The organism is Mycolicibacterium novocastrense (assembly GCF_001499835.1).
Classification (GTDB): domain Bacteria; phylum Actinomycetota; class Actinomycetes; order Mycobacteriales; family Mycobacteriaceae; genus Mycobacterium; species Mycobacterium novocastrense.
Window position 1 is genome coordinate 57,672 of sequence record NZ_LQIH01000009.1, and the last position, 57,671, is coordinate 115,342.

The 57,671-nt window shown below is 60.2% G+C and carries 54 protein-coding genes (2 of these 54 cut by a window edge); 41 read left to right on the forward strand and 13 right to left on the reverse strand.

Annotated elements, in window-relative coordinates; all coding sequences use genetic code 11:
* The 6 genes from mftG to AU072_RS08870 form a co-directional block, all read left to right on the forward strand.
* A protein-coding gene (gene mftG / locus AU072_RS27550; protein ID WP_165595634.1) for a mycofactocin dehydrogenase MftG crosses the window boundary here: on the forward strand, nucleotides 1-245 show its 3' portion. 1,384 nt of this gene lie to the left of the window's left edge; the window shows 245 of its 1,629 coding nt (coding positions 1,385-1,629); the start codon falls outside the window, past its left edge; the stop codon is at nucleotides 243-245.
* Between the two features lie 93 nt (nucleotides 246-338).
* Complete coding sequence (locus AU072_RS08855) at nucleotides 339-1,103, forward strand: SDR family NAD(P)-dependent oxidoreductase (RefSeq protein WP_064413433.1); 765 nt, start codon at nucleotides 339-341, stop codon at nucleotides 1,101-1,103.
* A 185-nt stretch (nucleotides 1,104-1,288) separates the two neighbouring features.
* Nucleotides 1,289-3,100 (forward strand): thiamine pyrophosphate-binding protein, encoded by a 1,812-nt coding sequence (locus tag AU072_RS08860; protein ID WP_082680973.1) that lies wholly within the window; start codon nucleotides 1,289-1,291, stop codon nucleotides 3,098-3,100.
* A gap of 123 nt (nucleotides 3,101-3,223) precedes the next feature.
* Nucleotides 3,224-4,447 (forward strand): cytochrome P450, encoded by a 1,224-nt coding sequence (locus AU072_RS08865; protein WP_165595633.1) that lies wholly within the window; start codon nucleotides 3,224-3,226, stop codon nucleotides 4,445-4,447.
* Nucleotides 4,448-4,475: 28 nt separating this feature from the next.
* The gene (locus AU072_RS27555; RefSeq protein WP_064416739.1) at nucleotides 4,476-4,694 is read left to right on the forward strand and encodes a ferredoxin; all 219 of its coding nucleotides are present in this window, start codon (nucleotides 4,476-4,478) and stop codon (nucleotides 4,692-4,694) included.
* A gap of 137 nt (nucleotides 4,695-4,831) precedes the next feature.
* Nucleotides 4,832-5,317, forward strand: coding sequence for a CAP domain-containing protein (locus tag AU072_RS08870; protein ID WP_064413436.1), 486 nt, complete (start codon nucleotides 4,832-4,834; stop codon nucleotides 5,315-5,317).
* Nucleotides 5,318-5,391: 74 nt separating this feature from the next.
* On the opposite strand, the gene AU072_RS27560 is transcribed toward AU072_RS08870, so the two are convergent.
* Together AU072_RS27560 and AU072_RS08880 are read right to left on the reverse strand one after the other, a co-directional pair.
* On the reverse strand, nucleotides 5,392-6,021 hold the full coding sequence (locus tag AU072_RS27560; protein WP_082680971.1) for a TetR/AcrR family transcriptional regulator: 630 nt from the start codon (nucleotides 6,019-6,021) through the stop codon (nucleotides 5,392-5,394).
* Between the two features lie 900 nt (nucleotides 6,022-6,921).
* Nucleotides 6,922-7,620, reverse strand: a complete 699-nt coding sequence (locus tag AU072_RS08880) for an SDR family oxidoreductase (RefSeq protein WP_064413438.1) — start codon at nucleotides 7,618-7,620, stop codon at nucleotides 6,922-6,924.
* A gap of 462 nt (nucleotides 7,621-8,082) precedes the next feature.
* On the opposite strand from AU072_RS08880, the gene AU072_RS08885 reads away from it, so the two are divergent.
* From AU072_RS08885 to AU072_RS08900, 4 genes are all read left to right on the forward strand, one after another.
* A complete protein-coding gene (locus AU072_RS08885; RefSeq protein ID WP_064413439.1) occupies nucleotides 8,083-9,258 on the forward strand; it encodes a Rieske 2Fe-2S domain-containing protein in 1,176 nt (391 codons plus the stop codon).
* A complete protein-coding gene (locus AU072_RS08890; RefSeq protein ID WP_082697451.1) occupies nucleotides 9,255-10,106 on the forward strand; it encodes an alpha/beta fold hydrolase in 852 nt (283 codons plus the stop codon). Before AU072_RS08885 ends, AU072_RS08890 begins: the two co-directional genes overlap by 4 nt.
* Nucleotides 10,107-10,137: 31 nt before the next feature.
* Nucleotides 10,138-11,094: a fumarylacetoacetate hydrolase family protein gene (locus AU072_RS08895; protein ID WP_082680834.1), complete on the forward strand. Its 957-nt coding sequence runs from the start codon at nucleotides 10,138-10,140 to the stop codon at nucleotides 11,092-11,094.
* 159 nt (nucleotides 11,095-11,253) lie between these two features.
* On the forward strand, nucleotides 11,254-11,658 hold the full coding sequence (locus AU072_RS08900; protein ID WP_082680835.1) for a cupin domain-containing protein: 405 nt from the start codon (nucleotides 11,254-11,256) through the stop codon (nucleotides 11,656-11,658).
* Nucleotides 11,659-12,289: 631 nt separating this feature from the next.
* Here AU072_RS08900 and AU072_RS08905 read toward each other — a convergent pair.
* Nucleotides 12,290-12,682 (reverse strand): hypothetical protein, encoded by a 393-nt coding sequence (locus AU072_RS08905; RefSeq protein ID WP_133147271.1) that lies wholly within the window; start codon nucleotides 12,680-12,682, stop codon nucleotides 12,290-12,292.
* 467 nt (nucleotides 12,683-13,149) lie between these two features.
* Nucleotides 13,150-13,974 carry an IclR family transcriptional regulator gene (locus AU072_RS08910; protein ID WP_064413444.1) on the reverse strand — a complete coding sequence of 275 codons (825 nt, stop codon included), beginning with the start codon at nucleotides 13,972-13,974 and terminating at the stop codon, nucleotides 13,150-13,152.
* Nucleotides 13,975-14,888: 914 nt separating this feature from the next.
* Here AU072_RS08910 and AU072_RS08915 point away from each other — a divergent pair.
* The 8 genes from AU072_RS08915 to AU072_RS08950 are packed head-to-tail and all read left to right on the forward strand — an operon-like array spanning nucleotide 14,889 to nucleotide 24,359.
* A complete protein-coding gene (locus AU072_RS08915) occupies nucleotides 14,889-15,692 on the forward strand; it encodes an MlaE family ABC transporter permease (RefSeq protein ID WP_064413495.1) in 804 nt (267 codons plus the stop codon).
* Complete coding sequence (locus AU072_RS08920; RefSeq protein ID WP_064413445.1) at nucleotides 15,689-16,546, forward strand: ABC transporter permease; 858 nt, start codon at nucleotides 15,689-15,691, stop codon at nucleotides 16,544-16,546. Before AU072_RS08915 ends, AU072_RS08920 begins: the two co-directional genes overlap by 4 nt.
* A gap of 6 nt (nucleotides 16,547-16,552) precedes the next feature.
* Complete coding sequence (locus tag AU072_RS08925; RefSeq protein ID WP_064413446.1) at nucleotides 16,553-17,962, forward strand: MCE family protein; 1,410 nt, start codon at nucleotides 16,553-16,555, stop codon at nucleotides 17,960-17,962.
* A gap of 46 nt (nucleotides 17,963-18,008) precedes the next feature.
* Nucleotides 18,009-19,037 (forward strand): MCE family protein, encoded by a 1,029-nt coding sequence (locus AU072_RS08930; RefSeq protein ID WP_064413447.1) that lies wholly within the window; start codon nucleotides 18,009-18,011, stop codon nucleotides 19,035-19,037.
* On the forward strand, nucleotides 19,034-20,404 hold the full coding sequence (locus AU072_RS08935) for an MCE family protein (RefSeq protein WP_120271065.1): 1,371 nt from the start codon (nucleotides 19,034-19,036) through the stop codon (nucleotides 20,402-20,404). The genes AU072_RS08930 and AU072_RS08935 overlap by 4 nt, the downstream gene beginning before the upstream one ends.
* Nucleotides 20,401-21,750 carry an MCE family protein gene (locus AU072_RS08940; protein ID WP_064413449.1) on the forward strand — a complete coding sequence of 450 codons (1,350 nt, stop codon included), beginning with the start codon at nucleotides 20,401-20,403 and terminating at the stop codon, nucleotides 21,748-21,750. Before AU072_RS08935 ends, AU072_RS08940 begins: the two co-directional genes overlap by 4 nt.
* Nucleotides 21,747-22,886 carry an MCE family protein gene (locus tag AU072_RS08945; RefSeq protein WP_064413450.1) on the forward strand — a complete coding sequence of 380 codons (1,140 nt, stop codon included), beginning with the start codon at nucleotides 21,747-21,749 and terminating at the stop codon, nucleotides 22,884-22,886. Before AU072_RS08940 ends, AU072_RS08945 begins: the two co-directional genes overlap by 4 nt.
* A 3-nt stretch (nucleotides 22,887-22,889) precedes the next feature.
* Nucleotides 22,890-24,359, forward strand: a complete 1,470-nt coding sequence (locus AU072_RS08950; protein WP_064413451.1) for an MCE family protein — start codon at nucleotides 22,890-22,892, stop codon at nucleotides 24,357-24,359.
* 589 nt (nucleotides 24,360-24,948) lie between these two features.
* Here the strand turns inward: AU072_RS08950 and AU072_RS08955 are convergent.
* The 5 genes from AU072_RS08955 to AU072_RS08975 all read right to left on the reverse strand — a co-directional run bounded on the left by AU072_RS08955 (nucleotide 24,949) and on the right by AU072_RS08975 (nucleotide 30,544).
* Nucleotides 24,949-25,530, reverse strand: coding sequence for a nuclear transport factor 2 family protein (locus tag AU072_RS08955; RefSeq protein ID WP_064413452.1), 582 nt, complete (start codon nucleotides 25,528-25,530; stop codon nucleotides 24,949-24,951).
* Between the two features lie 255 nt (nucleotides 25,531-25,785).
* Nucleotides 25,786-26,379, reverse strand: a complete 594-nt coding sequence (locus tag AU072_RS08960; protein WP_064413453.1) for a TetR/AcrR family transcriptional regulator — start codon at nucleotides 26,377-26,379, stop codon at nucleotides 25,786-25,788.
* A gap of 225 nt (nucleotides 26,380-26,604) precedes the next feature.
* Nucleotides 26,605-27,234 carry a PaaI family thioesterase gene (locus AU072_RS08965; protein ID WP_064413454.1) on the reverse strand — a complete coding sequence of 210 codons (630 nt, stop codon included), beginning with the start codon at nucleotides 27,232-27,234 and terminating at the stop codon, nucleotides 26,605-26,607.
* Nucleotides 27,235-27,236: 2 nt separating this feature from the next.
* Nucleotides 27,237-30,107, reverse strand: coding sequence for an MMPL/RND family transporter (locus AU072_RS08970; RefSeq protein WP_064413455.1), 2,871 nt, complete (start codon nucleotides 30,105-30,107; stop codon nucleotides 27,237-27,239).
* Entirely contained in the window at nucleotides 30,104-30,544 is a 441-nt protein-coding gene (locus AU072_RS08975) for an MmpS family transport accessory protein (protein WP_064413456.1), read from the reverse strand. The genes AU072_RS08970 and AU072_RS08975 overlap by 4 nt, the downstream gene beginning before the upstream one ends.
* A gap of 432 nt (nucleotides 30,545-30,976) precedes the next feature.
* On the opposite strand from AU072_RS08975, the gene AU072_RS08980 reads away from it, so the two are divergent.
* The 10 genes from AU072_RS08980 (at nucleotide 30,977) to AU072_RS09025 (ending at nucleotide 40,514) form a co-directional block, all read left to right on the forward strand.
* Nucleotides 30,977-31,648, forward strand: coding sequence for a TetR/AcrR family transcriptional regulator (locus AU072_RS08980; protein ID WP_082680838.1), 672 nt, complete (start codon nucleotides 30,977-30,979; stop codon nucleotides 31,646-31,648).
* Nucleotides 31,649-32,292: 644 nt separating this feature from the next.
* Nucleotides 32,293-33,543: a cytochrome P450 gene (locus AU072_RS08985; protein ID WP_064413496.1), complete on the forward strand. Its 1,251-nt coding sequence runs from the start codon at nucleotides 32,293-32,295 to the stop codon at nucleotides 33,541-33,543.
* Nucleotides 33,544-33,632: 89 nt separating this feature from the next.
* Nucleotides 33,633-34,805: a Rieske 2Fe-2S domain-containing protein gene (locus tag AU072_RS08990; protein ID WP_082680839.1), complete on the forward strand. Its 1,173-nt coding sequence runs from the start codon at nucleotides 33,633-33,635 to the stop codon at nucleotides 34,803-34,805.
* Nucleotides 34,805-35,653, forward strand: a complete 849-nt coding sequence (locus AU072_RS08995) for an alpha/beta fold hydrolase (RefSeq protein WP_082680845.1) — start codon at nucleotides 34,805-34,807, stop codon at nucleotides 35,651-35,653. The genes AU072_RS08990 and AU072_RS08995 overlap by 1 nt, the downstream gene beginning before the upstream one ends.
* Nucleotides 35,650-35,931 (forward strand): hypothetical protein, encoded by a 282-nt coding sequence (locus AU072_RS09000; RefSeq protein WP_133147272.1) that lies wholly within the window; start codon nucleotides 35,650-35,652, stop codon nucleotides 35,929-35,931. The genes AU072_RS08995 and AU072_RS09000 overlap by 4 nt, the downstream gene beginning before the upstream one ends.
* A 4-nt stretch (nucleotides 35,932-35,935) precedes the next feature.
* On the forward strand, nucleotides 35,936-36,793 hold the full coding sequence (locus tag AU072_RS09005; RefSeq protein WP_064413459.1) for a DODA-type extradiol aromatic ring-opening family dioxygenase: 858 nt from the start codon (nucleotides 35,936-35,938) through the stop codon (nucleotides 36,791-36,793).
* 16 nt (nucleotides 36,794-36,809) lie between these two features.
* Nucleotides 36,810-37,163, forward strand: a complete 354-nt coding sequence (locus AU072_RS09010) for a non-heme iron oxygenase ferredoxin subunit (RefSeq protein WP_064413460.1) — start codon at nucleotides 36,810-36,812, stop codon at nucleotides 37,161-37,163.
* Nucleotides 37,164-37,199: 36 nt separating this feature from the next.
* Nucleotides 37,200-38,411: an NAD(P)/FAD-dependent oxidoreductase gene (locus tag AU072_RS09015; RefSeq protein WP_082680840.1), complete on the forward strand. Its 1,212-nt coding sequence runs from the start codon at nucleotides 37,200-37,202 to the stop codon at nucleotides 38,409-38,411.
* A 146-nt stretch (nucleotides 38,412-38,557) separates the two neighbouring features.
* Nucleotides 38,558-39,439 (forward strand): 2-keto-4-pentenoate hydratase, encoded by an 882-nt coding sequence (locus AU072_RS09020; RefSeq protein WP_082680846.1) that lies wholly within the window; start codon nucleotides 38,558-38,560, stop codon nucleotides 39,437-39,439.
* A 226-nt stretch (nucleotides 39,440-39,665) separates the two neighbouring features.
* Nucleotides 39,666-40,514, forward strand: coding sequence for a fumarylacetoacetate hydrolase family protein (locus AU072_RS09025; RefSeq protein WP_064413462.1), 849 nt, complete (start codon nucleotides 39,666-39,668; stop codon nucleotides 40,512-40,514).
* 464 nt (nucleotides 40,515-40,978) lie between these two features.
* Here the strand turns inward: AU072_RS09025 and AU072_RS09030 are convergent, their stop codons facing one another.
* Nucleotides 40,979-41,527, reverse strand: coding sequence for a MarR family winged helix-turn-helix transcriptional regulator (locus AU072_RS09030; protein WP_064413463.1), 549 nt, complete (start codon nucleotides 41,525-41,527; stop codon nucleotides 40,979-40,981).
* Between the two features lie 656 nt (nucleotides 41,528-42,183).
* On the opposite strand from AU072_RS09030, the gene AU072_RS09035 reads away from it, so the two are divergent.
* The 5 genes from AU072_RS09035 to AU072_RS09055 all read left to right on the forward strand — a co-directional run bounded on the left by AU072_RS09035 (nucleotide 42,184) and on the right by AU072_RS09055 (nucleotide 46,348).
* The gene (locus AU072_RS09035) at nucleotides 42,184-43,392 is read left to right on the forward strand and encodes a Rieske 2Fe-2S domain-containing protein (RefSeq protein WP_268874542.1); all 1,209 of its coding nucleotides are present in this window, start codon (nucleotides 42,184-42,186) and stop codon (nucleotides 43,390-43,392) included.
* 27 nt (nucleotides 43,393-43,419) lie between these two features.
* Nucleotides 43,420-44,238, forward strand: coding sequence for an SDR family NAD(P)-dependent oxidoreductase (locus AU072_RS09040; protein ID WP_064413465.1), 819 nt, complete (start codon nucleotides 43,420-43,422; stop codon nucleotides 44,236-44,238).
* Between the two features lie 31 nt (nucleotides 44,239-44,269).
* Entirely contained in the window at nucleotides 44,270-45,055 is a 786-nt protein-coding gene (locus AU072_RS09045; RefSeq protein ID WP_064413466.1) for a TIM barrel protein, read from the forward strand.
* 163 nt (nucleotides 45,056-45,218) lie between these two features.
* Nucleotides 45,219-45,686 carry a RidA family protein gene (locus tag AU072_RS09050; protein WP_064413467.1) on the forward strand — a complete coding sequence of 156 codons (468 nt, stop codon included), beginning with the start codon at nucleotides 45,219-45,221 and terminating at the stop codon, nucleotides 45,684-45,686.
* A 65-nt stretch (nucleotides 45,687-45,751) separates the two neighbouring features.
* On the forward strand, nucleotides 45,752-46,348 hold the full coding sequence (locus tag AU072_RS09055) for an NADPH-dependent F420 reductase (protein ID WP_064413468.1): 597 nt from the start codon (nucleotides 45,752-45,754) through the stop codon (nucleotides 46,346-46,348).
* Nucleotides 46,349-46,536: 188 nt separating this feature from the next.
* On the opposite strand, the gene AU072_RS09060 is transcribed toward AU072_RS09055, so the two are convergent.
* The 3 genes from AU072_RS09060 to AU072_RS09070 are packed head-to-tail and all read right to left on the reverse strand — an operon-like array spanning nucleotide 46,537 to nucleotide 50,137.
* Nucleotides 46,537-48,645: an acetate--CoA ligase family protein gene (locus AU072_RS09060; RefSeq protein WP_064413469.1), complete on the reverse strand. Its 2,109-nt coding sequence runs from the start codon at nucleotides 48,643-48,645 to the stop codon at nucleotides 46,537-46,539.
* Entirely contained in the window at nucleotides 48,642-48,986 is a 345-nt protein-coding gene (locus tag AU072_RS09065; RefSeq protein ID WP_082680841.1) for a Zn-ribbon domain-containing OB-fold protein, read from the reverse strand. Before AU072_RS09065 ends, AU072_RS09060 begins: the two co-directional genes overlap by 4 nt.
* On the reverse strand, nucleotides 48,983-50,137 hold the full coding sequence (locus AU072_RS09070; protein WP_328586851.1) for a thiolase family protein: 1,155 nt from the start codon (nucleotides 50,135-50,137) through the stop codon (nucleotides 48,983-48,985). The genes AU072_RS09065 and AU072_RS09070 overlap by 4 nt, the downstream gene beginning before the upstream one ends.
* 423 nt (nucleotides 50,138-50,560) lie before the next feature.
* On the opposite strand from AU072_RS09070, the gene AU072_RS09075 reads away from it, so the two are divergent.
* The 8 genes from AU072_RS09075 to AU072_RS09105 all read left to right on the forward strand — a co-directional run.
* Nucleotides 50,561-51,952: an acyclic terpene utilization AtuA family protein gene (locus AU072_RS09075; RefSeq protein ID WP_064413472.1), complete on the forward strand. Its 1,392-nt coding sequence runs from the start codon at nucleotides 50,561-50,563 to the stop codon at nucleotides 51,950-51,952.
* Nucleotides 51,953-51,954: 2 nt separating this feature from the next.
* Nucleotides 51,955-52,326 carry an AtuA-related protein gene (locus AU072_RS09080; RefSeq protein ID WP_064413473.1) on the forward strand — a complete coding sequence of 124 codons (372 nt, stop codon included), beginning with the start codon at nucleotides 51,955-51,957 and terminating at the stop codon, nucleotides 52,324-52,326.
* A complete protein-coding gene (locus AU072_RS28140) occupies nucleotides 52,326-52,550 on the forward strand; it encodes a hypothetical protein (RefSeq protein WP_133147273.1) in 225 nt (74 codons plus the stop codon). Before AU072_RS09080 ends, AU072_RS28140 begins: the two co-directional genes overlap by 1 nt.
* A 27-nt stretch (nucleotides 52,551-52,577) precedes the next feature.
* Nucleotides 52,578-53,882 carry a Rieske 2Fe-2S domain-containing protein gene (locus AU072_RS09085; RefSeq protein ID WP_064413474.1) on the forward strand — a complete coding sequence of 435 codons (1,305 nt, stop codon included), beginning with the start codon at nucleotides 52,578-52,580 and terminating at the stop codon, nucleotides 53,880-53,882.
* A gap of 25 nt (nucleotides 53,883-53,907) precedes the next feature.
* Nucleotides 53,908-55,218 carry a Rieske 2Fe-2S domain-containing protein gene (locus AU072_RS09090; RefSeq protein ID WP_064413475.1) on the forward strand — a complete coding sequence of 437 codons (1,311 nt, stop codon included), beginning with the start codon at nucleotides 53,908-53,910 and terminating at the stop codon, nucleotides 55,216-55,218.
* Nucleotides 55,219-55,222: 4 nt separating this feature from the next.
* Complete coding sequence (locus tag AU072_RS09095) at nucleotides 55,223-56,092, forward strand: alpha/beta hydrolase (protein WP_064413476.1); 870 nt, start codon at nucleotides 55,223-55,225, stop codon at nucleotides 56,090-56,092.
* Between the two features lie 11 nt (nucleotides 56,093-56,103).
* Nucleotides 56,104-57,057, forward strand: coding sequence for a PDR/VanB family oxidoreductase (locus tag AU072_RS09100; RefSeq protein ID WP_064413477.1), 954 nt, complete (start codon nucleotides 56,104-56,106; stop codon nucleotides 57,055-57,057).
* Between the two features lie 363 nt (nucleotides 57,058-57,420).
* A protein-coding gene (locus AU072_RS09105; RefSeq protein ID WP_064413478.1) for a dioxygenase family protein crosses the window boundary here: on the forward strand, nucleotides 57,421-57,671 show its 5' portion. The gene runs 673 nt beyond the window's last position; only the first 251 of its 924 coding nucleotides appear in the window; the start codon lies at nucleotides 57,421-57,423; its stop codon lies off the right edge, out of view.

The window sequence follows — 57,671 nt, forward strand, 5'->3', positions numbered from 1 at the left end:
CGTCGCTCGATGTGTGGATGAACGAGCACATTTTCACGGTTGGTCACGCGTCAGGCACTTGCAGAATGGGTCCGTCGTCAGATCCGGACGCGGTTGCGGACCAGTACGGGCGAGTCCACGGAGTGGAGAATCTACGCATTTGCGATCAATCGCTCTTTCCCGAAATCCCTTCACGGGGGCCTAATGCCACAGCGATCATGCTCGGCGAACGTATGGCTGAATTCTTCGAGCGAGATGCTGTGTAGCTGGGGTCTTTGGGTGCTTAACGCGCTTATCGATAGCGGGCGGCGCTGTAGGGAATCGCCAACGACTGAACGATTTCAGATTAGGAGATTGCAGTGAAAGGTTTGCAGGGCAAGGTCGTCGTCGTCGCCGGCGGAGCAACAGGAATTGGGGCTGCCGCGGCGGCTCGCCTGGGCAGCGAAGGAGCTCGGGTACTCGTGGGGGACATCAATCTCGCTGGGGCGCAACAGACAGCAGGCGGGATCGTCGAGGCCGGAGGCGAGGCCGAACCCTTCGAATTCGACATATCAGATGAGGGCGCGTGTCACGATCTGATCACCGCTGCTCACGAGCGTTGGGGTGCGGTGCACGGGTTGTACAACGTTGCGGCTGACCTATCGGAAAACACCCTGGGACGGGACGCCGACATCGTCGCGGTTCCCACCGAGGTGTTCACGCGTACGTTGGCCGTCAACCTGATGGGCTTCTTCTACACCAGCCGCGCCGCGATTCCCTTGATGCTCGAGGGGGGCGGAGGAAGCATCGTTCACACCACCTCAGGGGTGGTCCTCGGCAATCAGAGGTTCGTCGCGTATGGAGCTTCCAAAGGAGGGATCATCGCGATGAGTCGCCATATCGCTACGCGCTACGGCAAGGACGGCATTCGTTCGAATGCGATCGACCCGGGCATCACTTTGACAGGCAATCAACTCGCCATGGTCACCGAAGAAGAACGTGCGGACCGCCTGCGATTCACCAAGGCAGCCCGCTTCGGGCAACCAGACGAGATCGCGGCGATGGTCGCGTTCCTTCTGTCCGATGAGGCGCCGTGGATAAATGGCCAAACGTACGCTGTCAGCAGCCAAGACGGAGCTCGTTAAGAACTCGTGTGGACCGTGCGAGCGGAGCGCGGTAGACGGTCCGCCCTGTGAAACGGCGGATTGACCAACAATCCGAAGATTGGTGGACTGAGTTCCGATCCCGTGCCACGGCTGCGTCGCGAGAAACGACTGAATAGCCCAGTTGGGACGCAGCCGTTCCACCGGGTAATCCGAAAGGACATTGGATGTCTGACGTGCAGACCACCGCAACCGCCTCCCGCGAGAACGTTGACCCAACCGCTGCCGCAAATGATGCCGTGAAGCCGGCGTCTCGAAGTGGAGCCGCAGCTGTGCTGGAGGCGATGCAAGCGAGCGGAATTGAACTGCTCGTGGGCTACTCCGGCGGTGGAACGGGCGCGTTGATTCACGAGGTTGCCGTCAGCGGCATGCACAACTTGAACGCGCGCACGGAGCTGTCGGCTGCGTGGATTTCGTACGGGTACAACCACGTACGGCGGCGAGCCGCCTCGGCGTGTCTCTTTCACTGCGTCGGACTGTTGCACGCTGCGCCGGCAATCTACGCCGCCACGCTCGACAGTGTCCCCCTCTTCGTCATGGATATCGGCCTGGACAGCTCGCTCGATCTCCGCGACGCGCTACAGGATTCAACGGCGAACTACATCGCGGTGCACCCGCTCGGGAAGTACGTCCGAAAGGTAGTCGTACCGGACGATCTGCCCTTAGCTGTGCGGCAAGCGGTGCTGTCAGCAAGTACGGGGCGCCCCGGTGCAGCGGTACTCGACCTGCCCTACCAGGTTCTGGTCAAGCCCACCGAAACGCCGGCTGAAAGACTGGAGATGCCAGCACCCCCAGGTGCCGGCATCGACGCCATCGACAAGACGATTGACATGCTCGTGGCTGCGGAGAATCCCGTCCTACTTGTCGGGGCGGGCACTCAGATGTCGGGCGCACAAAGCGAACTCGTCGAATTCGCAGAATTGTTGGGAATTCCGGTTACATCCACGTCGTGGGGGGGACGAGGCGCCATCGCCGACGACCACCCGCTCTTCGCGGGCGTCGTCGGCTCCTTCGGGTGGGTGAGCGCTAACGACGTAGTTCAGCGTTCCGATTGCTGGCTGGCTCTCGGTACGACGTTCTCACAGATCACCACAGGGGCGTGGAACATCGAGAAGCCGAGTACCGTCATCCAGGTCGATATTGACCCGCTCCAACTCGGCAAGATCTTCCAGCCCACGCTCGGGGTCATCGGCGATATCCGCGTCGTGCTCCGCCAGCTCATCGATCGCGTGAAAGAGCGGCAGCTCGCCCGCCCCGCCACCGCGGAACTGCTGGCACTTCTGGCGGATTCTCGAGCTGACTGGGCCGTGCGGAACGCAGAACTGGCGAGCGAAGTCTCGACGCCCATTAACCAATACCATCTCATCAAGAAGATCTCGGATGCATTCGCTGGCGCGATCGTCGTCGCCGACTCCGGGGGCCACGCCTTCATGATGTATCGATCTTTCCAGTACCGCACCGAAACGCCAATGGTGGCAGGCGGACGGTACATGTCCCTCGGCGCGGCGCTGCCAATGGCAATCGGAGCCAAGCTCGCTGCGCCAGAGCGAACCGTCATTTGTTACCACGGTGACGGGGGCTTCTACTACGACTTCGCCGAGTTAAGCACGCTGAGTTCCCAGAACATCAAAGTAATTGTCATCGTCGATAACAACGGATGCCTCCTTGCAAACCGCCAAGGAATGAGGCTGCGTGGCATTGAGAATCCGTGGGTCGACCTGCCCGACACTGATTTCGTCGGACTCGCGAAGGCCATGGGCGTCGACGGAGAAAGAGTAACTGCCCCAGCGGATATCGACGCCGCCCTGGAACGCGCTCGGCAAGCTTCCGGAAGCTACCTGATCGACGTCGTGACCGACCCGGAGACGCGGATCAAGCGGGGTATCAAGAACGTCATTCCGATCCTCACCGATCGTGCGCCCAGGCAGGACGCCAGCGCTCACTTCGCCCCACCGCTTGAGGGTAGTTGGCCTGCCTAAAGGCCAGGCGATCAACGCATCCGAGACCAGTTCTGCATCCATGTGTGAGGAGCCACCGCCGAAATGACGATCGACCAATCTGAAAGCCAGAGGCACGTTCCCAGCGGAGCGCCAGGATGTCCTGTGGCACACGGCGTCCCGTACAACCCGATGTCACCCGAGCAGGCCGATAACCCGTTTCCATGGCTGAAGGTGGCGCGGGAGACCGCACCTGTCTTCTACCTTGCGGAACATAACGTGTACTGCGTGACCCGTTACCACGATATGCTCGAGGTGATCAAAGACACGGAGACCTTCTCGTCCCAGAACGCCGTAGTCGGTCGGGACCTGGAGGGGGAGCTAGCTGAGATTTTTCCCGACGGGATTCCGCAGAAGCATTCGATCTTGGTGAAGGATCAGCCAGAACACACCGCGAAGCGCAGATTATTGCAGAAGTACTTCACCCAGGCCTCAATTGCGCAGCGTGAGGGTCAAGTGCGTAAGCGTGCGGTGGAGCTCATCGAAGACTTCCGCGCCGACGGCAAGTGCGAGCTGGTCAGCCAGTACACCGCGCAACTCCCGCTGTTGGTGATCTGCGACATCGTCGGCCTGCCGCAAGAACAAGCCGCAGAAGTGAATCAGTGGTCGGACGACGTGATGCTGCTCGTCAAGGGCGCGCCGAAGTTGTCCGAGGAGGAGGAAGCAGCGCTCGCAGCCCGGACGAGACCATTCCAGAAGTGGCTGCTGTCTTTCGTCGAAGAGCGTATCCACAATCCGCAAGACGACTTGACATCCGAACTGCTGCGAGCACGCAACGACGACGGGGCGTTGGCCTTTACCCATGACGGTGTAATCGGCGCTATATCCTCGCTACTGACCGCCGGTGTGGGGACCACGAAGAACTTCCTCGCTTTGGCGACTCGCGAGTTGTTGAAGCACCGTGAGCAGTGGGAGGAGATCCAGGCCGATCGTTCATTGCTGGGTAACGCAATCGAGGAGTGTCTGCGCACCCGGATGCCGGGGCGTGGCACCCGCAGGCTGGCGATGAGGGACTCGGAGATCGCAGGCGTCAAGATTCCCGCCGGCTCCACAGTCCAGTTGCTGTTGCATTCGCCGGCGCGAGACGAGGCGGTGTTCGAAGACGGCGATACCTTTGACATCCATCGTCCGAATGCGAAGCAGCACTTCGCCTTCGGTCGGGGGACGCACTTCTGCCTCGGCGCGCATTTGGCGCGCCTTGAGACCAGGATCACCTTCGAGGAGTTTCTTGACCGGCTACCAGGCCTGAGACTCGTTGAGGGTCAGCAATATCAGTGGGTGCCGAATATGACCATCCCTGAGTTCCGCACGCTCTACCTCGAATGGTGACGGTGAGATCGATTGAGGTACGGGTCGAATGACCACGAGTGACAACCTCGACATCCGGGTGGACTCAGAGGCCTGTATGGGATCAGGGAATTGTGAGTTCACCGCGCCGACGGTCTTCCGCCTTGACGACACCGGGATTGCCCGCGTGATCGACGCGCACGCACCTGTGAGTGATCATGTTCGGATGGCGGCGCGTCAATGCCCCACAGGTGCCATTGAGATACGACACTTGGGATCTGCTGACTAGCCGACTCACGCCAACTCACCGCTGGTCTACAGGATAATTCGGGAGCAAGCTGAATTGGACGACGAATCGATTGGAGCAGCGTCGTTCCTACGTAGGTCGCGGGCCAGCCATATTCTTTCGTGTAGTTGGGAATGATTATGAGGCACATATTTCTGCGCGCCGCCACCGTGCCCTGTGCGGTTGCCCTGCTGGCCGCCGCCAGCGCGCCGTCTGCGTACGCCGACAACACCCGACTCAACAACGGGGTGATCGCTAATGTCTACACTGTTCAGCGCCAGGCCGGGTGCTACACCAACATCAAGAAGAATCCTGCGCTGACCTTGGCCGCGGAATGGCACGCTAATGACGTCCTCAACAACCATGCCCTCGACGGTGACCTTGGCTCCGACGGCTCCACGCCTCAAGAGCGAGCTGCCGTAGCCGGGTTCCGGGGGAAAGTTGCCCAGACCGTGGCGATCAACCACGCCCTCGCGATCAACAACGTCGACGTTATCAACCAGTGGTACTACGACCCTGCGGCTTTCGCGATCATGTCGGACTGCGCCAACAGCGTGATCGGTGTCTGGTCGGTTAATAGTCTCGCCCGATCGGTGCTGGTGGCGGTCTACGGTCAGCCCGCATGAAGGTTTCGAAGTAGGCGACGAACGTTGAAGACGTTCGATCTTCGGTAAGGTCGTGATCGGGGACCGAGGCCCCACTACGGGCGGCCTGGAGTGTCTAATTCAGGTTTCGGTGCGGTGGCCGGTCGTGCGAAGGCGGGCATCAACACATGATCAACCAGTCTCAGTACAGTCGTTCGCGGCACTACCTGGCCGTTGACCAATGCCCTGAACGCGAGATAGCCGAGAAACAGATCACAGAAATCCGATTCAGGATCAGGGCGATGAATCTCGCCTCGCGCCGAGGCCATTCGCAAGACCTCAGAAAGGACCATCCTGGGAGCGTCGGCAAGTTGTTGCTGCAGAGCAGAACTCAGTCGCGCATCTTTCGACGCCTCGAATGCCACGGCGCGTAGTGCCGCTGCGTGGGTATCTAGATGCTGACAGAGTTGTTCCCCTACTTGCAAGAGATCTCCGCGAAGGGTTCCCGTCTCTGGAACCGTAGCTGAGAAACGCACTCCGGTGCTGAAGGCTGCAACGACAAGGTCAGCTTTCGATGGCCACCGCTTATAGACCGTCGCTTTGCTGGCACGGGCAACTCGCGCGACCTCGTCGACCGTAAGTCGTTGGTAACCCTCGCGTTGCAGCACTTGCAAAGCGACCCGAAGTATTTCGGCCTCCCGCGCTGTCCACCGGTCGGTGGGCGGAATCCAGCCCGCTTCGTTCATTTGAGACCCAAGTGTCTGTCACCAGATACCGAACGATCCCACTGTTGGGGCATCAAGTCGTCCTTGTTTCAAACGGCCGAAAGGCGGACGCTGCTCTTCCTCGCCGCGCAACACCCCACTGCAGTTCCGCTCGATCACTGAGGGGTGGTTCATCGGCTGCCAGGAGTCATTGTTCACCACTCCGTAGGGCTGTGGTGATCGCCAGCGGTGAATCCCCGGCGTGAAAGACCGTAGAACACACCCGCGTGAACGCCTCTAGTGCATCTTCGCCGAAGTGCGGTCCGTCACGGTAGAGCGGTCGACGCGAGCCGAGCTGCCGTACCTGAACCTCGAGGGGACGCACCACGGCAAGAGTTGTCTGATCGACGACAGCGTTCAAGTTCGCCCATGAGCTGCAGATTTCGGTCAGACTCCATCCGCAACGTTCCAATGAAACTATATATTGGCCAATGGTCTGCCTTGCAGGAGCGGATATTTCACCATGGTCGCGTGGTCCATCTGGATTCTTGGCCTCCATCTCGCAGAATCCCTTCCGTATTCGCCAGGTCGGGTAGTCAGTGGACGACTCAGTCCATCGACGGATTCGTCCAGAATGAACCAATCACCACACGGGTGGTCAACGGAAAGTTTCACGGAGCGAAACGGCTGCCGGTGACCTGTGACCCTGCGCGCGAACCTATCTGGCTAGTCGAGTGCGGGCTGCGCATAGACCAGTCCTGCAGGTCAACGTCAGCTGCTAGCCGATGACGAGTCAGCGCCCCGATTGGGACGCCGAGTGGGGGACCGATGCCGACACGCCGAGTTGCCGACGGCGCTGACCGCGAAAAACCTTGAACGACAGCGAATATAGATATCACGCCGTTGAAGTAGTCCGCTTGTTGGTCAGTCAAACAAGGGCCTTCAGCCGCCCATACGTGCGCGAATCGGATTGCCCAGTTGCGACCGCACTTCGCGGGTGATCTCGTCCGCCAGGACCTCGTCGGCGCCGGACTCTATGCCGGCTATTACCTGGCTTACCACGTCCGCGGGATCAGATTTGGGATGAGCAGCGAACTTTGCGGCCATGTCAGTGTCGACAAGTCCCACGTAAACGCCTACAACTTGCACGCCACGAGGGGCGAGCTCCATGCGCATCGAATCGGTAGCGTTCCACATCGCCGCCTTCGAGACCCCATAACTCCCCCCGACCGGCATCCACGCCAACCTGGACACGACGTTGACGATGGCACCGGACTTCTCGGCAATTCGATCCGCGAACGTGGAAGCCATTGCAAGGGGCCCGAATAGGTTCACTTCAAGCTCTCGACGCAGGTTGGACGTGTCGAGATCAAGTACGGAGGTCGAGAGCGAGACGCCGGCGTTGTTGATCAACACACTGACGTCAGAAGCGACGTCGCCAACCTTCTCGATCGAAGCCGCGTCGGTCACATCGAGTTCGAGCGCAATCACTCGCCGATCCGTTGAGGCGATCTGCTTCGGGTTACGTGCTGCCGCATAAACTTTGGACGCTCCACGATCGAGGAGCTGCCCGACGTACTCGCGGCCCATCCCGCGATTGGCTCCCGTCACGAGCACAGTTCGACCCGCCAGCACTGTCACTTCATCCTCCTATTCGAAGTACACCAATCGGCATGGCGTTGGCATCAACGATGGTCAGGCTAGCTGAATCATTCGCTCACACAATACTAATCTAACGCTTCTCGACGCCAGGACGGGGAGCCCATTGATCAGTTACAGCTCGCTGGTTTCGCCGCGTCATGACCGGAGTGTGCCGCTCTTTGGCATGAGTTCACCACGGCGCTAAATCGGCTCGACTATTGGGTGATCGCCACGACCCAGTGAAAACGAGATCCAGAACGGGAAGCCGCCAATCCGCACATTTTCGTGATTGATTTGGTTGTGGTGGTTGTCGTTTCGTCTGACGTAATGCGGTCTTGATTCGGGGGGCGGAGGGGGGTGATCCTCGGTATGACTCGTCGAGCGGGATCGTGCCCGCTTGGGTGGCCGAGCAAGGCCCAGGAGCCTGTTGTGGGTCTATAGCTAGTTAAGGGAGCGCTAACGATGACACCGCCGAAACTCAGCTCAGTACCGGTCGGCGAGGCGCCTGAGCGGCTCAGTGAGGAGCCGAAATCGAAGTGGCCTCGGTATGTCGAAGCTATCAACGGGTTCTTCGAACATTGGTATGCCGCAGCGTTTTCCGATGAACTTGAAGAAGGCGGCTTCGTGCCCGTCACGCTGCTGGGCAAGAACATCGTGTTGACCCGGGTTGACGGCCAGGTGTACGCCATCTCCGACCGCTGCGCCCACCGGGGTGTGAAATTCTCGGCAAAACCGTTGTGTCTGACCAAAGACACGATCACCTGCTGGTACCACGGGTGGACTTATGACCTGCAGGATGGGCAGTTGATCGACATCCTCACCTCCCCGGGTTCCTCGACCATCGGGCAGGTCAAAATCCCGGTGTTCGCCACCGAGGAGGCCAAGGGGGTGGTCTTCGTCTTCGTTGGCGAGGGTGAACCGCACCCGCTCGAACATGACCTCGCACCGGGTTTTTTGGACCCCGATACCTACGTCCGGGGCATCCGTCGTCGGGTGCAGTCGAATTGGCGGCTGGGTGCAGAAAACGGAATCGATAACAGCCACATCTTCATTCACCGAGATTCTCCTCTTATCGAGGGCAATAACATCGCGATCCCGTTCGGGCTGGTGGCCGCGGGCCGCGATCGCGCCACCACCTCACTTGTCGATAGCGAAGGTGAATGGCCCAAGGGGGTCATCGACCACTTCGGCGATGCCTACATTCCTGTCTTCGACGCCAAGATCAAAGGCGAGACAGTGTTGCAGTATCTGCCCCGGCCGGATGCCAAACGTGTCGTCAGCCAGATCAGCCTCTGGCTACCGTGTGTGCTCAAGGTTGATCCGTGGCCTGACCCAGAGCTCGTCGCCTACGAGTTCTATGTACCGGTCAACGAAACCGAGCATGAATACTTCCAATTCATCCAACGCAAAGTCAGCTCCCAGGCCGACATCGACGAGTTCAGTCGAGAGTTCGACGAGAAGTGGAAAGACTTGGCGCTGCACAGCTTCAACGACGACGACGTCTTCGCCAGAGAAGCGACACAAGAATTTTACGCCGATGGCACAGGATGGCGTGAAGAGCATCTATTCCCACCGGATCATTCCATCGTGAGATGGCGTCAACTTTGTAACAAACGAGGCAGGGAGATTGCACGATGACAGTGCTGGACTTGGCGGCCAATGCCACAGAGCAATTCATCGACGTCGACGGCGTGTCGACCCACTACTGGGAGGCCGGCCAGGGCCATCCGGTCGTCCTCGTCCACGGTGGCGGCGCCGGTGCGGACGCGGTGGGCAACTGGAGATCGACATGGTCGGCGTTCAGCGAGAACTTCTGGACCATCGCCCACGACATGATCGGTTACGGCGCCACGATCTCTGAGGACAAAGACTTCGTCTACTCCGCCGACGCCCGCATCGAACACCTCCACGGATTCCTGGTCGCCAAAGGCATCGACAAAGCCAACCTGGTCGGCAACTCCATGGGCGGAGCCACCGCCCTGGGCGTAGCGATGCGCTATCCAGAACGTGTCAACACCCTGACACTGATGGGCTCGGCCGGCCTGAACTACCTCAGCGCCCAGATCCCCGCCTCCCAACTGGCCGTGCTCAACTACACCGAACCCGACCGAGAAAAGATGCGCGAGCTCATCGGCGCCCTCACACACGACTTCGTACCCAGCGAGGAAATCCTGGAGTACCGCTACCGCCTCACCCAAAACGAAAACGTGATGCGCGCCTACAACTCAGCGATGACATGGGCCAGAGAAGCCGGCGGCCTGCACTTCGACGAAAGCGACATCGCCAAAGTCCAAACCCCAACCCTGGTCCTCTCCGGCCGCGAAGACCCCGTCGTACCACTGGAACAGTCACTGAAGTTCCACCAACTCATCCCCAACTCCACCCTGTATTCACTTCCCCACTGCGGACACTGGGCAATGATCGAATACCCCACCGAATTCTGCGACATCGTCACGCGCTTCATCAACAAGGAGACACACACATGAGCGCAAAAGAACTCGACCGAATGGGATATGCATGCGTCTGCTGACTTACAGCCTGGGTGCCGAGCCTAGGGCTGGGATGCAAACCGGGCCTGACGCCGATCTCGTCGACGTCGCTGCCGCAGCGAAGCTGGCTGGTGTCGATGAACTCAGTTCACCGCTGGGATACGACGCAGGGTCGATGCTGGCGATCGCGGACGCCGGCGTGTTTTCCCGACTCGCCGAAGTGGTAGCGAGCGAGGAGGCACGCCTGCGGGACCAGCATGCGGTCTATAGCCCCTCGGAGGTCACGCTGCTGGCGCCGATCTTAAGGCCGGAGAAGTTCATTTGTATCGGCCTGAACTACCGTGATCACGCCGCCGAACTCGGCTTGGACCTTCCCGCCGAACCGATGTTCTTCGGTAAGTTCGCTAACTCGTTGATCGGCACCGGCGCCACCATCGTGCCGCCGGCTATCTCCGAACAGATCGACTATGAGGCAGAGCTCGCTGTAGTCATCGGCAAGCGAGGCAAGCACATTCCTGAAGATCGTGCACTCGATCACGTCGCAGGTGTGATGCCCCTGAATGACGTAAGCGCACGCGATCTGCAGATGAGTACTCCGCTATGGACCAGTGGCAAAGCGATTGACACTTTTGCGCCTGCCGGGCCGGCATTGGTGCGGCTCGACGAAATCCCCGATGTCCAGGCGCTGCCGGTGATCGCGAAGGTCAACGGCCAAGTAGTGCAGGACTCGAACACCTCATTGATGATCTTTTCGGTCGCCGAGCTGGTCGCTTTTCTGTCGCGGACGATGACGCTCTCTCCAGGAGACATCATCGCCACTGGTACGCCGGCGGGTGTGAGTCGCGCGCATGGTCCGAAGACTTTCCTTCGAACTGGAGACGTTGTCGAAATCAATATCGGTGGGGTCGGCGTGCTGTCCAACCCAGTTGGGGAACCCGAGCGCGAAATCCAATCCACTTGCGTAACGGCCGGGGCGGCACGATGACCGAAGAGCGGTCGTGTCCGATGCGAGGTCGTCGTGGTACGAGGACAGTGATGCCTGCCGACGGCACCGAGGAATCGGTTGGGCTCTGGGCCGTCTGCAGCAACGAAAGCGTGGGTTGACCAGGAGTCGGTCAATCCGATCTAACCAAGCGAGGCAACGATGCCGAATCGAGTGATTCACGCGGTGCTCGAGCAGCTTCCTCAGGAAAGTCTGATCGATGGTGCCCTGACGCGAACAGCGGTACGCGGCGACAAGTCGCTGATTACTGTGAACTGGTTTCACCCTGGTGTGAGCGAACAGGTTCTTCCGCTGCACTCACATCCGTTCGACCAGGTGAGCTTTGTCTTTAAAGGAACGTTGGAATTTCAAGTCGGTGACGCCACTTATCTACTGTCAGCCGGCGAAGTACTGCTGATTCCCGCCGATGCTCCTCATACAGCACGTCTGGTGGGTGAAGAGGTTGCGCTGAACGTCGACGTGTACAGCCCCGTGCGTGAGGACTATCTCTACCTCACCTCTCACCACGCCGATGCGTTCACGGACGGACCCCCACTGGATCGATGAACGTAAGCTGCTCGGGGTCAACCGATTCCGATGTGATAGAGGCCGTGGGCTAACTCGTTGTGGGAAACACTGTTCGTGCAAGAATCGCGGATGGCTTGGCGCCTCCAATTATGGCGGCAGTGGTGACGGGAGCCAACGGCTCCGTGCTCACACTCGCTAATCCGTTTATCACACGTGACTTGCACGCATCGCCAACCACGTGTTCTGGATCGAGATGTCTATTTGTGATCATCGCCTGGCCTACTAGTCACGATGGGAAGTCTCGGCTCCGCGCCGGGGTATCGCGCTGTTGGGCGCCATCATCTCTCTGCATTATCGCGTACTTGTGGTGCCCTGGGGCGCACCCGCTGCGGCAGCCGACTCGGCATGAGACTCGCTAACGAGCGCGCCTGAGGTAACGCGCGCACTTCCCGATGGAAGCGCAGAGCTGCTGAGATGACGTGCGCACAGGTGCACAGTTCCGGGGCAAGTGAATGGTGAGTTCGGACAGGTGCGGAGGTGCACCCGAAATCCGCGCAACCTGTTCGCAGCTCTCCATCTCGAGCGCTGACACCCACCGCATGAAAGATGGTCAACGCCAGAGGGATTGCGCTATCTAATTCATCGCGGTCCGCGGTAAGACAACTAGTGCTCATCCCCTCAGCGCAGCATTGCCCTTATGTACGACTCGGGCAACTAGATCTGAGAGCTTACTCAACTCGGAGATAGCGCCCAGGACCTTTCCGTCGTGACGGACCGCCATCGCCACGCATTGATGATCTGCCAGGTAGCACGAGTAAGCCATGTCGAGATCGCAGTAGCCGTTATGCCCGTCACCGTCTGGGGGAACTATCCACACGGTCGAGAGTCGAACGGCGCCCGAGATCGTTGATTCATGATCAGCAAGCAGCTCCGCGGGGTTGACGTCGACCACAATCAGGTGGACGTCGACAGAGTCGTCGAGCACGCTCAGAGAACCGATATCTCCGTTGTGGTAGAGCGGAAACTCACTTATCCCTGAGAAGTTCACCATTTCAGAATCCATCGAAGACCTCCCCAAGCTTGGATGGCGAAAGCCATTTTGACACTCACGTTGTTTCGGGCAGGGACTCGCGTCCATGGTGCTGAATCACCCGTGATCGCGCCTCCTGTGATCGTCGACCGGTCCGCCACGGATGATCGATCTGACTCATGTCCGGGATGCGTTCCGCGGCGATTTGAGTCAATCTGCACTCGAGCAGATGTCAGCTGTGGCTAGTACCGCGCTTCGCGAACCATCGTCAAAACTGTTATGCCACAGGATCACCAGCGGTCTATGAGCTTGTATCAACTCAAGTAGCCTCATCATCTTGGAAACGTCTCAGATGCTTATGACGCCGATCGCTTAGCGATGCCGAACACCGGATACTGGTGCGCCACGCAACGCTACTGCTGAACCACAGCGACGAGGATTCCGGTCTCAGGTTTACGGCTTCGCATAAGCTCAATCGTGAATGCCGATTCGAATCAGTCTCAGAGATTCGCCGTGGCGCAGCGCGTAAGGCCACTTGCCGCCGCACGGACCGCCGGCGTTACCTGCCTCAACCACTTATCCTGCGCGTGTCCCACTGCCGACAGCGCGCCGACGATCTCACCGGTAGGTCCGAATACGGGCGCAGCAACGCAACCAACTCCATCCACCAGCTCCTCGCGGTCGTAGGCCACGCCAGACCGGCGGACGTCAGCGAGTGCCGAGCGGAAGAGTGATGGCGACACCATTGTGCGCGCGGTCCTGCGGTGGAGGCCCGTAGAAATCACCTTCTCTGTTGACTCGGGCGGCGAAAACGCGAGCAGCACTTTGCCCATACCCGTGCAATGCGCAGGGCCTCGCATACCCGGCGCCGAGCGCACCGACACCGAGCGACGACCGGTGATCTTCTCCACGAGGACCGTCGCACCGCGGTCTAGCACGCCAAAATGAATGGTGGCTTGGGTCGCTGAGAACAAGTCGCCCATGAAGGGCAGGGCGAGGCGAGCCAGGCGGTCGTGTTGATGGGCTAAGGATGAGAGTTCGAGCAGCTTTGGACCTAATTGATATCGACCGTCGGTCAGTCGGAGCGCTCCACACGAGATCAGGCCATTGGCGAGCCGCAATATTGTTGGTTTGGGCAATCCGAGGCGCAGGTGGAGGTCCGCCAACGATAGGTTCGCGTCGTCGCTTTGAAACGCGGCCAGAATGCGGAAAGCGCGGTCGATGGTCCGCACCCCTTGGACAGACTGATCGGCAATGCTTGACATGAAACTCCCCTCACCACTGCTTTTCATCCGATAGTTGCCGAGCGAAGCTACGGAGAGCATCGGTATAACTACCGATTGCGCACGCGATTTCGGTCAAGAGCCTCTCGATCGCCGGAATCTCAACGGACCGCCGGATGGTCGCCTACGCGTTCCCGCGGGCGTGGGGCCTCGACGGCGTGTGCTGAGACAGGCCGTTGTCAACCCAGTCCTTTCAAGTGTCGGGGGAACCTTTATGTGTTAGGACTTGCCGTGGGGTGGTGACGATGGTGGCACCGCCGCGGAGTTGCGTTCGTAGACCACCGATGACGTGTCGGAAAAGTAGCTGGGCCCCGGCGGCATCGAGCACGCGCGAAGCCCGTGCATCATCGATGATCGGGGCGACCCCCAGTAGAGATTTCGACTTTAAGTCTCTCCCGTTGAAACGGCTTCGAGTTCCGCGGTGTGAAACGTGCTCTTGAACAACCCACGACGGATGCGTTGTATGCACAGGATCACATGCGCTGGACGTTCTCGCTGGAACTCTCAAGGTTCGTACGGGACCGCTGGGATTCGCGGTGAGGGAGCACTGCCGAACTGGGTGCGAGGCTGAATGTATTTGCTGGTTTCGCCGCGGAGGGGAGGGTAGCGAGTGAGAAAGATCGCGGCGCTGCGCAAGGGAGGGCTCGTAGCCGCATCCGCTTGCTCAGGCTTTTGTAACAGCCACGAGGAGACAAGGTGTTTGGCGCTGACACGAATACATTCGTGGCTCTGCAGCTAGCGATGGTCAAGGTGACAGGTCTTCTCGACTGCTTGAAGCCGGGCGCGGCCGTACAGGTCGATCGGGACACATTGACGCCGGGCGATACCCGAGCACACTGGATTGATGTCGCCCTGACCCCCGCCTGCGCCAACGCACCACTTCGTGTGGTTTGAGGCGAGCTGCCATGTCCATTCACGAGCCAGCACACCGCGACGGCGAGCTGCTGAGCGATCGTATGGATGACCGCCAATCAGCGCGTCCTTCGAGAGTCGTCCGCGCGGCGGGCAGCGTTGCAGTGAGTCCGTTGCGAAGTGTCGGAGGATTTTTCAACTTCTCCATAGACGTTTTTGTGACGCTATTCCGTACCCCGTTGGCGTGGCGAGAGTTGCTCGAACAAACGTGGTTCGTGGCACGGGTGTCGTTGATTCCGACTCTGATGCTGTCGATTCCCTATGTGGTGCTGTCGGTGTTCACGATCAATGTATTGCTCGTCGACATCGGCGCCGCCGACTTCTCCGGCAGCGGCGCGGCAGTGGGTGCGGTCAACCAAATCGGACCCTTCGTGACAGTCCTGGTGGTTGCCAGCGCCGGCGCCGCGGCGATGTGCGCCGACCTGGGAGCACGCACGATCCGTGAAGAGATTGATGCGCTCCGTGTCATGGGTATCGACCCGGTTCAAGCACTGCTGGTGCCGCGAGTGCTGGCAGCCACGGTGGTGGCACTGTTGCTGTCGTCGTTGGTCACGCTGACAGGTCTCGCCGGAGGTTTCTTCTTCTCGGTGTACTTCCAACACGTGACCCCGGGGGCGTTCGTGGCCGGCATGACGTTCATCACCGGACTCAGCGACGTCGTGATCGCCATGATCAAAGCCACCCTGTTCGGAATCACCGCCGGCCTGGTCGCCTGCTACCAAGGCATCACAGTCGGCGGGGGACCGGCCGGGGTCGGCAACGCGGTCAACGAAACGGTGGTGTTCTCATTTGTGTTGCTGTTCATCATCAACCTGGTGATCACCGCCGTCGGATTTGAGATCACATGAGCCTGACAGTTGTTGCTGGACAACGATTTCCCCGCACCGTACGCACGCTGGGCAGACTGCGGTCAGGTTGGCGCCAAATCGGTGAGCAGACCAGGTTTTACGGCAAGACTCTCAGCTCGGTGCCTGATGTCGTCGTGCACTACAAGGCCGAGCTGTTGCGCCAGGTCGCCTCAATGAGTCTGGGAGCGGGTGCGCTGGCCGTCGTCGGCGGCACCGTCGCAGTGGTCGCCTTCTTGACCATGTCCACGGGCGGCGTCATCGCCGCACAAGGCTACAACCAGTTTTCACAGGTTGGCGTCGAGGCTTTGGTCGGTTTCGCCTCAGCCTTTCTCAACACCCGTCTGATCACGCCTAACACCGCGGCGATTGCTATGGCGGCCACCATCGGTGGCGGTGCGACCGCCCAGCTCGGCGCGATGCGCATCAGCGAGGAGATCGACGCGCTGGAGGTGATGGGTATCCGATCAATCGCATACCTCGCATCGACGCGAGTGCTGGCTGGCGTGGTCATCGTCCTGCCGCTCTACAGCGTCGCGTTGATCATGGCCTACACCGCCGCCCGATACGGAACAACCGCAATCTACGGCCAGTCTCGCGGTGTGTACGACCACTATTTCAACACCTTTCTGGTGCCCGGCGATGTGATCCGCTCCTTCATCGTCACCGTCGCGGCGGCGGTGATGATCATGCTCGTCCACACCTATTACGGCTACCACGCGACCGGCGGCCCAGCAGGTGTGGGAGAAGCCGTCGGGCGAGCAACTCGCACCTCCCTAGTAGCCACGGCGGTGTTGGTCCTCTTCATTTCTCTGGCCCTCTACGGCCAGACCGGACTCTTCAACTTCTCCGGGTAGGGACACGTGTCGACTCACTGGGACAAGCCCCGGATCTCCTCCGGGTGGCTGGCAACCATTTCAGTGGCCGCTGTAATCGCCGCGATGGCGGCGTGCCTCGGCGAATTCAACGGATCCTTCACCGCAACAGTGCCAGTCACGCTCTCTTCCGAGCGATCCGGGCTGGTAATGGAGCCCAACGCCAAAGTGAAGATGCGCGGCGTGCAGGTGGGCCGGGTGGCCGGCATCCTTGGTGGCGCTGATGGAGCAAGTATTCAGCTGGAAATCGACCCTGATCAAATTCCCTACATCCCGCTAAACGTCGAAGCCCGGATCGACGCGACCACACTATTCGGCGCCAAGTTCGTTGACCTGGTCTACCCGAGTGACCCGAGTTCGCAGCGGTTGTCTGCTGGCACTGTGCTTAAGTCATCCAATGTCGCTGTCGAGGTCAACACGGTCTTCCAGAATATCGTCGCCCTCATCAAGCAGATTGATCCCGCCAAGCTTAACGCAGTCTTGTCGGCCTTTGCCGACGGTGTCCGAGGTCAGGGCGAACGGATCGGCCAAGCCACCAGCGCCGCCAATGAGGTTCTGCTGGCGCTCAATTCACAAACGGAGACTATCCGCGACGACTGGGACGCTCTGCGAGCCGTCAGCGACACCTATGGTGTAGCCGCCCAGGACCTCCTCGAGACGCTGTCTGCTGCAACCACGACGAGCGTGACGGTGACCGATCAGGCACAGCAACTCGACGCATTGCTCTTGGGTGTCGTGGGCTTATCCCAAAGCGGCATCAGCGTTTTGGAGCCAAGCAAAGACAACCTCGTCAAAGGTATCAATCTGCTTGAGCCCACGACCAACCTGCTGATGAAATACAATCCAGAATTGACGTGTCTCATCGTCGGTGGCAACACCGCGCTCGAGAAGGGCCTTGCCGACACCGCAGGCGGCCTGAACGGCAAGTCGATCATCATGGACGCAGCGGTGATGCTGGGCGACGACCTTTACCGTTACCCGGAGAACCTGCCCATCAACGCCGCTAAAGGCGGACCCGGCGGCAAGCCCGGCTGCGGTTCGCTGCCCGACGTGGCCAAGAACTGGCCCGTGCGTTACCTGGTCGCGAACACCGGCTTTGGCACAGGTCTAGACATCCGTCCTAATCCAGGGATCGGATTTCCTGGATGGGCCAACTACTTCCCGGTCACTCGAGCCGTGCCGGAGCCGCCCAGCATCCGCTACCCGGGTGGCCCCGCCCCGGGGCCAATTCCCTACCCGGGAGCCCCTCCATACGGCGCCCCGCAATACGGCCCTGACGGCACACCGCTATACCCCGGCGTCCCACCCGCACCAGCCTCCGACTCGGTCGGACCCGCTCCCCCTGCAGCGGGGTCACCCCAGGGCGGTGGCTTGGCGACTCCGCCACCGCCACCGTAACCACCTAGCACCGACCATCAGCACGACTTGGAAGAGGTGATTTGCCTTGCGGCGTAACCTGTCAGGGCTCCTGGCACGCCTGGGGATCTTCGTCACTGTCTGCGCGCTCGGCGCATTCGGGTTGGTGGCAATCTTCGCGCAGGTGCGGTTTCAGGAAGAAGAGACCTATAACGCACTCTTCACCACTGTCACGGGATTAGAGAGCGGAAACTTCGTCCGAATCGCCGGCGTCGAGGTAGGCAAGGTCAAACGGATCACGATCAAAGACAATTCGAATGCTTTGGTGGAGTTCAGCGCTGACGACTCTGTCGTCTTGACGGAGGGCAGTAGAGCGGTCATCCGGTATGACAACCTTATCGGTGGTCGGTATCTGGCACTAGAAGACGGTGCGGGAAGCACCAAACCGCTGACGCCGGGCCAGACAATTCCCTTGGATCGGACTGCACCTGCTTTGGACTTGGATGCGCTGATCGGCGGATTCCGGCCCCTCTTTCGGGCCCTCGATCCCGACCAAGTCAACGCGCTGTCCGGCCAGCTCATCGCGGCGTTTCAGGGCCAGGGCGCGACCATCGGGTCCATTCTTTCTCAGACGGCAGCTCTGACAAATACGCTCGCTGACCGTGACGAATTGATCGGCCAAGTCATCGTAAACCTCAACGGGGTATTGGGGTCTTTGGGTGATCACAGTTCACAGTTCGGCGACGCGATCGACTCGCTTTCGCAGTTGGTCAACGGCCTGGAAGCGCGTAAGCACGACCTGAGCGCCGGCCTGGCTAACGCCAACGAAGGCGCTGCCACGATCGCAGATCTACTCAGTCAAGCGCGGCCGCCGCTACAAAAGGTTGTTCACGAGACGGACCGCACCGCGGGAATCGTTGTGGCAGATCATGAATACTTCGACAATGTGCTCAAGACCCTCCCGGAGGCCTACCGGATCCTGGGCAGACAAGCGCTCAATGGCGACTTTTTCAGCTTCTATCTGTGCGATTTAACGCTGAAGATTAACGGCAAGGGCGGGCAACCCGTGTACGTCAAAGTGGCGGGCCAAGCCACAGGCAGGTGTACGCCCCGGTGAATTCATTCCGCAAACGCCACCCGGTCATTACCGGCGCCGGCGGGGTCGCCATGCTACTCGGCCTCGTAATAGGCAGCTTCAACTTCAAGAGCCTGCCGTTCATCTTTTCGGATATTACCTACTCGGCCTATTTCGACGAGGCGGGCGGCCTGACCACCGGTGCCCCCGTGCAGGTTTCGGGGTTGCGCGCTGGTCAGGTGAAGAGCATCAGCCTCAAACCGCAGGGCGTGCTGGTTGAATTCACCGTGCCCGAAGACATTCGGCTCGGCGCACGCACCGAAGCGGCCATCAAGACCATTGGCTTGTTGGGCAACAAGATTTTGGCCGTGACGCCGCGCGGCGACGGGCGCTTGGCCGAGGTAATTCCAATTGAACGTACGACATCGCCCTACCAATTACCTGACGCAGTAGGTGATCTCACCGCAACGATCAGCGGCTTGAACACAGACCAACTGTCGAGCTCCCTGAAGACATTGAGCGAGACGTTGCGCGACACCCCGCCGGACCTCAAACTCGCCGTCGACGGTATAGCTCGCTTCTCTGAAACTCTCGGCACCCGCGACGAGCACTTGCGGGCTCTGCTTTCGAATGCACGGAAGGCGACCGCAGTGCTGGCCGAGCGCGGCGACGAGATCGCGGGGTTGGTTCAAGACACCAATGCCCTGCTGGCAGAGTTACGGGCCCAGTCCGGTGCGCTTGACCAAATTTCGGGCAACCTCTCGGCGATGGTTCATCAAATTCGGGGATTGATCGCTGAGCAGCGAGACGCTCTCAAGCCGGCGCTCGACAAGCTCAACGGAGTCTTGACCATCATCGACAACCGCAAGGCTGAGGTGCAGGAGTCACTCAAAGGACTCAACAGTTTCATCCTTGGTCTTGGCGAAGCTGTTTCAGGTGGACCGTTTTTCAAGGCCTACATCGCCAACCTGCTTCCGGGTCAGTTCGTGCAACCCTTCGTCGATGCCGCCTTCTCCGATCTAGGTGTGGATCCCAACGTGCTGACACCCTCAGAGCGTCACGATCCCCAAACCGGCCAGCCGGGCACCCCAGCGTTGCCGGTGCCTTATCCGCGCACGGGACAAGGTGGTGAGCCGAGAATGACACTGCCCGAGGCCATCACCGGTAATCCCGGAGATCAAGGGTGCGGTCCGCCCGGGGTGCCGCTACCCGGCCCTACGGGCTGTTATCCCTATCGTGAGCCGCTGCCGGCGCCGCCCCCCGGCGGACCACCGCCCGGGCCGCCGGCCCTTGCACCAGACGACCAGCAGCACGCCCCACAGCCGCCCAACTCGTCCTTCGCTCCCGCGTCCGGCGAAAGGGGAGTCCCGGTCACGGGAACGAGCTCCGCAGACGGGGGTGGACAATGAAATTGCGCATACTTCGAATCGTCTTGGCCTTGACATTGGTCGCATCCCTTGGCGGTGGGGCTTACCTGGTCGTCAGCGCGACACGGCAGAGCGCCCGCACGCACGTCGTGGCCTACTTTCAGAACACTGACGGGTTGTTCGTCGGTGATGACGTCCGAATCCGCGGAGTGAACGTCGGCCGCATCGAGGCGATTGAGCCGCAGCCAACTCGAGCCAAAGTCAGTTTTTGGATCGACGACACCTTCAAGGTGCCCGTAGACGCTAAAGCTGTGATCCTCTCACCCACTTTGGTCACGGCAAGAGCCATACAGTTGACGCCCCCATACGTCAGCGGTGCAACCCTGAGTAACAACGCAGTCATCCCGCAAAACCGCACCGCGGTCCCCGTGGAATGGGACGACGTCCGCAACCAGCTCGAGCGGCTCACCACCGCCTTACAGCCGACCGAGCCAGGAGGCGTGAGCACCTTGGGTGCTTTGGTAAACACAACCGCTGACAATCTGCGGGGACAAGGCTCTGCCATCCGGGACTCGGTCATCAAACTCTCCGAGGCGCTTTCGGCGCTCGGCGACCATAGCGACGATACGTTCAGTGCCATCAGGAACTTGTCCTTATTGGTGACGGCATTACAAGACAGCACGACAGTGATGCGCCAGCTCAACGAAAACCTCGCCTCGGTCACCGCCCTGATGGCCAACGACCCCGACGAACTCGGCACGGCTGTATCCGACTTGAACTCTGTGCTGGGGGAAGTGACCTCCTTCGTCCGCGACAACCGCAGCGCGGTCAGCACCTCATCCGAGAGGCTCGCTTCGGTGACCCAAGCGCTCACCGACAGCATCGGTGATATCAAGCAGTTTCTGCACTCCGCGCCCACCTCATTTGCCAATCTCGCTAACATCTACCAGCCTTCGCAAGGCACATTCACCGGCATTCTGTCGGCCAACAATTTCAGCAATCCGATCACCTTCATCTGCGGTGCGATCCAAGCCGCCTCTCGTCTGAACGCGGAGCAGTCGTCGAAGTTGTGTGTGCAGTACCTAGCACCGATCGTCAAGAACCGCCAGTTCAACTTTCCACCTTTGGGATTGAACCCATTCGTAGGCACGTCTGCGCGACCCAACGAGATCACCTACAGCGAGGACTGGATGCGTCCCGACTACGTCCCTCCAGCACCGCCGGGCCCTTCGACTCCTGGCACTCCAGGCACCGCCCAGGTCGATCACATTTCAGCACCGCTGCCGGCTGAAGCCGCTACGCCATCCCCGGACGTCGCGCCCTCACGAGCAACGGATCCCGCTGAAGGTTTGGGCGGCATGATGCTCCCCCCGGGTGCCGGCTCATGAAACGCCGGGTGTATTGGCGTGGCGTCTGCGCTGCATACATCGTCATCGTCGCGATGGTCGCGACCGGGTGCGGGTGGCGCGGTTTGAACTCGTTGTCACTTCCCGGGACACAGGGCGGTGGACCCGGCGCGTTCACGATCCAGGCACAGTTGCCCGATGTGAGTAACATCCAGCAGAACTCCCGGGTTCGTGTCGGTGATGTCAATGTCGGCACTGTCACCAAGATCGAGCGCCAGGGCTGGCATGCATTGTTGACTATCAAACTCAACGGCAATGTGAAAATGCCTGCCAACTCAACGGTTTCAGTCGGCCAGACGAGTCTGCTGGGTTCGCTGCACATAGAACTGGCACCGCCCACCGACGAACAACCGCAGGGCACTCTGCACCAAGGCTCACTGATCGAGCTGTCTTCGGGTCGGGCCTACCCCTCAACCGAACAAACGTTGGCCGCTGCATCGCTGTTGCTCAACGGCGGCGGTCTCGGAGAAATCCAAGACATCACGAAGGCACTTAGCACTGCCTTCACCGGGCGCGAGGGAGATCTGCGCAGCCTATTGGATCAACTGGAGATCTTCATCAGGAATGTCAATAGCCAAACCGACGAAATCATCGCGGCCACAGACAGTCTCAACCGGTTGGTGGGCCAATTCTCCGCGCAGAAACCCGTCATCGACAGGGCTCTCGAAACGATCCCGCGGGCGTTGAGCGTACTGAACAGCGAACGCGACGCACTCGCCGATGCCATCGACAGTGTAGGCGAGCTCAACGCGCTCGCCTCCGACTCGATTGATCAAACCAAAGACGCTCTGGTCAAGGAACTAAACGACTTGGGTCCTGTGCTGCAATCGCTAGCCGACGCTGGACCGGCATTGACCCGCTCGCTTGGAATATTCGCCACGTTCCCGTTCCCCACAGAAACACTGTCGAAGTGGTTCCGCGGCGATTACGCCAATATCTCGGTGATCGCCGATCTCACTCTTAGTCGGATGGACTCGTCATTCTTCACTGGCACCCGGTGGGAAGGAGACCTCACCGAGCTTGAACTGCAGTGGGGCCGTACTATCGGCCAATTGCCTAGCCCTTACACGGCGGGAAATCCACTCGTCGCTCCATATCGCTGGGATCAGGGGCGCTGAAACATGCATCTCAACAGACGAGTTCAGTTGCAACTGGCCTTCTTTGCAGTCATCACGCTAGTGGCAGGCAGCGCGATGGCGCTGGTTTACCTCAGATTGCCCAGCCTGTGGTTCGGCGTCGGGACTTACCACGTCACGATGCAACTGCCGAACTCGGCTGGACTTTATGCGAACAGCAATGTCACCTACCGAGGCACAGAGGTGGGGAGGGTGGATGCTGTGCAGCTCAGCCCATCTGGCGTCCAAGCTTCGCTGGTGCTGCGGTCGGACATCAAAGTCCCCGCAGACCTCGACGCCCAAGTACGCAGCCAAACTGCGGCAGGGGAGTTGTTCGTCGAGCTGCTCCCGCGGGGCGCGGGCGGCCCCAACTTGGTTGATGGCAGCGTCATTCCCGCCGACCGAACCCAAATTCCGACCGATATCAACACTTTGTTGGCCGCGACGAACAATGGTTTGCAGGCCATCCCGCACGACAATTTGAAGACGGTGATCGACGAATCGTATACCGCGGTGGGTGGGCTCGGACCAGAGTTGTCGCGGATCGTGCGGTCGAGCACGGCGTTGGCAATCGACGCCCGAGACAACCTCGACGCACTTACCACGCTGATCGACAAGTCCCAACCCGTCTTGTCCACTCAAATCGATACTTCTGACTCCATCCAAGCCTGGGCATCCCACACAGCCAACATCGCCAACCAACTGGAAGAACACGATGACGCGATCCGGGGAGTGCTCAGCGAAGGACCTGCCGCCGCTGATGAGCTCCGCCAAATGTTCGACGAGCTGCGGCCAACGGTACCCATTCTGGCCGCCAATCTCGTAAGCCTGGCCGATGTCGCCGTGGTTTACCAAGCCAACCTCGAGCAGATCCTCGTCATGCTGCCGCCAGGCATCGAAATGGTACAAGGTGCACAACTGGCCAACCGCGACAATAAGGACCACAAGGGTTTCTACCTCTCGTTCAACCTCAACGCCAATCTGCCGCCACCATGCACCACCGGATTCCTTCCTCCGCAACAAATCCGACCGCCGAGCGAGGTCGACTACCCCGCACGGCCGGCGGGTGATATCTATTGCCGAATTCCGCAGGACTCTATGTTCAACGTCCGCGGGGCACGCAACCTCCCATGCGTAACACGACCGGGGAAACGTGCGCCGACTGTCGAAATGTGTGAACGCGATGAACAGTACGTACCGCTAAATGACGGTCTAAACTGGAAAGGGGATCCGAACGCTACGTTGTCCGGACAAGCTGTGCCACAACAACGCTCGGGAACCGAACCCGCGTCCAGCAGCGCAACCGTGGAACCGCAGCCCCCGAGCACGCCCATCGCTACCGCCACTTACGACCCAGCTACGGGACAGTACATCGGGCCTGACGGGAAGCTCTATTCACAAACAAATCTCGCCCCGGGCGGCCAACCAAAGCGCTGGCAAGATCTGTTGCTTCCTCAAGAGCACGGCAACCCCTGAGACCAGGGTGTTCCACGCACGTCGTCTTAAGCGTCTCGATGACTTCGGTGCCCTTGGCGTTCAATGATTCTCAAGAGTTCATGTGGGTCGAAACTGTGACGGAAGTCAGGCCAACTCAGACTTTAGTGCGACCGCATCTTGTCGTGCAGATCTTCACTGGTCTTGCTGCCGCAGTAACGCCACCCTCGGTGCGACCATCGCTCTAGGTCCGTGCAGTGTGTGCTTCGCTCGGTCTCCGCCTATCGGCGTATCGTTGCTGCGCGTCTGAGCCACGTGTTCGTGGTTGAACGCGTCATGAGCCGCAGATATGTGCGTAGGCGTTGCCTCGGGATGCTCCATGGCAATTACGCGTATCGCACGTACCGTAGCTGTCCCCAGCAAGCTCTCTGAGCTTGGATGTCGCCCCACAGTGATGGCTGCGTTGAGCATCTGTTCAAATTTTCGGCGAACAAGGCGTGCGCCGACGTTGTTGCGGTGTGGAAGCACGTTCCCTCCTTCTGCTCCCGTATCACTCTTCCAAGTCCGAAGCCGCAGCGGAACAACTACCGCAGCCAGGTTGCTCCGCTACCAGCATCGTCAGAAACCACCGTCATCCGGCTAGCCATCGAGAACCGGCCTCGCGCATTGAGTGCTCCAGTTCGCTGCCTCGTGTGGCGTAGAGACCCTTGACCGGATAACCGCTGTTGACGAGAACATAGGCGAGCGCGGCGTATTCGCGAGGAAAGCTGTGTACGACGGCTTTGTCGACCGGGACTGGGCCACTGGGATAGGAGAAGGTCGCGAAGTCATAGACCGAGTCACGATGAGCGATTCGCCAAGTACCGTCGCGTTTCTCGACACGATCGAGGAATCGGTTGTATGCACATGCACCGAGATCGAGTTCGGAGTTCTCTACGATGATCATCGCGTTGGTTTCCACCAAGGCGCGCTCACCAGCGAATGTGATCACAGGATTGGCGATCACGTGCTTTGAGCGCAGAACCGTCTCACCCATGCGCCGTGACGCTTCGACGAAGTCTTTCGCCAGCCCTTCGAACCAGGCAAGCTTGATCGTGCCGTCTGGATGGAAGAGGTTCAACAGGTCGGACCAGCTTCCGGTGTCCCGGTGGATCCACCCCGTAGCCAGGGTTCGTATGTTCTCGATATCGGAAAGCTGCGCCAGGTCAGTCATCGTGACTCCTCTTGAAACGTAGACCCACTGCCCAGCTTGGGATTTGGGCAACTCTCTGGACTGTAAAGCACAGCCGCGTGAATTCCCACGGGGGTTTCCCTGCGCGAAACATGCAAGTGCCAACAGCACCAACGAAATAGCGGATCGCCGCCCGCGCAGGATGGTCAGCGTCGCGTTCGCAGACGCTGAAGAATCTAGCCGCGTCGTTGTGGGTTCCGCTCGCGCGAAGATGCGTGGTGACTGACCGACATTGCTCTAACTAGTCCGAGTGAGATTGGGTATGACTACTCCATCGATGAAGGCCCGCATGCTGCGTTGGGTGGGAGGCCGGGTCGCGATGACGCACCGGTACACAAGGTAGCCAGATAACAAGTCCGAAAGATCGTCGTCGACCACTGCGGTCTTAATCTCACCGCGGTCTGCGGCGCGTTGTAGAACGTGTTGAATCACTTCTCTCTGCTGATCCACAAAGTGCTGCTGCACCACCTCGTTGAGCGCCGGGTTGCGATACATTTCCACACCCACTGCACGTATGGTGCCCGCGTGTCGACAGGCCTCCTCGCAGATCATTTTTCCCAGCCGCAGCAAATCGCCGCGCAGCGTGCCGGTATCGGGCGGTGCCGCGCTTTCACAGACGTTGTCGATGATCGCCGCCAACACCAATTGCGACTTCGACGGCCACCGCCGGTACACCGTGGCCTTGCTGGCACGGGCCGCGGCGGCGACTGCATCCACCGTCAAGCGGTCATATCCGTGTTCCTGCAGCAGCTCCAAAGTCACCGTTAAGAACTCGACCTCCCGAGGCGACCACCGTGAGGACTGCGTGAAACAGTCAGATTCCTGCGTCACGACGAATTTCGATAGAAGGAAGGGCGCCGCGACCCCGACACCATTGGAGGAGTAGTCCGCCAGACCGCGGCGCCCGATCCACGTCCCATCGCGTGATCTCGTCGTTCGAGGGTCGTAACGCAATAATGCGTGCCCATCTCGCGTTAGCCGAAATGAAATGAGTTGTTGTGTCGGCAGTTTCGCCGACTCTACCGCTCCGAAGTGCGCCGTCCCTGATGTAGCCCTTCATGCGCCATCCCTGGCCCAGACGGGTCGTATGAAGACCCCTTCAGCCTCGACCGTCGTACCTTCGGCGTCGATGAGGCAACCGCGGGCGAACGTCTTCACGCCCTCGATCCGCACGATGGACGCCTCAGCACGCAGCTTGCCGAGCGGTGTGGCGCGCAGGTACTTCACTGTGATGGTGCCGGTGAAATTCGGCTCGCTTAGCCCGCTGCTTGCGGTCTCACCGACAATCTGGTCGAGCACAAGCGCGCAGATGCCGCCATGGACCCGGCCCGGAGGGCCTTCATAGGCGTCGCTAAGGTGAAATTCGCTCCATGCTCGGCCATCAGCTTCGTGGTGGATGACCATGGGGGGTGCGATCGCATTACCCACTCCCACAGCAGGATTCGCCCATGTCAACGGACGCCCGGTGTCTTTGTGCCGCACAGCAGCCGTTGTTGCGCGCTGTTTTGTCTCGAGCAACGCGGTGACGGAATCGATCGCCGCTTGCGCCTCGCGGGCGGTTTTCTCATCGACGTCGGTGCGGATGCCCGCGCCGATAAGTTTACGTATCGCGGCGGTCAACGGCTCGTAGAGCGCGCGGTGGTGTTCGTACGTCTCCGCGCTGATGACATCGAACCCGAAGTCCATGTTCACGAGCTGGGCACCCTTGGACGACGAACTGGCCGTAAGTTCGGAAAGTGATTGTCGCCTCGCGGGTAGACGACCTGCGGCCACCAGAACCAACGGCCTAACAGCGTCGCGATTGAAGGCATCAGAAGCGACCTCACTATCAACGTGTCAACCAATAGCCCGATAGCGATGGTGGAGCCCATCTGGGCCAGCATGATCAAGTTGCTGCCCATCATCCCCGCCATCGTCGCTGCGAATACCAGGCCGGCTGATGTCACCACGCCACCTGTAGCGGCCATGGATCGAATGATGCCGGTCTTCAAACCCGCATGGATCTCGTCCTTGAACCGGGAAACGAGCAGCAGGTTATAGTCCGATCCCACTGCCAACAGAATGATCACGCACATCAACATGTTGAGCCAGTGCATCTGGATTCCGAAAAGCTCCTGCCACAGCAACACCGAGATCCCGAAGGACGCCGCGATCGAGCTGGCCGCCGTGCCAACGATGACAAGCGCAGCCACCACGCTTCGGGTCAGGACTAGCATGATCATGAAGATGAGCGTCAGTGATGACACCACGGCGATCATCAAGTCGTATCTCGCACCGTCAGACATGTCCTTATAGGTTGCCGCTACACCGCCGAGGTAGATTTTCGCGTTCGACAACGAGGTCATCTTCAAGGCGTCTTGAGCAGCTTTCCTTTCCGCGTCGACACGGTTTATGCCATCGACTGTTGCGGGATCCGACTCGTGAGTGATGTACATGCGCGCCGACTTGCCGTCCGGCGACAAGAACATCTCCAGGCCACGCTTGAAATCAGGGTTCTGGAAAGCCTCTGGGGGCAGATAGAACAGGTCGTCATTCTTCGCCTGGTCGAAGCTTTGGCCCATCGCCAGCGCGGTGTCATTAGACGCCTGCATCTGGTCAAGCAGCGCCATCTGCGAGTTGTACGACGCCAGGGACAGGTCTCTGGAGAGTTTCATGGCCGCGATCGTCCGTGGAAGGAGTGCGGTTAATTGTGGAGCGAGCGCCGCCAACTGGTCGGTGGTGCTCTGCATGGTTCTCGTTCGGTCAGCCAGTTCGGCGATCCCATCGAGGGAGTCGAAAAGTGACCTCGCAGCGGCGCACATGGGAATGTCGAAGCAGTGCGGTTCCCAATAGAAGTAGTTGCGCATAGGCCTGAACTGGTCGTCGAAGTTGGCGATGCTGTCCCGCACTTTCTCGGTAGTCTCGAGGAGGTCGTGCGACTTGTGCGCGGAGTCCTGCGTGAGCGCTGCTTGCGCAAGCGATAGTTGATACTGCTGCTCCAGGATGTCGATCGAGGCCTGTGTGGCCTCGGCCATCTTCCTCGTATTTTCCAGTTGAGCCCGCTGGAACGGCAGGTTCATATTGCTGGTCTGGCCCTGAACGCTTGTAGCGAACGCGATTGAGCTGTGCTGGATGGGAATTCCCAGTGGCCGAGTGATGCTTTGCACCATCGCGATTCCCTCGGTGTGCATGACGTTTCGCGCCACCGCGTTGAGGACAAGCATGTCTGCGGGATTACGCATGTCGTGGTCGGCTTGAACCATCAGGATGTCCGGGTTCATTCGGGCCTGGCTGAAGTGCCGGTCAGCGGCAGCGAAGCCGATATTGACCGGCGCGTCCGCCGGCAAGTAGTAGCGGTCGTTGTAGGCGGGTTTGTATCCGGGGAGGGCGACGATACCGACTAGCACGATAAACAAGCTCGCTACAAGTGTGGGTGCGGGCCAACGGACTACGGCGACACCAACTCGTCGCCAAAACCGGCTTCGGGCAGGCCGTTTAGACTCGAAGAGTCCAATTCTGCTGCCGAGGAACAGGATCGCCGGACCAAGCGTGACGGCGACCGCCACGACGACAATCATTCCGATCGCGACGGGTTCGCCCATGGTGCTGAAGTAGGGTAGGCGCGCGAAGCTGAGGCAGTAGGTCGCCCCGGCAATCGTCAGACCCGAACCCACGATGACGGGCGCGACCGACTTAAAAGTGGTGTAGTAGGCGGCATCTCGTGCTTCGCCCATCCCGCGGGCTTCACGATAACGGCCGAACATGAAAATTCCGTAGTCGGTGGCGGCGGCGATCGCCAGCATGGTCAAGATGTTGCCAGCGAACGTCGTAAGCTCAAAGGCACCGTGGTTGGCGGCCATTGCGACCACCCCACGCGCAGTCAGTAGCCCGATGAAAGTCAGAAACAGCTGTATCAGCGTGGTAACAATTGAGCGGTAGACCACCACCAGCATGACGGCGATCCCAATGAGGGTGAACAGGGTGATTTTCGCCGCGTCGGCGTTGCCGATCACGTGGAGATCGTTGGTCAGCGCCGCAGACCCTGCGACGTAAGCCGTGATCCCCGGCGGGGCTTTGGTATCGGCTATAACTGTTCGAACGAATTCCACGCCTTTGTTGGCAAGAGTCTGACCTTGCTCACCCGCGAGGTTAAGCATCACGTAAGCGGCTTTGCCGTCGGGGCTTTGAGCTCCGGCAGCCGTTAAGGTGTCGCCCCAAAAGTCCTGAATGTGCTGGACATGCTCACGATCCTGTCGCAGCTTGCTGATTATCTCGTCGTAGTACGCATGCGCATCGGGGCCGAGCGGGTGCTCGCCTTCCACGACGATCATCACTGTGCTGTTGGAATCGAATTCGTTGAAGCTGGCGCCCATGAGCTTCATGGCGATCATCGACGGTGCGTCGTGGGGAGCCATCGGAGCCGCGTGCTGCTCGCCGACGACCTCGAGTTGCGGGGCCATCACGTTCAGCACGATCGCAATGGCGATCCAGAACAGGACGATTGGTACCGCAAACCGGCGAATTCCGTGAGCTGTGAACGCTCTCCTCTCGCGCCTTATGGCGGTGACTGCGCCGGTCATGCTGACTTCACCAAGCAGAAGGTCTGTGCGTCGATACCGCTCGCGGATTTCTCCTGAAGCACAGTGCCATTCACGGTGATTCGGCATCCGATTTCGTCGCTGTTGCCTTGCGCCATGAGGTTGGCGCTTACGGCTGGCAGAGTCGTTGAGAGTGTGACCGACCAAGGGAGGGGGGCATTGACCAGGTGCACCTGGGCCTCGGCATCGAAGTAGCTGATCTGGGCGGTCGTTCCGCGTGGCCCAAAGACGTCGTAGACCAGAACCTTCGGGTTGAACTGAACGATCTCGATACCTGCGCCGGCGTTGGCGTTTAAGTCTTCGGAGGCGAATACATTGTGCAAACGCGAGACCACCAATCCTGAAATCGCCACAACGACTACCAACACCAACGGAATCCACACTCGTTTCAGCGCGCGACCCACGGGGATAGCTCTCACCCGAACACCTTCCGATGGGAGGGCCGCGTAGCGGCCGTCATCTGCAACACGCTGTGCCACCGTTGCTGGAGGACTCACGATGCGATTGCCGACTCGGATCAGCCCGGGTTGGCGCGTCGGCGGTGACATCAATCGGCGGGCAGACTGCTGCGCGAGACACGAGTAGCGGGGGTGCGACCCGCACAAAAAGCCGCGACACCGATGCCTCCTCCGACGTTTGCGTTGCCAATGCGCCCTGAGGCGTTCTCGACGGGCCCTTCGAGTCGTCGAGCAGCGTTTGACCTGCTTGATGCAGCGGTCACGGGCAGTGTGTCTAAACGCGATGCTGATGTTACATTTACATTTGCGACGTGATCAAGTTTTTTCTGTAGACATGGTGTTAGGGTCTGTGACCAGGCGCTTGCCGCCGATAGTAGTGAGGAAGGGGTTTGAGTGCGCCCTACTGCCCGCGGCCGCGGAACTGAGTCGGCCTTTGTCGAGGCAGCCCGTCGCGTGTTTACCGAAAAGGGATACCTCAACGCACGGATATCCGACATTGCTGCCGAGGCGGGTAAGTCCACCGCGGCGTTCTACCGCTACTACGAGAACAAAGAGGCGCTCCTGGAGGCGCTGGTCAACGAATACGCTGTCGAACTCGACGAACAGACGAAAGTCGTTACCTACCACAAGGATCCGTACAAGAACATTCTGCAGATCGTTGAGTTGTGGTGGACAACTTACAAGAAGTATCTGCCGGTTATCATCGGAATGTTTCATCTGTCGATGACCGACCCGGCGATCGCCGAACAGCGGCGCCAATTCAAGGCGAACGGCATCCGGGGCATTGAACGCGGGATGGCTGAGGCCAAGCGACAGGGTCGATTGCGCGGCGTCGACACCGAACTGTTGGCCTCGGCCATCAGCTCGATGATGGAGTACTTCAGCTGGGTGTGGCTGGCAGGCGGTGGCGAGGCGGAGATCGAACCACCTGACGACGACGAGGCCATCCGCACGCTAGCCACTGTGTGGTATCGATCGGTGTACTGCGCCGAACCACAGCCCGCTCCGGCGGCACGACGGACGCGCACGGCGTCGACCGAGCGCACACGCGGACGCGCGCGGTAAGCAGACGCGAAGCGCTGGCCACCTGGAAAGGGCCAGGTAGTCGGCCGAGGCAAACGCTATCGAATTGACTCGATGCGTCGAACTGGCTAGATGGGCTAGGACGCCGGGATGGCACCCGGGATGGCACGTCGGGCTGCTGCATTCAGCGATCCGTTGAGGCGGTCGCGGGGTCTCATTGGCGGTGGTGTCCGGCATGCGCGGCTCTTTCGCCGGTGAGCCCGAAGCGTTAATCGCGCTGCAAATTCCGCATTTCTTGCCACCTGCACTCTGTTGGCCGAACGGCTCTCGGTTGTCGCCGGCTCTGATGTTGACCAAACCGGGATATGACGTTACATTCACATTTAGGAAGAAACATTCACGGAGGCGGTCAAGTACCTAACCTCTAGACGACAGGCGTGAGCTGATACTGAACGGTGAGGCGGTTCAAGGACATACAGCCGACGGCGAATGCCGCCTGGTGCCCGCCAGGACGCGAGTCGGCTCGAAACGGCGTCCTGCAGAGGCAGCGTCTGTCGGTTGGCGGCTCGGCCCTAAGGACACATGCCCGCAGCGCATGAAGACAGTTCGGCGTTGCAATGGATACCACTGTGGTGAAGAGATTTTCAGAACGCGCAGGGCTATGTGCCCGCAGAGAGGAGCAGCCCATGAGTACTGCGACCATCGCTGATGCCGCGAAGGTATTTGCCGACCCGAAGGCTTACGCAGACGAACCGCGGCTTCACGAGGCGCTGACCTACCTACGCGCGCACCAGCCGGTCGTGTGGACTGACCCGGCCGGATACCATCCGTTCTGGGCGGTGACCAAGCACGCCGACATCCTCGCGATCGAACGCGCCAACGATCTGTGGATTAACGAGCCCCGCCCATTTCTTCGCGAGGCGGACGTTGATGACCTGGATAAGCTTCAACGTGAATCGGGAGCATCTCTCCGCACGCTGATAAATATGGATGACCCTGAGCACCGCGCGGTACGGGCGATTGGCGCCGACTGGTTCCGTCCCGCGGCGCTGCGCAGAATGCAGGAACGGATCAACGAACTCGCCAAGAGCTACGTCGACAAGATGCGCGACGAAGGCCCCGAGTGCGACTTCGTGCAGGAGGTCGCCGCCAATTACCCTCTCTACGTTATCCTTTCGCTATTGGGTCTACCAGAGTCGGATTTTCCACGAATGCTCAAGCTCACCCAGGAGCTATTCGGCCGCAATGACGACGAGTTCCAGCGTGGTGCCTCTCCCGAAGAAACGCAAGCGGTACAAATGGAGTTTGCCGCATACTTCGCCGGGTTGACTGCGTCGCGTCGGGAAACGCCGACCGAGGACCTGGCGTCAGCAATCGCCAACGCCCGCATCAACGGGGAGCCGCTTGCGGACATCGACGCCATTGCCTACTACCTGATCGTCGCGACTGCCGGCCATGACACCACCAGCGCTACCATTTCCGGCGGGCTGCACGCGTTGATCGAACATCAGGATCAGCTGCAACGGCTGCGCGATGACCCCTCGCTCTTGGGTCACGCTACCGAGGAGATGATCCGCTGGGTCACGCCGGTGAAAGAGTTCATGCGCACCGCTACCGCAGACACAGAAGTGCGTGGTGTCTCGATCACCAAAGGGCAATCCGTCCTCCTGTCTTATGTATCAGCTAATCGGGACGAAGAGGTTTTTGACGAACCTTTTCGATTCGATGTCGCACGTAACCCGAACAAGCACTTAGCGTTTGGTTACGGGGTTCACTTCTGCCTGGGAGCGGCACTCGCGCGGATGGAGGTCAAGAGCTTCTTCTCCGCGCTCTTGCCCCGACTGGACAGCATCGAGATGGCAGGGGAGCCTTCGCACATGGCGACAACATTCGTCGGCGGCCTGAAGCATCTGCCGGTCCGCTACTCGTTGCGCTGACACCGCGTGGTCCCCCATCCTCCACCGCCTTCAAGACTCAAAACAGCTCAAGCAGCGATCAGTCCACAGCACCGTTAGGAGTAGTAGCGATGACGCCACCGGATCCGACCTCAACGCCGGTTGGTGAGGCCAGTGCCTCGCCGGCTAGCACGCCCAAGAGAACGAAGTGGCCGCGGTATGTCGAGGCTGTGAACGGCCTAGCCGAACACTGGTATGCCGCAATTTTTTCCGACGAGGTTACTGAAGGCGCCTTCGTTCCGATCACCCTGCTCGGTAAGAGCCTTCTGCTTACGCGCTCCGGCGGACAGGTCTACGCGATCAGCGATAGGTGTGCGCATCGTGGTGTGAAGTTCTCGGTACAACCCTTGTGCTTCAAGGAAAAGACCCTCAGCTGTTGGTATCACGGGTGGACCTACAGCCTTGGCAATGGCGAAGTCACCGATATCCTGACGTCCCCGAACTCGCCCATCATCGGCAAGGTCAAGATTCCGGTGTACGCCACCGAGGAGGCCAAGGGACTGGTCTTCGTGTTCGTCGGGGAAGGTGAACCCCACCCGTTACAGGACGATGTCCCCCCGGGCTTTCTTGACCCCGAGACTCACGCGCTGGGCATCCGTCGCCGCGTGAAGTCAAACTGGAGACTCGGCGCGGAAAACGGCATTGATTCCACCCACATCTTCATACATCGAAATTCTGTCCTCATCGAGGCCAACAACCTCGCGATTCCGTTTGGAGTCATGGCCGAAAGTCGTGCCTCAACTACGTTCACCAACAAGAAGGGGGAGTGGCCCAAGGGTATAGAGGACCACATGGCTGAGGGCTATTATCCGCTCTTCGACGCCAAGATCGGCGGCGAGACGGTGCTGCAGTACCTTCCCGGCCCAGACGCGAAACGTGTCGCTGCCAATGTGAGCCTCTGGCTTCCCGGCGTGCTCAAGGTCGACCCATGGCCCGACCCATCGCTGATCCAGTATGAGTTCTATGTACCGGTCAATGAATCCGAGCACGAGTACTTTCAACTCCTACAGAAGAAGGTTGATTCGGAAGCCGATATCGAAGAATTCCGGAGGGATTTCGACGAGAAATGGCGCGACCTTGCGCTGCACGGCTTCAACGACGACGACGTGTGGGCCAGGGAAGCGACAGAAGAATTCTATTGCGACGGGGAGGGCTGGTTCAACGAACACTTGTTCCCACCGGATACTCCCATCGTGATGTGGCGACAACTGGTTTCTGAGCAAGCGAGAGGGGTTCAGCCGTGATGACATTAGGTTCAGCCACAGAGGATTTCATCGATGTCGATGGAATACGGACTCATTATTGGGAGGAAGGCTCCGGCCACCCCGTGCTGCTGATTCACGGTGGCGGTGCTGGTGCAGACGCCCAGGGTAACTGGGCAGGGTGCTGGAAGACGTTCAGCGGGCAATTTCGCACAATCGCGTACGACATGCTCGGCTACGGCGGCACCCTCGCAGACCAGGAAGACTTCGTGTATTCCCAAGATGCCCGCGTGGAGCACCTGCGTGGATTCCTGGACGCCAAAGGTCTTGAGAAGGTAAGCCTGGTCGGCAACTCGATGGGTGGTGCCGCGGCCCTGGGGTTGGCGATTCATCATCCCGAACGTGTGCACACGCTGACGCTGATGGGTTCCGCTGGCCAGAACCCGCGGGATGAGAGTGGTCAAGTCTCAAGCGAATTGCTGACTATTCTCAACTACCGCGAGCCAGATCAGGAGGCGATGCGGCGCATCGTCGACACCTTGACGCACGACAACTTCGTTCCTAGTGATGAGATGGTGCAGTATCGCTATCGGCTCACTCAAGACGAGAAGGTGATGCATGCTTACAACGGAACGATGGCATGGAACATGAAAGTGGGCGGCCTACGCTACGAGGACCAGGACATCGCCAAAGTTGAGGTTCCGACGCTGGTCGTATCGGGTCGCGAAGATGCCGTTGTGCCATTGCGGCTGTCTTTGAGGTTTCATCAACTCATCCCGAACTCTACGTTGCATTCGATTCCCCATTGCGGGCACTGGGCGATGATCGAGCACCCGCTTGAATTCTCAGATTTAACAACACGTTTCATTCGAGAAGAGGTCGCGAGTTGAGCGCGGCGGAACTGGACCGAATGCTCAATGAATGTCTTTCGAACGAGGCCGCGCGGACGGCGGTCGAGCGTCTGGATGCCGCTTTTCTCGCGAACTTCGACCTAACCGAATCCGAGCGCAAGGTCCTTGAATCGCCGACCCCTGGCAGCCTCGCGGAACTAGGGGTGCATCCGATGCTGGCGATGTGGGGTGCGGTGATGCGGAACCCAGACATGGCAGCGGTGATGAGTGCGGGTCAGTACTTCGTTGACCATCCCTCCTACCGAGAGGGTCGGTGACGGCATGGGAAACGTGGTCGCGGCATTCGCCACATCGCATGTTCTGTTCCCGGACAATGGCGTGGAGTCGCAAGCTGAAAAGGTCGTGGAAGGTTTCCGCCAGATCGGCCGGCAGGTTCGATCCGCCGAGCCCGATGTCGTGGTGGTGGTCTCGTCCGAGCATGGGCCGACGCTACCGCCGCGTGGGCCCCAACCGCCGTTCGTTGTGGGTACCGGCGACACGTTTACCACCTTCGGTGACATGGACGTGCCCAAGGTGAAAGTCTCAGCGGCGCCCGATTTCGCCAAGGGCTTCGTTGGTTTCGCGGCGGAGAATGACTTCGACCTCGCGTCACTGGATATCTTCCGGGCCGATCACGGCACGTCGATCCCGCTGTTGATGGCCTTCCCCGAACTGGATGTGCCGGTCGTGCCGATAATCCTGAACACCATGGTGCCTGAAGCCACTTCCAGCCCCAGGCGCTGCTACCGACTAGGGCAGGTGTTGGCGAGGTACATCGAGTCGCGGAATGAAAGGGTCGCTGTCATCGGCTGCGGCGGATTGTCCCATTGGCCTGGAAGGCCTGAAATGGGGCGAATCAACGAAGAATTCGACCAGCATTTCCTGGAGCTGCTGTGCAGCGGCCAAACGACCCAAGCTGCCGAGTGGTCCAATGCGTATATCGAGGAGCATGCGGGCAACGGAGGTTTGGAGATCCGCAATTGGATCCTCACCTCGGCGGCGGCCGGCGACGCCGGGGGCACAATCCTCTACTACGAGCCGATACCGCAGTGGAGTACCGGGATGAGCGCCATCGCGCTCGTGACCCGAAACCACGAGTCGATTCATGAGGACGTGTCGGCTGCCTCCACAGTTCATTAATGAAGGGTGATGGCGCATGGCCACCTCGAGCAATCGCGTCGAAACACGCACCGTCCGGCTCGCTTCGGTCAGCGAGGTAGAACTCGATGAGCCGACGTCGTTCACGGTAGAGGGTGAAGAGATCCTCGTCGTGCGCAGGGCCGATGGGATCTTCGCGATCAACAACATCTGCACGCACGCCGAGGCGTACCTCGACTTGGGGGAGTATCACCCAGAAAGCTGTGAGATCGAATGCCCGTTGCATGTCGGACGTTTCTGCTTGCGTACCGGCGCAGCGACGGCGGATCCCTGCGTGATCCCGGTCAAGAGTTACGTCGTCTACGTCGACGACGATGCCGTCATGGTCGAACTGCCTGGCCGCCTCCTATGACCAACCTGAAGGCTGGTCTGGCGGGAGTACGGCTCGATGGATGTTGATCACTATCGATACGTCGTCGTCGGGGGCGGGGTAGCAGGCGGCCGCGCAGTCGAAGTTCTGACCAGGGGTAAGGAGCCGACGGCGCTCGTCAGCGCGGAACCGGTGTTGCCGTATTCACGCCCCCCATTGTCGAAAGGTGTTCTGCGGGGCGAGGTATCGTTCAGTGATATCGCTTTGCGCAGCCGCGACTATTACCAAGCCAAGGGTGTGGACCTGGTACTTGGTGACACCGGGGTTCACCTCGATACTGACCTTCAACGCGTCGCGTTGGAGTCAGGCAGATTCGTGTCCTACGACAAATTGTTGCTGGCAACCGGGGCCGAGCCCGTCAAGCTGGCCGTGCCTGGTGGGCAGCTGGGCGGGGTTCACTATTTCCGGACCATCGATGACGCGCACCGACTCAAGGACTGGATAGCCGCCGAGGGCGACAGGGACATCGTCGTCATCGGTGGCGGATTCGTTGGTTGTGAAATCGCTTCGGCGCTGCGCGCTCAGGGTCGGCGGATTCATCTGGTGGAAGCCGCAAACGGACTGATGGTCCGCGCACTGGGTCACGATGTGGGTGAGCTGATGGCCCAACGACACCGCGAAGCAGGAGTGAGCGTGCACCTAGAGGCAAAGGTGACACAGATCAGCGGTAAAGAGCGAGCTCGCTCAGTTGTCCTGAGCAATGGTGTGGAATTGGCATGCGATGCTGTGGTAGTCGGCATCGGTGCGGTGCCGTCGGTGACCTGGCTGGAATCATCGAAACTGAAGCTCTCTGACGGTGTCGTGGTCGATGAGTACGCCACGACATCCGCCGCCAACGTCTTCGCCGCAGGAGATGCTGCCCGGTCTTGGTCGCCGTCGCTGCAACGATTCATTCGCGTCGAACACGAGTCCAATGCCCTGAATCAGGCGGTCACTGCGGCGCGTAATATGTTGGGCGGCAGTGCCATCCACGACCAAATCCCGTATGTTTGGTCTGAACAATACGACATGGATATTTGGTGTCTTGGCGTACTGGAAGGTTACGACGAGGTAGATCTCACTGCCGACAAGGACCGCTGGGAAATAATGGCTGTCTACTATTGCCAGGGCACGCCGACCGCGGCGTTAGGGATCAACGTCCCCGATCTACTGGCGCCAACCCGGCACCTATTTCAAGCGCGGACGCCCTTCACTGTTAGTGATCTGGCAGCGGCACAACAACGGACCTAGTCAGTTGCAATCTGACAGGTCAGTGTCTTCGTGTCCACCGGCGATGGGCGGCGCCGACGGGTCTCCCCGACCCAGGATCCAAGACCTGCGTGTGCAGAGAAGCTTCCGAACAAAGGCAGAACATGCGAAAGACGAGGGGTGTGTACATGATTGACGCTGATGCAGCCGAAGCAAAGAAGCCGGCAGCACAACTCGACGTCGATAAGCTCGCGGCATTTTTGGACCATGCCGTCAGCACTGCGATCGCGACCCCACAGCTGAGCCTGTCGCACTCGTTGACCCTTGACGACGCCTATGCCGTGCAAGCTAGTGGCGTCTCCCTTCGGGAGCAGCGGGGCGACCGCGTCGTGGGTGTCAAACTGGGCTTCACGAGCAAGGCCAAGGCCGAGCAGATGGGACTCTCCGACGTCGTCATCGGTGTACTGCACGACAGCATGGAAATTGCACGCGACGAGGTGACCGACCTGTCTCGGTGGGTGCACCCACGCATTGAGCCCGAGGTGGCCTTTCGGCTCGGCAAGGACATCAAGCCCACGGACACCGAGACTGAAATCCTTGCGGCTGTGCAGCAGATCGCGCCGGCTCTCGAAATCATCGACAGCCGATATGAGGATTTCAAGTTCTCGCTGACCGATGTCGTCGCTGACAATACGTCGGCGGCAGGATTCGTGGTCGGCGAATGGTTACCATTCGACGAGTTCGTCGCGGTGCACGATCTTGGAGACCTGGCAGTCCGTCTGGCTGTCGACGGCGAAACCGTACAGACAGGAACGAGCGCTGACGTCCTCGGTAACCCCCTTAACTCGGTTCAGGCAGCCGCACGAATGGCTCGAAAATATGATCTGAAACTCTCGTCCGGATCGATCATTCTTGCCGGAGCAGCGACCGCAGCGGTGGCCCTGTCCGCTGGCAGCGTGATAACTGCAAGTGTGGCGGGGCTCGGCGCGGTGTCATTCAGGAGCACATCACCGCGACCGGCGACGTCGACGGAGGCTGGAGAAAAGGCGTCACATGGACACGGCCGATGAACGAAGTACCCAGCCTCGCCGACACAAGCGGTACTTCGAGGCAATTTGTCGCGTGCGACGGTGAAATTAATCGGATCATCACGAGGAAAGCGTTGGTACGAAGGCTGGCCGCGTGCTCAAACCTTTTCCAGGTGAGACGATTGAGCCCCGTCAGGGTCGACACGCGGTCAGTTCTAATTCGGCCAACACCGTCGCATGAGCGGTCCACTGGAGAAAGTTGACACCGATGAGCGAATACAGACGACTCTTGATCGACGGGGACGTAGTCGAGGTTGCTCGTCGCGGAGACGATTTTGTGTCCGCGGATGGCACGGTGATCCACGTAGACAACGCGATTCACTTGCCGCCCTGCGAACCGTCAAAGATCATTTGCCTGCATTTGGGCTATTGGAGTCGCATCCACGAACTTTCAATCAACAACATCAAGTTCCCTTCATTTTTTCACAAGCCGGTGTCTTGTCTTAACGCACATGGTGGAATCGTCCTGCGGCCGCAGGGGTGTCAGTATCTCAACTTCGAGGGCGAGATTGCCGTCGTGATCGGACGGACCACTCGTGGCATCTCCCCAGCAGAGGCGAAGACTCACATCGCGGGCTACACCATCGCGAATGATTTTGGATTGCACGACTTTCGAGAAGCCGATTCGAACAGCATGTTACGTGTCAAGGGGAGTGATTCCCTGGGAGTAGTCGGACCCGGACTCGTGCCCGACTGGGATCCTCACGATCGGAGAATACGCACGCTCGTCAACGGCCTAGTCGTGCAGGAGGATTCGACATTAGGAATGGTGTGGGACTTCAATTATCTAGTCGCCGACGTCGCCCGAACGATTACTTTAGAGAGAGGCGATCTCATTCTCACGGGTACTCCGGCGAATTCCCGTCCGGTCCGACCGGGCGACGAGGTCACCGTGCAGGTGGACGGCTTGGGCGAACTCGCATGCAGCATCGGCGAAAGCGCTCGGGTGCTCGAGGGCTTCGGTGCTATGCCGGCCGATTCCGACGCCATCCGGGGCCTTGCACTCGGTACTGGTCTCGCGACCCCCAACGCGAGCATTCCAACAGGCCGCCCGTAGACAGCGGTGTACGGTGCGCGCCAATCTTCCACGGATATTCAGCGCAAGTTAGAGTCGGACCGTACTGAATACATGCCGATGATGCGAACACCACGCAGCGCGAGCCTTCGGAGTCGCATCGGGCGGCCACGTCATACCGGACTTTTCAGCCTCACCGACGATTGCCTGGATACCGCGGCGACCGACGTTGCTGCAAATCACTATCTGGACAGGATCTCGGCGATTCATCTTTTCGAGAAGAGTTTCCCTTCCCTCAGGAGGCTTTTCGTCTGCGAAAAGTTGAAGCGGCAACGGGCATTGGCAGGCGGGCCGCGAGGTAGCGCTCGTGCGTCAGGCGGCTACAAACTCATTGCGAACGAAAATCGTGTTTGAGAGCACCGGAGGCATATCCGTTGCGGTTCAGGCAGCGGGGCACCCGCCGCGAAGCGACGGTAGTGGGCGAGGTGCTGGGCACCCGAACCTGATCAGTCCTGCGCATCCGCGGTCGAATTTTCGCCCGCTGCATCCTCCAAGACGTCAAGCGCGCTATCGAGAAACGCGCTGATGACCTTCGCTTTTGCCGGTCCGAGTCGGTGTAGTTCCTTTTCTATGGTGTCGCTCACGCCGCCCTCTTTGAGCAGGTAACCGGTCAACCGGTCCGCTGTCTTGAGCCCCGATGAGGTGAGTTGCACGAGGTATCCACCAGCGTGCAACGGATCTCGGTTACGCACTACGAGGCCGCTCTTGCATAGGCGGTCGATCTGCTTCGTCATGCCGCCGGATGAAACCAGCTGAGCGCGGAACAGGTCCGTCGGTCGAAGTGCGAACGGCCGACCCGATCTGCGCAGCGCCAGCAGGAGCCGCGCTTCGGAAGGGAGGAGCTTGAATTCGTTCTTGCACACGGTCGAAAAGCTCCGCTCCAGCAAACGAGCCGCCCGCGTTAGCCACATCGTGAAGCGCAGCCCATCCAAGGGAAGACCGGGATCTTCGCGCGACCACTGGTCGATGCTCCCGGTGATGATGTCTTTCGGCACTTGGGCTCCTGGAAAAGTTCCTCGGGAAGATATCAGGACACGAAAAGGCACGCAACGCTCGCATCCGAGCTTGGCGTGGCTGCTTGCCTCAGGGTGGCACGAGCCAAATTCGATGCGCAAACCCCCTTATTTGTACGGTACGCATCAACGGCAGCGCGGGGAAGCTTGGTGGATGCAAATGAGCGCTCGTATATTCATCTTGCTGGCAATAAATATTGACGGCCGCACTGCCGAATCCGAATCTAAAGAGACATGCAAAATGCGCAATGCCGACCTCCAACCAAGCATCAATCGCCGAACAGCCGGCGCGGCTCCGAAGCGTCACTCAAGCCTGACCGTGATTTCGCCCCTCAACCTGCGCGGTGAGCCGAGATGGACGTCTGCAGCAGGTCGGTGAGCAGGCGCAGTCCATCTCGCTGAGCTGATCCTGCAAGGCGGTATGTTCACGCCGATCACCCGGCTACGCCGTCAACGCGACGCGCTTTCCTAGGTTGCATGAATGATTTGATTTGCTAGGAAGATGTCTCATGATACATTGCTTCCTGGGAAGATGTTTGCCGCTGTGACGTCATTTCTATTCAGGAGATCGAATGCTGACGCGACAAGACAATGAGCTGATGTGCCGAACAGGCCCAGGCACGCCGATGGGAGAGGCCATGCGCCGCTTTTGGATTCCCGTCATCCCGCTTCATGAACTTCCGCCATCTGGCGGAGATCCTATGGAGTTCGAACTGCTTGGCGAGCGGTTCGTCCTGTGGCGAGACGAGACTGGCCGGCCAGGGCTGTTCGATGATGCTTGTGCCCACCGCGGGTGTTCAATGCTGATCTCGCGCGCGGAAGGCGATGGGCTCAGATGCATCTACCATGGCTGGAAGTTCGCAGTCGATGGCACCGTCTTGGACACGCCGAACGTCGCCGATCCGAAGTACAAGCACAGAATCAAAGGCCGGGTTCGCCCCGTGCGAGAGGCCGGAGGACTGCTGTGGGCCTACCTCGGCCCCGCTGCGCAGATTCCTCCCTTTCCGCACTGGCAGTTCATGGATGTGTCCGATCGTCATCGCATTGCCGAACTGACCACCGCCGATTGCAACTACGTCCAGATCATGGAGGGGTTTGTCGACTCCTCGCATCTTTCGGTTCTGCATTCTTCGCAGCTTGAAGGAGCCGAGAAAGTCGAGCTTCAGTTCGCGCAGCAGACGGCCCATCTTCCGTTCGACGCGGCGCCGCAAATGGAGGCCGATGAGACTGACTTTGGTTTTCACTACGTCGCCATACGTCAGATTGGAGACAAGCAGATCGCGCGGGTTACGGCGTTTGTTGCACCCTTCGCGGCGGTGAATCCAAACGGGGATATCTGGTTGGCCGCCGTGCCTATGAACGATGAGCGCTGCTACTTTTTCCACGTCATTTGGGACGCGGACAAGCCGGTCGGGGAGGAGCCTCTGCTTTCGCAGAGGTTGAAGTTCACGGGCCTGGACCGGCCAACACTGGAGCGATTTGGCCTCACCTTTGGGACTTGCAATGGAAGCCTGCGCATGACTTCCGAAAACCGCTACTTACAAGACCGCACCAAGGTGCGCGCGGGGCATTTCACCGGCTACCCCAGCTTTAATCAGGAAGATACCGCGTGCAGCGTCTCGAGCGGCGCGCTCCGCGATCGCAGCTTTGAACTGCTTTGTCCCTCGGACGTCGGTGTCAGTCGATTGTACCGAGCACTGCTGGCCTGCGCCAAGGCTGCCAGAGACGGCGATCCCATCCCCGGCGCGGGCCTTGATATCAGCCATGTCAGGGGAGTCTCCGCGGAGATCACCAAGGATGCGGATTGGCGGCAACTGGTCCCTCAGCACCGCGTTGTGGTGCGTTGACAAGCGGCAGAAGAAGAAGATGCATCAATGACGAAAGCAGATTCCTCCGCAGTTCCGGACTTTCTCGCGATGACAAGCATGGCGGGGAAGGGCGCGGTAGTGCTAGGTGCCGGACAGGGCATCGGGCGCCAGGTCAGCCATGCGCTCGCGCAGGCTGGAGCGACGGTCCTGTGCGTTGATCGCGAAGCAGATCTTGCCAAGGAAGTCGCGCAGGAAGTCTCAGGCATTGCCTGTTCGGCGGATGTGACCACCCGTGAAGGAATGCAGAGCGTCTTCGACCTTGCGCGCCTGAAGCTGAAGAATCCCCAGGCGATCGTCGACATCGTGGGCCGCGCCTACATCGGCCCGATTGAAGAGCTCGACGATGACGCTTACCAGGCCCAGCACAACATGGTCTACAGGCACGCTTGGCTTGCCATCCAGCTCGGTGCGCCCTGGCTTGCCGAGAATGGCGGAGGCTCGATCGTCTTGATCGGTTCGGTCTCGGGCATCGCGAGTTTCCAGGGACAGGCACTCCATGGGTCGAACAAGGCAGCACTTCACCATCTGGGGCGATGTGCAGCCGTAGAGTACGGCCCGCGCGCGGTGCGCATCAACTCGGTGGCGGCCGGGAGCACCCGCACACCGCGTCTCAACCAAATGATAGGAGACGGCGGGTGGGACGAGGTCGCAGCCTCCGTGCCCCTGCGGCGCCCCGCCGACCCGGCCGACATTGCCAGCGTTGTGCTGTTCCTGTGCAGTGCGATGTCACGGCATGTGACCGCACAAACGCTTGTGGTTGACGGCGGGGTTACGGCAACGACGATGCGCTCAGGTGTTCAGGTTCGCCCGAAAGCTAGTGACTAGTGGTGGCGGAGAAGCGAATTGAGGTCCTTCAATGAGGAAGCTCTCGTTTAACTTGGCGATCATGCCTGAGGTAACGGCGCTTTTTGCCGACGATGATCTCTCGGTGCGGCTAGCGACGGCGCGGGCCCATGGATTCACAGGCATCGAGGGGCAGGTGCCAAAGAACCTGGATGCAAAGCGGGTACTGCTGCAAGAGCACCAGATGCAGTATGCGTGCATGTCATTCGCTCGCGGTAATACCGCGGCTGGGGAACTGGGTGTCACCGCACTCCCCGGACGCGAAGACGAGTTCAAGGGCGAACTGAACACAGCGATACGGGCGGCCGTCGCATTGGGTTGTCCCATGATCCATCCTATGGCCGGCCGGGTCCCTGAAGGAGCCGAGCGGACGTCCTATTGGGAGGTGTACCGAAAAAATCTTCGCTTCGCCTGCAAGGCTGCTGCCGACGCTGGGGTTCGGGTAATCGTCGAGCCGATTTGCGCTGCTCGCCAGCCGCTGTACCTTCTGAATACCCTTGCACAAGGCGCTGAGCTTCTCGAGGTGGCCGGAGACCTTCTGATCATGGGTGATACGTACCACGCCCATATGTCCGGGGAGTCCATTTCGGAATTCGCCCGCAAACATGCCCACTCTATCGGCTTGTTCCAGGTGGCAGGGGCTCCTATACGCCGTCAACCGTCCCCAGACGACAAGGAGCTCCTGGCCTCAGTCCAGACATTGACCGCCCAGGGCTGGAAGGGGTGGTACTCGGGTGAATATGTGCCGGAAGGTGACGTGCTGGCCTCGCTGGCATGGACAAGCGTGATCCCGTCCTGAGGTCCGCACGCGCGTCGGGCCCAGGCGATCTCACCCCCAGCCTCTCTTTCAATGTGCAAGGGAAGACGGTGTTTCTTCTCCATCGCGACGTAATGCGTGACTACGACTTTTGCAATCAGCGGCTTCATTTGGAAGCGCGTGATCGTTCAATTTTGGAGGACATATGTCGGCAAAAACTCCCTACGATCGGATGAAGGAGCTTGGCATCGTGTTGCCACCTCCGCCTGCGCCGAGCGCGAATTATGTGCAATATCGAATCGAGGACAAGTTTCTCTTCTTGGCTGGCCACGGTCCGAAGCTTGCCGACGGCACTTACAGAACGGGCCGCATCACGGGTGCCGAGGACGTCCAGCAGGGCTATGACGACGCAAAGCTGACGGCGCTCAACCTGCTGTCAACAGCGGACCACGCGCTCGGCGACCTCGGCCGCGTTACGGGGATTCTGCGTGTATTCGGTATGGTGAACGCAAGCCCCGAGTTCACGATGCACCCCAAAGTAATCGACGGCTGTTCTGAGCTTCTCGTCGCAGTTTTCGGCGAACTGGCCCGACACCCGAGGTGCGCTGTCGGCATGAGTTCCTTGCCACACGGAATAACCGTTGAAGTGGAAGCGACGTTTCTAGTTTCCTAGCTGGCGAAGCATTGAGCGCTTTTCCCCGCTGCGCATAGTTTTCCAAACGAACCCATAGGTCAATCGTGAAAATCGCCATTATCGGTGCCGGCGCCCTCGGCTCGGCCATTGCCCGCAATCTCGCCCGCAACGGAATCGACGCATCCATCGCCAACAGCCGGGGTCCGCAATCACTGAAAGCGCTCGCCGAAGAACTGGCGCCTCACATCCACGCTGTTAGCGTGACTGAGGCCGCCCAGGCCGACCTGGTATTCGTCGCCGTCAAGTGGGGCCGTCTGTCCAGCGCCCTGAAGGGCCTTGGGCCGTGGAATGGCCGGATCGTGGTCGACGCCAACAATGCGGTTCACGCGCCGTCATTCGAGGCGGTTGATCTCGGCGGTCGCGCTTCGAGCGAAGTGCTAGCCGAGTGGGCGCCGGGCGCGCGTGTGGTCAAGGCCTTTAATCACCTGGGTGCCCGCGTGCTCGAAGCGGAGCCGCAAGCCAATGGCGGCCGTCGCGTCTTGTTCCTGTCGGGACAAGACGCCGACGCTAAGAAAGCCGTGAGTGATCTGATCAGGCGCCTGGGCTTCGCACACATTGATTTGGGGGGCGTAGACCAAGGGCGAATCACGCAGTTCCCTGGTGGTCCGCTTGGGATATCGAATCTTGTGAAGTTGGACTGAACCAAGCTGAGACCGCCCGTCTGCCTTTCGTCACGTCGAAGGAAGCACTGAGTAAGTGCAATGCGCGCAAATGCGGTGTGAGCCAAATTTTTGCGTGCGGTACTCGGTGTAGGCGGGGATCATCGCGTTCTCAACGTTCGACCATTCAGGCGCACGCCAGAGCTGCCCATCTCCGCGCATCGCCGAAGCTACGCATTCTTCGCTGACTTGTAGATCACTGCGTCAACTGCCACACAGCCGTCTCCGCGGCGACGCATTATCACAGGATTCACGTCGATTTGCGTAACGCCGGACTCAAGCTGTGAGATCAATTTGCCGATAGCAACAGCCACTTCGCAAAAGGCTTGCACATCCATGTCTGGTTCGCCGCGAACACCGCGCAACAGCGGAGCCATGCGCAGTCGACCAAGCGCCTCGGCAACTTGGGTGCGGGTGAACGGCGCCAGCAGCAAACGCAAATCGGGCAGCGCCTCCACATGACGGCCGCCGGCGCCCACCAATACGATCGGACCGAACACCGGATCGATACGCGCGCCAATCATCATTTCGTGACCGCCTTGAACCTGTTCCGCGACGATCACGCCGGAAAGCACAAGGTTCTCCGCTTGCGCCGCTGCCTGGACGGCATCGAAAGCGGCGACGACGTCCTGGTCATTCTCGAGGCCGAGCCGAACTAAGCCGAGCTCACTCTTGTGGGCTACCCCGTCTGTGCAGCCCTTGACCACGACACGAGTGGCGCCAAGGCGCGCAAACACACCCAGGACCTCGGCGCTGGTGCTGCACAGTTTGTGCTGGACGACGGGCACGCCAATTGCCGCCAGTAGCTCAAGACTCTCTGCCTCGTCGAGCATTTTTTCTCGTGTGGTGGTGATCGGGCGCCCTGGTATGACTGGCTGACGGCGCGATGCATTCTCCATCAATGTCATATGGGTTAGGTAGCGCCCCAGCGCCTGGATCGCCTCTCCTTCGGTGGGATACGTCACTAGCCCCTGCTCGCGGAAGGAGTGGGCGACGGAATCCTGGGACGCGGCCACCACCAGTGGCTTGCCGGTCTCTGCGGCGAAGCGAGATGAGTCACGGGCGAACGCCTCTACGTCATAGCCCGCACCGGCGACGGCAATACCGATCATGAAGGCGTCCGCCGCTGGATCACGCGAAATCGGAGGTAATATCGCGCCAAAGAGGCTGCTGTTGGTCAGAAGAGCCGCGGTGATATCGACTGGATTGCGAACCGTTGCGAAGCCCGGCAAGATTGCGCGCAAGTCTGACTGTGTTTGCTCCTGCAATGGCTCCAGCGGCATGCCGGCGTCGGTGGCTGCATCGGCGGAGAGGACGCAAACTGCTCCCGAATTGCTGATCGCCACGAGCCGGCGGCCCCGAGGACGCCAACCCTGGAGATATAAAGGAGCAGTGGCCACCAGTTCTGTCATGGTTTGAGCGCGATAGATGCCATGCTCCTGCAAGAAGGCGTCCACAATCCGGTCTTCGCTGGCCAGCGCGCCAGTGTGAGAATTTGCGGCAACCTGACCCGCGCTCGTGCGACCGGCTTTCAACGCGACGATCGGAAGGTTGCGTTTACGCGCAATCCTTGCGGCCTCGGCGAGGTTCCACGGATCTGGAATCCCTTCGAGATACAGCATTAGCAATCGAAGCTCGGAATCCTCGGCCACCACGGTTGCCAGTTCGCAAACGGTGACATCACAGTCATTCCCGGTGGCGTGCGAATGACGTACGCCGACACCTCTGGCCCGCAGCAGGCCGTATGGAATCACTGCCATTGCACCGCTTTGGCTGATGATTCCGACCGGCCCGTCTTTCGGCTGGACCTCGGTGAACATCGTGGAAAAGCTTGCAACCGTACCTGTGCCGAAGTTCACGAGACCTTGCGAGTTCGGTCCGACGATGCGCATACCGACTGCCCGGGCGCGTTCTCGCATCTCACTTTCCAGGTGCTTCCCCTCTTGGTGCGCTTCGCCAAAGCCGGAACTCATGACGATGCAGATTCGCACGCCCCCGGCGGCACACTGGTCCACCGCTTCGACAGCGAGTTCGCCCGGTACTGCGACGATTGCCATTTCCGGTGCCTCGGGAGCCGTCTCGAGGCTGGAATAAGTGCGCAGGCCCTGGACCTCGCTCTTCGTTGGGTTGATCGCGATGATGCGGCCCCGGTAGCCGAAGCGCGAAAGATAAGCGATCGGACGCCCGCCGATTTTGTGGGGATTGTCCGAAGCGCCGATCACCGCAATGGAGCGCGGATTGAGTGCGACGCGCAGCGATTCACGTAAGTCACTTTTCATTTTGCTACATCTGAAAAATAGGCGATGGCGCGGCCAACGATTTGCCGGGATTCGCCGCGTACCCGCGCGCCAACGGTTAGCCCGGCGGCCGCGTGCCCCATGACGCGCGGGCCATCATCCAGATCCACGAGCACGATCGCGTAAGGCACGAGCGGTTTGAATTCGTCGGAAGGCGCGCGGTACACCACCGTGCTGGCGCAGATGCACCCCGCACCACCGGACGTCCTCTCCTGCACCTCTGAACACCCGCATCGTGGGCAGAAAGTTCGGCTGAACCACCACACGTGCCCGCACGCCGAACAGGCCTGGTAATCAAGCGGGCCATGGGTCAACTCGCTCATGGGCGCTCCAACACGACAGAAACATGCGATGTCAGAACCCCGCCATCGGCATGGAGCAACGAAACACCCGTTCTGGGCGCCTGCCTTTCTCCCGCTCGGCCAGTCATCTGCCTGTGAGCTTCCGTCACATGCGCCATGACACCCGCCACCCCGCAATGACCATAGGAGAGCAGACCGCCATGGAGGTTCAGTGGCATCGGGCCGGTTCGGCTGAAGTGGCCTTCGCGAGCAAGGATGCCGCTTCTCGCCCGAGGCGCGAGCCCAATCTCCTCGAGCAGCATTGCAAGCGTCACGGTGAAGCTGTCATAGATCCCTGCATACTCCACGTCCTGCAGGGTTCGACCTGCGGACTCCAGGGCCCGCGCGCAGCATCGGCCTGCACCGACAAGCGCAATATTCTCGATGGCGCTGACATGTTGCGCGTTATGGTGCTGCGCGACGCCGGCGACCTGCACCGCGTGCCTGCCGACTCGCTCTGCAGAAACAACGAACGCGCTGGCGCCATCCGCCGTCGCGCAGCAGTCCAGGAGCTTCAGGGGAGTCGCAATAGGCCTGGATGCAAGAACCTCTTCCTCGGTGATCGGCTCGCGAAATTGCGCGCCCTCGTGGCGCGCCGCATGCATGCGCATGAGAACAGCTAGAGCGGCGAAATCTCGCTCGGTGCAACGATGTTCATGCATGTAGCGCGATGCAACAAGTCCATAGTAGGCCGGAACGCTCGCGCCAAGCGGAACTTCATATTGCGGATGACCGACTTGCGCGAGCGCCTGCACGACTGAATCGCGGCTTTGCCCGGTCAGCCGATTTTCTCCCGCGACTACAAGAATGCGCCTCGCAGCGCCGGCAAGCGCCAGGATGTGCGCCAGCATCAGCAATCCGAGCCCTGTGGCCCCGCCCATCTGCATCGCCTGCGCGTACCGCGGACGAATACCAAATCGCTCCGAAAAGACTGTCGCGAGCATGAGGTGAGGAAGGGTCGTCGAATAGCCGCAAAGCACTGCGTCGACCTCATTCCGCTCGAGGCCGGCGTCCGCCAAGGCGCTTTGCGCAGCCTCGGACATTAGGTCCAGGGTGTCGCGGCCTTGGTGCCTACCGTATCGGGTCACCCCGCTGCCAACGAGCCAGCTCACGTGGCGCCCTCTTTCCTTCACTTTGCTTCCTAGCAAGATAATATGAAGGCACGGCGACTCGCAATGAGTCCGCAGTCAAATCCACGCTGCGAACCACATTCCGTAGGTCCCTGCGAGAAACCCGACGGGTGGCCGGTGCTGCAAGAGCCAGCTGAAGATCGACGGCCCGGTCGAACGGTCTTGCCAGCCGCAAAGATGTGGATGAGGTCTTCTCGACAACCATTTCCAGACCGTCATGTGCGCAGCCGATTTCCGGTAGCGATGGTTTGTGATTGCTGTACACGCCCCTCCTGTCCGGCAGCGGCGTGCATTGGCAGGGACTTGCCCTCAGGGGCCAGGTTTGGTGTGCGAACCCCACTTGAATCGGTACGTGCCGGTGAGGGGACCAGACGCTTGCGCGCGCACATGCGGGCTTGTACATTCATCTTGCTGGAGAGATATTTCATGGCCGTCACCCGCGGCCGCAAGGAGATCACTTTGAAAGGCCAGACACTTCGAATCGGCGCCGGCGCCGCTTGGTGGGGCGATCGCGTTGAGCCAGCCGCGCTGAGCGCTGAAAAAGGTGATCTGGATTACCTGTGCTTTGAAACCATGGCGGAAGCCACAATCTCGGCGGCCCAGGTGCGCACGCGGCGCGACCCAAGCTTTCAGGGCTACGACACCTATTTGGAAGATCGCATGCGTGCCGTGCTACCCGCATGCATGCGCCGCGGCACGCGCATTGTCAGCAACCAGGGCTGGATCAACCCCGATGCCGCAGCTCGGCGCGTCGCGGAGCTTCTGCGCGAGGCAGGGTATCTAGGCGTGAAGATAGCGGCGGTGAACGGCAGCCTCATCGCCGATCGCGTGCTGTCGCTCACGGACCGAATCCTGGAGAACGGCGAACCCACGGCGACACTCGCGCCCAACCTGATCTCCGCCGAGGCGTACTTGGGCGCTGAGCCGCTGGTGCAGGCGTTGCGTGACGGCGCGCAGATCGTGATCAGTGGGCGTGTTGCGGACCCGTCGATCTTCATGGCGCCCATGATGTACGAGTTCGGCTGGGACCCGCTAGACCACGAACGGCTCGGACGGGGCAGCGGCTTGGGTCACCTGATGGAGTGCGGCGCGCAGGTCACAGGCGGCTACTTCAGCGATCCGGGCTTCAAGGAAGTGCCAGATCCCTGGAACCTCGGGTTTCCGATTGCGGAGGTCACGGCAGACGGCAATGCCGTCTTGACCAAGGTTGCCGGCACGGGCGGGGCGGTCAACCTGCGGACGGTCAAGGAACAGATGCTTTACGAGGTTCATGACCCCGCCAACTACCTGACCCCCGACGTGGTAGTGGACTTCACGACTGCCCAGATCGAGGAAGTCGCTCCCGACCGGGTGCGGGTCACGGGCATCACCGGCAAGCCGCGGCCCCCGACCTTGAAAGTCTCCATCGGCTGCACGGAAGGCTTCATCGGCGAGGACATGTTCTTCTACGCGGGCCCTGGCGCGCTGCGCCGCGCGCAGCTCGCAAAGCGAGTACTCGAGGAACGCTTCCGCATCGTCAATCTGCAGGCCGAGGACGTCCGGATCGATTTCCTCGGCATGAACGCGATCCATGGCGGTGCCACGTCGGCGAATGCGCCGGAACCCTACGAGTTGGCGGTGCGGGTCGCGGCGCGTACTCGCACCCGCGAGGAGGCGGCAAAGGTGGGACGCGAGGTAGACGGCATGGCCGTGTCCGGCATCGGGCACACGGGCAAGCGGGTGCCGCACCAAGACCGTACGCGCGAGGTCATCGGAGTGTGGTCCTCCGTCGTTTCGCGAGATCAGGTGCCCGCGTCCATCAACTATTTCGAGAGCTGATCGTGAAGGTTCTGCTGCAGCACGTGGCCCACACCCGATCGGGCGATAAGGGCAATACGTCCAACATTTCTGTGTTCGCCTTCGAGCCGGAGTTTTTCCCCCTGCTGAAAGCACAGCTGAGTGCCGAGCGGTTCAAGTCCTTCCATCGCGGAGCGATCAAGGGGCGCGTTACTCGCTACGAGGCGGACAACATCGACGCGCTGAACTTTGTCTGCGAAGGCGCGTTGGGCGGCGGCGTCTCCCGCAGCCTGTGCCTTGACAACTATGGCAAGGCACTGTCCGCCGCGATCCTGGGCTTCGAAGTGGACGTTCCCGATGCCCTCGTTCCGAAACTGCATGGCGTGCACTTGCTGGCGGCAGATCGAGTTCCGTGATGACGACGATCGATACGAACCCACTACCTGACCACGCGCCCGCTGCCGCACCGGCACCCATCGTGAGTACGGACATCCGCACGGCGCTGATTGAGAAGGACGTCCTCGCGCGGCTGGAGGAAAACGGCACTGAGGTCCCGTGGCAGGTGACTCCCGGAACAGCTCGCCGCCCGCATCGAGGCGGACTCGGCCCGCTGGAAGCGTCGCTCAGGCGCGCGGAATGAAAACCTTCGATCGTTGAGGATCCCGACATGAAGCAAGAGGAAAACGAGCGGCTCACACGTGTCGGTAAGGGCACGCCTATGGGCGAGATGATGCGTCGCTACTGGCATCCCATCTGCACTTCGGCGGAACTGCCGGAACCGGATTGCGACCCGCTGCGCACAAGGCTGCTTGGCGACGACTTCGTCGTCTTCCGCGACACGGCCGGGAAGGTCGGCGTGCTGCATGAACTTTGCATGCATCGATGTGCGTCGCTGGCGATCGGCCGCGTGGAAGAGGGTGGCATCCGCTGCCTGTACCACGGCTGGAAATTCGCGGTGGACGGCACCATCATGGAGACCCCAAACCATCCGGATCCCAAGTTCGCCCAGCGGATGAAGGCACCGGCCTTCCCTGTCGTCGAAAGCGCGGGACTGGTCTGGACGTACATCGGTCCGAAGGAGCATCAACCGCCGTTTCGCCGGTTTGCCTTTGAGGACGTGCCAGACGCGAACCGGATAGTGCTGCGCATCAACGTTTCGGCCAACTTCCTGCAGCTGTGGGAAGGGGGGGCCGACACCTCGCACGTCACCCTCCTGCACAGCAACTATGCCCGTCCAGACTGGGCATTGAGCAACGGCAAGAAGGGTGCCGGCGTCGCTGAAGACTTGCTGGTAGCCGCTTTCAACGACACCGCGCCGAAGCTAGACATCGAGAACACCGGCTTCGGCTTTCATTACGCGGGAATCCGCAGCGAGCCGGGCGAAACCAGCACGCGCCGAAACGTACGGGTGGTCCCGATCTTCCTGCCCTACGGCCGGATCATTCCTTTCCGGGACTTCTCCACCTTTGTCTTCGAGGTTCCGCAGGACGACGAGCACACGAGCACGTACATGATCGACGCCGGCCCGAACATGAAGATGGACTTGGCCGAACGCCGCAAGCGCTCCGGGTTGTCGGACGCCTTCTACCGCAACAACAACTTCATCGCGAGCTGGGACGATCGCCTGGCTCAAGATCGCGAGTCAATGCGGAGCCGTGAAAGCTGGACAGGATTCCACGGCATAAGCCAGGAGGACGCGATCATTAGCCTGTCAATGGGCCCGCGCTTAGACCGAACGCTCGAGCACCTGGTGCCTGCCGATGCAGCCGTGGCCCGCCTCCGCCGCCGGTTGCTCGATTCACTGCGCCTCGTGGAGGAAGGAAAGCCTCCGCTGGCCGTTCTGCATGAAGACATGACGCAGATGCGTGCTTGCGACACGGACTGGGATATCACGCGCCCGTGGCAGGAGATCACGCCCGAGCACCGGCAACACTTCCCGGCCGAGGACGCAGAAACTGCAGTCAACCGCTGAAGACTTTCGTTCAAAGGAGATTCAGATGAATCAACAGGACAAGCAGGACCTCACCCGAGTCGGTCCGGGGACGCCCATGGGGCAGCTGCTCCGCCGCTATTGGTTGCCGGCTGGACTTTCTTCCGATTTGCCCGAGCCGGACTGCGACCCGGTGCGGGTTACATTGGTCGGCCAAGACTTTGTCGCGTTCCGCAACAGCGATGGTGTTGTGGGGCTGCTGGACGAGTATTGCGCGCACCGGGGCGCGTCTCTGGTATTAGGCCGTGTCGGCGGTGGCGGCATCGAGTGCCTCTATCACGGCTGGCGGTTTTCCGTCGAGGGAGGCATCCTCGAGATGCCAAACTGCGATGACCAGAGTGTGCGGGCACGCTACAAGGCCAACGCATACCCAGTGCGCGAGGCTGGGGGCGTCATTTGGGTTTACCTGGGCCCGGAAGAAACATGCCCACCATTGCCACAGCTCCCGTGGATGAGTAGTCCGGATCGGAATCGCTATACCCGCCTGAACATGACGCAATCAAATTTCGTTGTGGTAATGGAGGGCTTGGTCGACTCCTCCCATTTGGGCGTGCTGCACCAAGATGCCCTTCCCAAAGGCAAGACGCCGCCGCGGACGGGAGAGCATTTCGGCAAGTCCGACAGCTTCCGCAAAATGACAACTGCGCGAGCCCCTAGCGTCGACGTCGAAGACACCTCGTTCGGCCTGTATAGCGCCGCGATACGGCAAACGGTCGAAGACGGAGAACCGGGAAACGATATCCGCATCACCGCGTTCATCGCTCCCTTCACTGTCTACGTCCCGTTCGATAGGGGACGTGTCGCGTTGATGGTCGTGCCGATGGATGACGAGCGCAGCTACTTTTACAACATTCAATGGGACCCGGAGCTGCCCCTGAATGACAAGGAACACCGCGATCAGATCGACTTGGCAGCAGGTACGGCGCAGGACGTCGCCGACCGATGGGGCTTTAGCCGCCGCAGCTTCGGGCGGCCCGGAGGGGCCTGCCGCGAGAACAACTGGCAACAAGACCGGGAAGCGATGCGTCGCGGGGATTCCTATTCCGGGCTCCCGCCCTTCTTCGCGGAGGATGCGGCGATGACGGGTTCGATGGCACCGATTTCCGACCGACAGGAGTCGCTGGTGCCCGCAGACTTGGCCGTTGTCCGCATGCGGCGACTCCTTCTGAATGCGGCCAGGTCTGTCGTGGCTGGCGGCTCTCCGCCCTCCTATGAGGAGGGGCGTAGCGCCAGCGACATCGCACCAATCGTTGCGCGTCTGGATGTTGACGCGGACTGGCGCGATCTGATCCGCTTCGAGCCCGCAAAGGTACCTTGACGCTATGTCTGACTTCGATTCAGACGTAGTCCCGCAAATCCAGACTCAAGTCCGCCGGATCGGCGCCAAGTTCGACGACGACGTTCTGATCGCGACGCGAGACATCTATCGACCCCACCTCGATATGTCTCCCGCGCGCGAGCGGTGCAACATCGCATACGGGCCCCATGAGCGGCATGTGCTGGACCTTTACCGTCCGGCAGGTAAGCCGGAGGCCGTCCTGGTGTTCGTTCATGGCGGCGGGTTCATCGGTGGAGACAAGAACGAAGATGGCACCTTCTATGTGAACGTGGGGCGTTTCTTCGCGCGCCAGGGGGTGACGGCGGTGGTCCCGAACTACCGTCGTGCACCCGAATTCGGCTGGCCGAGTGGCGCCCATGACGTCCGGGACGTCATCGGCTGGGTTCGCAAGACTATTGACGGTGTTTCCGACGGAAGAGTGCCCCTCTTTGTGCTCGGGCAGTCTGCGGGGGCGAGCCATGTCGCAAGCTGGCTTTTCGACGCCGATAGCAGACAGGTCCCTTTGGGTCGTCTGGCAGGTGCGATGCTCATGAGCGGCTATTACCGCGCGGTCGGCCCGCTGCCGCCTCACCTGCAGGCCTACTTCGGGGCTGACGAGGCCCTGTATGAGGCTCGGTCGCCGTTTACCCATGCTGTGAAGACGGACTTTCCCCTCTGGTTAAGCATCGCGGAGTTGGATCCCGGCATGTTAGCTGCCCGCACGTACGCACTGGCCGAACGGGTGGCAGCTGCGAGCGGCCGGAGTCCCGCGTTCGCCTACTTCCGTTCCCACAATCATGTGTCGACTGCCATGAGTCTCGGCTCACCACAGAACGATGTGGGTGAGGAAATAATGAAATTCGTCAGAAGCTAAGAACGGTTTATATGCAGCCAGTTGATCTTAAGGTCCAGGCCATCCGGCTGGAGGCCGATAACATCGTTTCGTTTGAGCTAAGAGCGCCGGGTGGAGTGGCGCTTCCGCCATTCACGGCAGGCGCACACCTGGAGTTTGAACTCTCGAACCACCTCGCAAGGAGCTACTCGCTCGCCAACTGCCCTTCCGAGACGCATCGCTACGTCATCGCCGTGCAGAGGGACGCAGCCAGCCGTGGTGGTTCTGTCTTCATGCATGAGCAGGTGCGGGTGGGACAGACTCTGCGAGCACGCGGCCCGCGCAATAATTTCGAGCTCGACGAGCAAGCCCCACACAGCGTGCTCATCGCCGGCGGCATCGGAATAACTCCCTTGCGGTCTATGGTTCTCCGGCTGGAACAGGTGGGCCGCCCCTGGACGCTCTACTATGCGGGTCGCGATAGGGCCACCATGGCCTATCTCGCCGACTTCGAGGCTCTGTCGCACCAGGGCAGAAGTGTCTACATGCACGTTGATGCCGAACAGAGCGGTGCGTTTCTTGACTTGGCTCAAGCCGTAGACTCGGCCCCTCCTGGTACTCACTTCTATTGCTGCGGTCCCAAGCCGATGCTTTCTGCCTTCGAGACGGCGACAGCGAAGCTGCCGTCAGAGCAGGTTCACGTTGAGTACTTCACGGCAAAAGAAGAGGCCGCGACTGAGGGCGAATTTGTCGTGGAGCTCGCTAGGTCGCATCAAGAATTTCCGATCGCCGCCGGAACTTCGATTCTGGATGCACTTTTGGATGCTGGCTTAAGCCTAGATTATTCGTGCATGGAGGGAATATGCGGTTCTTGCGAGGTCAAGGTCCTGGCCGGTGAACCAGATCATCGAGACTCCGTGCTTTCCAAGGCCGAACGCGCTGCAAACGACCGGATGATGATTTGCTGCTCCGGTTGTCGCTCGGCAAGGCTGGTGCTTGACCTCTGAGCCGTGAAGACGCGATATGGCGCGCACCTCGCCGCGATGGTGAGGGATCGAAGCCGTGCTTGATGGCGCGATAGCGCCGTCCAAAAACATCGAAAAGAAGCGGACGAGTCGCGAGGGAGAGCGACCCGTGAGATTGAGGGTGGGTGCTCTCCTGGGGGCTGGCGCGCCAGGTTCACTTGGCTCAATTCGATGCGGTATGTGTCAGACAGAGCGCGCGTCACTTACAGACGAACACCCCAACCCGCGTATTGATTTCATCTTCCTGGAGAGATATCTTGTTGGCAACCCTGCGGCCTCACCAACAAAGTGCCGGAGGCCAGCGGCCATATCGGTTTGGAAAAATCCTCGACTCTAAGAAGCCAAATGATCATCGAAAATGAAGTTCAACTTACCGAGGTCGTGCTGTCCGAATCCGCAAGGACGAAGGACCCACGAATGAAGGAGATCTTCCAGGCCCTGATCCGGCATCTTCACGGGTTCGTGCGCGAAGTGCGCATGACCGAGGCCGAATTCGACAAGGCAATCCAGATCGTCACTTCCCTTGGCCAACGAACAACGGAGAGCCACAACGAAACTCGGTTGATCGCCGGCACCCTTGGCCTCTCAGCTCTGGT

Excerpts from the sequence above, each read along its gene's own strand:
- AU072_RS08860 (WP_082680973.1), top strand. The coding sequence starts at position 1,289 with ATGTCTGACGTGCAGACCACCGCAACCGCCTCCCGCGAGAACGTTGAC.
- AU072_RS27555 (WP_064416739.1), top strand. The coding sequence starts at position 4,476 with ATGACCACGAGTGACAACCTCGACATCCGGGTGGACTCAGAGGCCTGT.
- AU072_RS08870 (WP_064413436.1), top strand. The coding sequence starts at position 4,832 with ATGAGGCACATATTTCTGCGCGCCGCCACCGTGCCCTGTGCGGTTGCC.
- AU072_RS27560 (WP_082680971.1), bottom strand. The coding sequence starts at position 6,021 with ATGAACGAAGCGGGCTGGATTCCGCCCACCGACCGGTGGACAGCGCGG.
- AU072_RS08885 (WP_064413439.1), top strand. The coding sequence starts at position 8,083 with ATGACACCGCCGAAACTCAGCTCAGTACCGGTCGGCGAGGCGCCTGAG.
- AU072_RS08890 (WP_082697451.1), top strand. The coding sequence starts at position 9,255 with ATGACAGTGCTGGACTTGGCGGCCAATGCCACAGAGCAATTCATCGAC.
- AU072_RS08895 (WP_082680834.1), top strand. The coding sequence starts at position 10,138 with ATGCGTCTGCTGACTTACAGCCTGGGTGCCGAGCCTAGGGCTGGGATG.
- AU072_RS08900 (WP_082680835.1), top strand. The coding sequence starts at position 11,254 with ATGCCGAATCGAGTGATTCACGCGGTGCTCGAGCAGCTTCCTCAGGAA.
- AU072_RS08905 (WP_133147271.1), bottom strand. The coding sequence starts at position 12,682 with ATGGATTCTGAAATGGTGAACTTCTCAGGGATAAGTGAGTTTCCGCTC.
- AU072_RS08910 (WP_064413444.1), bottom strand. The coding sequence starts at position 13,974 with ATGCTCTCCGTAGCTTCGCTCGGCAACTATCGGATGAAAAGCAGTGGT.
- AU072_RS08915 (WP_064413495.1), top strand. The coding sequence starts at position 14,889 with ATGGATGACCGCCAATCAGCGCGTCCTTCGAGAGTCGTCCGCGCGGCG.
- AU072_RS08920 (WP_064413445.1), top strand. The coding sequence starts at position 15,689 with ATGAGCCTGACAGTTGTTGCTGGACAACGATTTCCCCGCACCGTACGC.
- AU072_RS08940 (WP_064413449.1), top strand. The coding sequence starts at position 20,401 with ATGAAATTGCGCATACTTCGAATCGTCTTGGCCTTGACATTGGTCGCA.
- AU072_RS08945 (WP_064413450.1), top strand. The coding sequence starts at position 21,747 with ATGAAACGCCGGGTGTATTGGCGTGGCGTCTGCGCTGCATACATCGTC.
- AU072_RS08950 (WP_064413451.1), top strand. The coding sequence starts at position 22,890 with ATGCATCTCAACAGACGAGTTCAGTTGCAACTGGCCTTCTTTGCAGTC.
- AU072_RS08955 (WP_064413452.1), bottom strand. The coding sequence starts at position 25,530 with ATGACTGACCTGGCGCAGCTTTCCGATATCGAGAACATACGAACCCTG.
- AU072_RS08965 (WP_064413454.1), bottom strand. The coding sequence starts at position 27,234 with ATGGACTTCGGGTTCGATGTCATCAGCGCGGAGACGTACGAACACCAC.
- AU072_RS08970 (WP_064413455.1), bottom strand. The coding sequence starts at position 30,107 with ATGACCGGCGCAGTCACCGCCATAAGGCGCGAGAGGAGAGCGTTCACA.
- AU072_RS08985 (WP_064413496.1), top strand. The coding sequence starts at position 32,293 with ATGAGTACTGCGACCATCGCTGATGCCGCGAAGGTATTTGCCGACCCG.
- AU072_RS08990 (WP_082680839.1), top strand. The coding sequence starts at position 33,633 with ATGACGCCACCGGATCCGACCTCAACGCCGGTTGGTGAGGCCAGTGCC.
- AU072_RS08995 (WP_082680845.1), top strand. The coding sequence starts at position 34,805 with ATGACATTAGGTTCAGCCACAGAGGATTTCATCGATGTCGATGGAATA.
- AU072_RS09005 (WP_064413459.1), top strand. The coding sequence starts at position 35,936 with ATGGGAAACGTGGTCGCGGCATTCGCCACATCGCATGTTCTGTTCCCG.
- AU072_RS09010 (WP_064413460.1), top strand. The coding sequence starts at position 36,810 with ATGGCCACCTCGAGCAATCGCGTCGAAACACGCACCGTCCGGCTCGCT.
- AU072_RS09015 (WP_082680840.1), top strand. The coding sequence starts at position 37,200 with ATGGATGTTGATCACTATCGATACGTCGTCGTCGGGGGCGGGGTAGCA.
- AU072_RS09020 (WP_082680846.1), top strand. The coding sequence starts at position 38,558 with ATGATTGACGCTGATGCAGCCGAAGCAAAGAAGCCGGCAGCACAACTC.
- AU072_RS09025 (WP_064413462.1), top strand. The coding sequence starts at position 39,666 with ATGAGCGAATACAGACGACTCTTGATCGACGGGGACGTAGTCGAGGTT.
- AU072_RS09035 (WP_268874542.1), top strand. The coding sequence starts at position 42,184 with ATGCGCCGCTTTTGGATTCCCGTCATCCCGCTTCATGAACTTCCGCCA.
- AU072_RS09040 (WP_064413465.1), top strand. The coding sequence starts at position 43,420 with ATGACGAAAGCAGATTCCTCCGCAGTTCCGGACTTTCTCGCGATGACA.
- AU072_RS09045 (WP_064413466.1), top strand. The coding sequence starts at position 44,270 with ATGAGGAAGCTCTCGTTTAACTTGGCGATCATGCCTGAGGTAACGGCG.
- AU072_RS09050 (WP_064413467.1), top strand. The coding sequence starts at position 45,219 with ATGTCGGCAAAAACTCCCTACGATCGGATGAAGGAGCTTGGCATCGTG.
- AU072_RS09060 (WP_064413469.1), bottom strand. The coding sequence starts at position 48,645 with ATGAAAAGTGACTTACGTGAATCGCTGCGCGTCGCACTCAATCCGCGC.
- AU072_RS09065 (WP_082680841.1), bottom strand. The coding sequence starts at position 48,986 with ATGAGCGAGTTGACCCATGGCCCGCTTGATTACCAGGCCTGTTCGGCG.
- AU072_RS09075 (WP_064413472.1), top strand. The coding sequence starts at position 50,561 with ATGGCCGTCACCCGCGGCCGCAAGGAGATCACTTTGAAAGGCCAGACA.
- AU072_RS28140 (WP_133147273.1), top strand. The coding sequence starts at position 52,326 with ATGACGACGATCGATACGAACCCACTACCTGACCACGCGCCCGCTGCC.
- AU072_RS09085 (WP_064413474.1), top strand. The coding sequence starts at position 52,578 with ATGAAGCAAGAGGAAAACGAGCGGCTCACACGTGTCGGTAAGGGCACG.
- AU072_RS09090 (WP_064413475.1), top strand. The coding sequence starts at position 53,908 with ATGAATCAACAGGACAAGCAGGACCTCACCCGAGTCGGTCCGGGGACG.
- AU072_RS09095 (WP_064413476.1), top strand. The coding sequence starts at position 55,223 with ATGTCTGACTTCGATTCAGACGTAGTCCCGCAAATCCAGACTCAAGTC.
- AU072_RS09100 (WP_064413477.1), top strand. The coding sequence starts at position 56,104 with ATGCAGCCAGTTGATCTTAAGGTCCAGGCCATCCGGCTGGAGGCCGAT.